The 54538-nt window shown below is 73.4% G+C and carries 60 protein-coding genes, 2 tRNA genes, 1 other RNA gene and 1 riboswitch (1 of these 64 cut by a window edge); of the genes, 25 read left to right on the top strand and 38 right to left on the bottom strand.

Annotation, left to right across the window (positions count from 1 at the left end):
- Together HF519_RS30755 and ffs are read right to left on the bottom strand one after the other, a co-directional pair.
- The coding region (locus HF519_RS30755; RefSeq protein WP_312859800.1) for a DNA polymerase III subunit gamma and tau at positions 1-2050 on the bottom strand (2050 nt) is incomplete at its 3' end.
- Positions 2051-2109: 59 nt separating this feature from the next.
- Positions 2110-2204: signal recognition particle sRNA small type (gene ffs / locus HF519_RS00010), an RNA gene on the bottom strand.
- Between the two features lie 71 nt (positions 2205-2275).
- On the opposite strand from ffs, the gene HF519_RS00015 reads away from it, so the two are divergent.
- The 3 genes from HF519_RS00015 (at position 2276) to HF519_RS00025 (ending at position 4196) form a co-directional block, all read left to right on the top strand.
- Positions 2276-2363, top strand: a tRNA-Ser gene (locus HF519_RS00015).
- Positions 2364-2776: 413 nt separating this feature from the next.
- Positions 2777-3256: an STAS domain-containing protein gene (locus HF519_RS00020; protein WP_169409509.1), complete on the top strand. Its 480-nt coding sequence runs from the start codon at positions 2777-2779 to the stop codon at positions 3254-3256.
- Positions 3257-3269: 13 nt separating this feature from the next.
- The gene (locus HF519_RS00025) at positions 3270-4196 is read left to right on the top strand and encodes an amidohydrolase family protein (RefSeq protein ID WP_169409510.1); all 927 of its coding nucleotides are present in this window, start codon (positions 3270-3272) and stop codon (positions 4194-4196) included.
- A 54-nt stretch (positions 4197-4250) separates the two neighbouring features.
- Here HF519_RS00025 and HF519_RS00030 read toward each other — a convergent pair whose 3' ends face one another.
- A complete protein-coding gene (locus tag HF519_RS00030) occupies positions 4251-4814 on the bottom strand; it encodes a DUF6328 family protein (protein ID WP_169409511.1) in 564 nt (187 codons plus the stop codon).
- A 114-nt stretch (positions 4815-4928) separates the two neighbouring features.
- The gene (locus HF519_RS00035; protein WP_169409512.1) at positions 4929-6020 is read right to left on the bottom strand and encodes a glycosyltransferase family 9 protein; all 1092 of its coding nucleotides are present in this window, start codon (positions 6018-6020) and stop codon (positions 4929-4931) included.
- Between the two features lie 104 nt (positions 6021-6124).
- Between HF519_RS00035 and HF519_RS00040 the strand changes: the two genes are divergently transcribed.
- The gene (locus HF519_RS00040; protein ID WP_169409513.1) at positions 6125-7093 is read left to right on the top strand and encodes a glycosyltransferase family 9 protein; all 969 of its coding nucleotides are present in this window, start codon (positions 6125-6127) and stop codon (positions 7091-7093) included.
- A gap of 16 nt (positions 7094-7109) precedes the next feature.
- On the opposite strand, the gene HF519_RS00045 is transcribed toward HF519_RS00040, so the two are convergent.
- From HF519_RS00045 to HF519_RS00100, 12 genes are all read right to left on the bottom strand, one after another.
- Positions 7110-8555: a PfkB family carbohydrate kinase gene (locus HF519_RS00045; protein WP_169409514.1), complete on the bottom strand. Its 1446-nt coding sequence runs from the start codon at positions 8553-8555 to the stop codon at positions 7110-7112.
- Positions 8552-9364, bottom strand: coding sequence for a glycosyltransferase family 2 protein (locus HF519_RS00050; protein ID WP_169409515.1), 813 nt, complete (start codon positions 9362-9364; stop codon positions 8552-8554). Before HF519_RS00050 ends, HF519_RS00045 begins: the two co-directional genes overlap by 4 nt.
- Positions 9361-10962 (bottom strand): D-glycero-beta-D-manno-heptose 1-phosphate adenylyltransferase, encoded by a 1602-nt coding sequence (gene rfaE2 / locus HF519_RS00055; RefSeq protein ID WP_246241944.1) that lies wholly within the window; start codon positions 10960-10962, stop codon positions 9361-9363. The genes HF519_RS00050 and rfaE2 overlap by 4 nt, the downstream gene beginning before the upstream one ends.
- Positions 10902-12062 carry a glycosyltransferase family 9 protein gene (locus HF519_RS00060; RefSeq protein WP_211169319.1) on the bottom strand — a complete coding sequence of 387 codons (1161 nt, stop codon included), beginning with the start codon at positions 12060-12062 and terminating at the stop codon, positions 10902-10904. Before HF519_RS00060 ends, rfaE2 begins: the two co-directional genes overlap by 61 nt.
- Positions 12063-12128: 66 nt before the next feature.
- Positions 12129-12899, bottom strand: coding sequence for an SDR family oxidoreductase (locus tag HF519_RS00065; RefSeq protein WP_169409517.1), 771 nt, complete (start codon positions 12897-12899; stop codon positions 12129-12131).
- Positions 12900-12930: 31 nt separating this feature from the next.
- Positions 12931-13524 carry a D-sedoheptulose-7-phosphate isomerase gene (locus HF519_RS00070; protein WP_312859817.1) on the bottom strand — a complete coding sequence of 198 codons (594 nt, stop codon included), beginning with the start codon at positions 13522-13524 and terminating at the stop codon, positions 12931-12933.
- A gap of 38 nt (positions 13525-13562) precedes the next feature.
- Positions 13563-14789, bottom strand: a complete 1227-nt coding sequence (locus HF519_RS00075) for a glycosyltransferase (protein WP_169409635.1) — start codon at positions 14787-14789, stop codon at positions 13563-13565.
- A gap of 5 nt (positions 14790-14794) precedes the next feature.
- The gene (locus HF519_RS00080) at positions 14795-15805 is read right to left on the bottom strand and encodes a glycosyltransferase (RefSeq protein WP_169409519.1); all 1011 of its coding nucleotides are present in this window, start codon (positions 15803-15805) and stop codon (positions 14795-14797) included.
- A complete protein-coding gene (locus tag HF519_RS00085; protein WP_169409520.1) occupies positions 15802-16863 on the bottom strand; it encodes a glycosyltransferase family 9 protein in 1062 nt (353 codons plus the stop codon). The genes HF519_RS00080 and HF519_RS00085 overlap by 4 nt, the downstream gene beginning before the upstream one ends.
- On the bottom strand, positions 16860-17429 hold the full coding sequence (locus HF519_RS00090) for a D-glycero-alpha-D-manno-heptose-1,7-bisphosphate 7-phosphatase (RefSeq protein ID WP_169409521.1): 570 nt from the start codon (positions 17427-17429) through the stop codon (positions 16860-16862). Before HF519_RS00090 ends, HF519_RS00085 begins: the two co-directional genes overlap by 4 nt.
- Before the next feature lie 243 nt (positions 17430-17672).
- A complete protein-coding gene (locus HF519_RS32630) occupies positions 17673-17930 on the bottom strand; it encodes a DUF7218 family protein (protein WP_169409522.1) in 258 nt (85 codons plus the stop codon).
- 146 nt (positions 17931-18076) lie between these two features.
- A complete protein-coding gene (locus HF519_RS00100) occupies positions 18077-19762 on the bottom strand; it encodes a sigma-54-dependent Fis family transcriptional regulator (protein WP_169409523.1) in 1686 nt (561 codons plus the stop codon).
- Between the two features lie 267 nt (positions 19763-20029).
- Positions 20030-20096, top strand: a riboswitch (guanidine-III (ykkC-III) riboswitch).
- Between the two features lie 11 nt (positions 20097-20107).
- Here HF519_RS00100 and HF519_RS00105 point away from each other — a divergent pair.
- The gene (locus HF519_RS00105; RefSeq protein WP_169409524.1) at positions 20108-20422 is read left to right on the top strand and encodes a DMT family transporter; all 315 of its coding nucleotides are present in this window, start codon (positions 20108-20110) and stop codon (positions 20420-20422) included.
- Between the two features lie 8 nt (positions 20423-20430).
- Here HF519_RS00105 and HF519_RS00110 read toward each other — a convergent pair whose 3' ends face one another.
- Positions 20431-20781: a hypothetical protein gene (locus HF519_RS00110; RefSeq protein WP_169409525.1), complete on the bottom strand. Its 351-nt coding sequence runs from the start codon at positions 20779-20781 to the stop codon at positions 20431-20433.
- Positions 20782-21117: 336 nt separating this feature from the next.
- Between HF519_RS00110 and HF519_RS00115 the strand changes: the two genes are divergently transcribed.
- A complete protein-coding gene (locus HF519_RS00115; protein ID WP_312859801.1) occupies positions 21118-21741 on the top strand; it encodes a superoxide dismutase in 624 nt (207 codons plus the stop codon).
- A gap of 115 nt (positions 21742-21856) precedes the next feature.
- Here HF519_RS00115 and HF519_RS00120 read toward each other — a convergent pair whose 3' ends face one another.
- Positions 21857-22369 (bottom strand): ArsI/CadI family heavy metal resistance metalloenzyme, encoded by a 513-nt coding sequence (locus HF519_RS00120; RefSeq protein WP_169409527.1) that lies wholly within the window; start codon positions 22367-22369, stop codon positions 21857-21859.
- A gap of 72 nt (positions 22370-22441) precedes the next feature.
- Between HF519_RS00120 and HF519_RS00125 the strand changes: the two genes are divergently transcribed.
- Genes HF519_RS00125 through HF519_RS00140 form a run of 4 tightly spaced genes read left to right on the top strand, consistent with a single transcriptional unit; the run spans position 22442 to position 25330 of the window.
- A complete protein-coding gene (locus HF519_RS00125) occupies positions 22442-22819 on the top strand; it encodes an ArsR/SmtB family transcription factor (protein WP_169409528.1) in 378 nt (125 codons plus the stop codon).
- Positions 22816-23916 carry an ACR3 family arsenite efflux transporter gene (arsB, locus tag HF519_RS00130; RefSeq protein WP_438826362.1) on the top strand — a complete coding sequence of 367 codons (1101 nt, stop codon included), beginning with the start codon at positions 22816-22818 and terminating at the stop codon, positions 23914-23916. The genes HF519_RS00125 and arsB overlap by 4 nt, the downstream gene beginning before the upstream one ends.
- Positions 23913-24326 carry an arsenate reductase ArsC gene (locus HF519_RS00135; RefSeq protein ID WP_169409529.1) on the top strand — a complete coding sequence of 138 codons (414 nt, stop codon included), beginning with the start codon at positions 23913-23915 and terminating at the stop codon, positions 24324-24326. The genes arsB and HF519_RS00135 overlap by 4 nt, the downstream gene beginning before the upstream one ends.
- 2 nt (positions 24327-24328) lie before the next feature.
- Positions 24329-25330, top strand: coding sequence for a metallophosphoesterase family protein (locus HF519_RS00140; RefSeq protein WP_169409530.1), 1002 nt, complete (start codon positions 24329-24331; stop codon positions 25328-25330).
- A gap of 15 nt (positions 25331-25345) precedes the next feature.
- Here the strand turns inward: HF519_RS00140 and HF519_RS00145 are convergent, their stop codons facing one another.
- On the bottom strand, positions 25346-26056 hold the full coding sequence (locus HF519_RS00145) for a dienelactone hydrolase family protein (protein WP_169409531.1): 711 nt from the start codon (positions 26054-26056) through the stop codon (positions 25346-25348).
- Positions 26057-26336: 280 nt separating this feature from the next.
- On the opposite strand from HF519_RS00145, the gene HF519_RS00150 reads away from it, so the two are divergent.
- Positions 26337-27176: a putative protein N(5)-glutamine methyltransferase gene (locus tag HF519_RS00150; protein ID WP_169409532.1), complete on the top strand. Its 840-nt coding sequence runs from the start codon at positions 26337-26339 to the stop codon at positions 27174-27176.
- A 236-nt stretch (positions 27177-27412) separates the two neighbouring features.
- On the opposite strand, the gene HF519_RS00155 is transcribed toward HF519_RS00150, so the two are convergent.
- Entirely contained in the window at positions 27413-27868 is a 456-nt protein-coding gene (locus HF519_RS00155; protein WP_246241992.1) for a DUF6010 family protein, read from the bottom strand.
- Positions 27869-27980: 112 nt separating this feature from the next.
- Between HF519_RS00155 and HF519_RS00160 the strand changes: the two genes are divergently transcribed.
- A complete protein-coding gene (locus HF519_RS00160) occupies positions 27981-28967 on the top strand; it encodes a GlxA family transcriptional regulator (protein ID WP_169409533.1) in 987 nt (328 codons plus the stop codon).
- Positions 28968-29644: 677 nt separating this feature from the next.
- Here HF519_RS00160 and HF519_RS00165 read toward each other — a convergent pair.
- Positions 29645-29734 (bottom strand) — tRNA-Ser (locus HF519_RS00165).
- A gap of 129 nt (positions 29735-29863) precedes the next feature.
- On the opposite strand from HF519_RS00165, the gene HF519_RS00170 reads away from it, so the two are divergent.
- The 3 genes from HF519_RS00170 to HF519_RS00180 are packed head-to-tail and all read left to right on the top strand — an operon-like array spanning position 29864 to position 32340.
- The gene (locus tag HF519_RS00170) at positions 29864-30724 is read left to right on the top strand and encodes an ABC transporter substrate-binding protein (protein WP_169409534.1); all 861 of its coding nucleotides are present in this window, start codon (positions 29864-29866) and stop codon (positions 30722-30724) included.
- 5 nt (positions 30725-30729) lie between these two features.
- The gene (locus HF519_RS00175) at positions 30730-31581 is read left to right on the top strand and encodes an amino acid ABC transporter permease (protein WP_169409535.1); all 852 of its coding nucleotides are present in this window, start codon (positions 30730-30732) and stop codon (positions 31579-31581) included.
- Positions 31582-32340: an amino acid ABC transporter ATP-binding protein gene (locus HF519_RS00180; RefSeq protein ID WP_312859802.1), complete on the top strand. Its 759-nt coding sequence runs from the start codon at positions 31582-31584 to the stop codon at positions 32338-32340.
- A gap of 129 nt (positions 32341-32469) precedes the next feature.
- Here the strand turns inward: HF519_RS00180 and HF519_RS00185 are convergent, their stop codons facing one another.
- Genes HF519_RS00185 through HF519_RS00195 form a run of 3 tightly spaced genes read right to left on the bottom strand, consistent with a single transcriptional unit; the run spans position 32470 to position 33932 of the window.
- Entirely contained in the window at positions 32470-32928 is a 459-nt protein-coding gene (locus HF519_RS00185; RefSeq protein WP_312859803.1) for an NUDIX hydrolase, read from the bottom strand.
- A gap of 9 nt (positions 32929-32937) precedes the next feature.
- Complete coding sequence (locus HF519_RS00190; protein ID WP_169409536.1) at positions 32938-33417, bottom strand: nucleoside deaminase; 480 nt, start codon at positions 33415-33417, stop codon at positions 32938-32940.
- Entirely contained in the window at positions 33414-33932 is a 519-nt protein-coding gene (locus tag HF519_RS00195; RefSeq protein ID WP_169409537.1) for a tRNA adenosine deaminase-associated protein, read from the bottom strand. Before HF519_RS00195 ends, HF519_RS00190 begins: the two co-directional genes overlap by 4 nt.
- A gap of 92 nt (positions 33933-34024) precedes the next feature.
- Here HF519_RS00195 and HF519_RS00200 point away from each other — a divergent pair, with 92 nt between their 5' ends.
- The 3 genes from HF519_RS00200 (at position 34025) to HF519_RS00210 (ending at position 37624) form a co-directional block, all read left to right on the top strand.
- Complete coding sequence (locus tag HF519_RS00200) at positions 34025-35239, top strand: M20 metallopeptidase family protein (protein ID WP_169409538.1); 1215 nt, start codon at positions 34025-34027, stop codon at positions 35237-35239.
- Positions 35240-35301: 62 nt separating this feature from the next.
- Positions 35302-36648 (top strand): amidase, encoded by a 1347-nt coding sequence (locus tag HF519_RS00205; protein WP_169409539.1) that lies wholly within the window; start codon positions 35302-35304, stop codon positions 36646-36648.
- Positions 36649-36673: 25 nt separating this feature from the next.
- Complete coding sequence (locus HF519_RS00210; RefSeq protein ID WP_169409540.1) at positions 36674-37624, top strand: prephenate dehydrogenase; 951 nt, start codon at positions 36674-36676, stop codon at positions 37622-37624.
- A 15-nt stretch (positions 37625-37639) separates the two neighbouring features.
- On the opposite strand, the gene HF519_RS00215 is transcribed toward HF519_RS00210, so the two are convergent.
- The 3 genes from HF519_RS00215 to ligD form a co-directional block, all read right to left on the bottom strand.
- Positions 37640-38239, bottom strand: a complete 600-nt coding sequence (locus HF519_RS00215) for a putative glycolipid-binding domain-containing protein (protein WP_211169336.1) — start codon at positions 38237-38239, stop codon at positions 37640-37642.
- Between the two features lie 80 nt (positions 38240-38319).
- Positions 38320-38628, bottom strand: a complete 309-nt coding sequence (locus HF519_RS00220) for an Rv0909 family putative TA system antitoxin (RefSeq protein WP_246241946.1) — start codon at positions 38626-38628, stop codon at positions 38320-38322.
- Positions 38628-39548 (bottom strand): non-homologous end-joining DNA ligase, encoded by a 921-nt coding sequence (ligD, locus tag HF519_RS00225; RefSeq protein ID WP_211169337.1) that lies wholly within the window; start codon positions 39546-39548, stop codon positions 38628-38630. Before ligD ends, HF519_RS00220 begins: the two co-directional genes overlap by 1 nt.
- A gap of 92 nt (positions 39549-39640) precedes the next feature.
- Here ligD and ku point away from each other — a divergent pair, with 92 nt between their 5' ends.
- Positions 39641-40603: a non-homologous end joining protein Ku gene (ku, locus tag HF519_RS00230; protein WP_246241955.1), complete on the top strand. Its 963-nt coding sequence runs from the start codon at positions 39641-39643 to the stop codon at positions 40601-40603.
- Between the two features lie 18 nt (positions 40604-40621).
- Here ku and HF519_RS00235 read toward each other — a convergent pair whose 3' ends face one another.
- Together HF519_RS00235 and HF519_RS00240 are read right to left on the bottom strand one after the other, a co-directional pair.
- Positions 40622-41581, bottom strand: coding sequence for an LCP family protein (locus tag HF519_RS00235; RefSeq protein WP_312859804.1), 960 nt, complete (start codon positions 41579-41581; stop codon positions 40622-40624).
- 418 nt (positions 41582-41999) lie between these two features.
- The gene (locus HF519_RS00240) at positions 42000-42521 is read right to left on the bottom strand and encodes a VOC family protein (RefSeq protein WP_169409545.1); all 522 of its coding nucleotides are present in this window, start codon (positions 42519-42521) and stop codon (positions 42000-42002) included.
- Between the two features lie 226 nt (positions 42522-42747).
- Between HF519_RS00240 and HF519_RS00245 the strand changes: the two genes are divergently transcribed.
- Both HF519_RS00245 and HF519_RS00250 read left to right on the top strand, forming a co-directional pair.
- Positions 42748-42903 carry a hypothetical protein gene (locus HF519_RS00245; RefSeq protein WP_169409546.1) on the top strand — a complete coding sequence of 52 codons (156 nt, stop codon included), beginning with the start codon at positions 42748-42750 and terminating at the stop codon, positions 42901-42903.
- A 63-nt stretch (positions 42904-42966) separates the two neighbouring features.
- On the top strand, positions 42967-43728 hold the full coding sequence (locus HF519_RS00250) for a nucleoside phosphorylase (RefSeq protein WP_211169323.1): 762 nt from the start codon (positions 42967-42969) through the stop codon (positions 43726-43728).
- 16 nt (positions 43729-43744) lie between these two features.
- Here HF519_RS00250 and HF519_RS00255 read toward each other — a convergent pair whose 3' ends face one another.
- On the bottom strand, positions 43745-44953 hold the full coding sequence (locus HF519_RS00255; RefSeq protein WP_312859806.1) for an MFS transporter: 1209 nt from the start codon (positions 44951-44953) through the stop codon (positions 43745-43747).
- 118 nt (positions 44954-45071) lie between these two features.
- On the opposite strand from HF519_RS00255, the gene HF519_RS00260 reads away from it, so the two are divergent.
- Together HF519_RS00260 and HF519_RS00265 are read left to right on the top strand one after the other, a co-directional pair.
- Positions 45072-45695, top strand: coding sequence for a hypothetical protein (locus HF519_RS00260; protein ID WP_211169324.1), 624 nt, complete (start codon positions 45072-45074; stop codon positions 45693-45695).
- Position 45696: 1 nt separating this feature from the next.
- Positions 45697-46146, top strand: a complete 450-nt coding sequence (locus HF519_RS00265) for an MSMEG_6728 family protein (RefSeq protein ID WP_169409547.1) — start codon at positions 45697-45699, stop codon at positions 46144-46146.
- Between the two features lie 9 nt (positions 46147-46155).
- On the opposite strand, the gene HF519_RS00270 is transcribed toward HF519_RS00265, so the two are convergent.
- Complete coding sequence (locus HF519_RS00270; protein WP_312859807.1) at positions 46156-47136, bottom strand: TIGR03617 family F420-dependent LLM class oxidoreductase; 981 nt, start codon at positions 47134-47136, stop codon at positions 46156-46158.
- A gap of 67 nt (positions 47137-47203) precedes the next feature.
- Between HF519_RS00270 and HF519_RS00275 the strand changes: the two genes are divergently transcribed.
- Entirely contained in the window at positions 47204-48142 is a 939-nt protein-coding gene (locus HF519_RS00275; protein ID WP_169409548.1) for an MBL fold metallo-hydrolase, read from the top strand.
- 5 nt (positions 48143-48147) lie between these two features.
- Here the strand turns inward: HF519_RS00275 and bla are convergent, their stop codons facing one another.
- Positions 48148-49062, bottom strand: coding sequence for a class A beta-lactamase (gene bla, locus HF519_RS00280; protein WP_169409549.1), 915 nt, complete (start codon positions 49060-49062; stop codon positions 48148-48150).
- 90 nt (positions 49063-49152) lie between these two features.
- Entirely contained in the window at positions 49153-50622 is a 1470-nt protein-coding gene (locus HF519_RS00285) for a peptidoglycan D,D-transpeptidase FtsI family protein (RefSeq protein ID WP_169409550.1), read from the bottom strand.
- A gap of 388 nt (positions 50623-51010) precedes the next feature.
- On the opposite strand from HF519_RS00285, the gene ppk2 reads away from it, so the two are divergent.
- Positions 51011-52012, top strand: coding sequence for a polyphosphate kinase 2 (gene ppk2 / locus HF519_RS00290; protein ID WP_169409551.1), 1002 nt, complete (start codon positions 51011-51013; stop codon positions 52010-52012).
- Positions 52013-52037: 25 nt separating this feature from the next.
- On the opposite strand, the gene HF519_RS00295 is transcribed toward ppk2, so the two are convergent.
- From HF519_RS00295 to HF519_RS00315, 5 genes are all read right to left on the bottom strand, one after another.
- Positions 52038-52367, bottom strand: coding sequence for a hypothetical protein (locus tag HF519_RS00295; protein ID WP_211169325.1), 330 nt, complete (start codon positions 52365-52367; stop codon positions 52038-52040).
- On the bottom strand, positions 52364-52696 hold the full coding sequence (locus tag HF519_RS00300; protein ID WP_169409553.1) for a hypothetical protein: 333 nt from the start codon (positions 52694-52696) through the stop codon (positions 52364-52366). Before HF519_RS00300 ends, HF519_RS00295 begins: the two co-directional genes overlap by 4 nt.
- Complete coding sequence (locus tag HF519_RS00305; RefSeq protein WP_312859808.1) at positions 52693-53001, bottom strand: hypothetical protein; 309 nt, start codon at positions 52999-53001, stop codon at positions 52693-52695. Before HF519_RS00305 ends, HF519_RS00300 begins: the two co-directional genes overlap by 4 nt.
- A complete protein-coding gene (locus HF519_RS00310) occupies positions 52998-53504 on the bottom strand; it encodes a hypothetical protein (RefSeq protein WP_169409554.1) in 507 nt (168 codons plus the stop codon). The genes HF519_RS00305 and HF519_RS00310 overlap by 4 nt, the downstream gene beginning before the upstream one ends.
- Positions 53505-53571: 67 nt before the next feature.
- Positions 53572-54538, bottom strand: the 3' portion of a protein-coding gene (locus tag HF519_RS00315; protein ID WP_169409555.1) for an FtsZ/tubulin family protein. 689 nt of this gene lie beyond the right edge of the window; the window shows 967 of its 1656 coding nt (coding positions 690-1656); the start codon falls outside the window, past its right edge; it ends in the stop codon at positions 53572-53574.

A 54538-nucleotide genomic window follows, 5' to 3' on the forward strand; every position in this document is an offset into this window, starting at 1 on the left:
GCCCGACGACGGTGTCCCGCTGCCGGCTGCGGTTGGGCGGCGGCGCGGCGGCCGCGTCGCCGTGCTCGCACCGAACCCGCCACTGCACGCCGAGCACCGCGCGCAGCGCCTCGGTGATCACCTCGGTGTTGCGCTGGTCGGACAGCCGTCGTGCAAGGGGGGCGGACCCGATGGTGAGCAGCAGCGTGTCGCCGTCCACCGAGCGGACCGTCGCGTTGACGAGCAACGCCTCCGTGCTCCGGCTGCGCTGTCTGGCCGCAGCGAGGATCTCCGACCAGACCCGGCGGACGGCGGCCGCATCGAGGCCGCTGGGCACGGCGGCTCGCGCGGGCTCCGCAGGAGCAGCGGGCTCGGCAGGCGGATGAGCAGCGGGCTCCGGAACGGCAGCGGGCCTGGACGCGGCGGGGGCCGGCACAGCCGGTGTACCGCGGCCCGCGTCGGCGCCCGGCGGTTCAGCCGGACCGCCCCGGTCGCCGTCGGAGGGCGAGCGGCGCCCGGGCGGATCCCGCCCTTCGTCGGCCTGGTCACCGGGCGGGCGGCCCGGTGGCGCCGGGGCCCGGCCGGCGCCCGGTGGATCGGGCATGCCGGACGTGGCCTCACTCGCCGGGACCCGGCTGTCGGCCTCGGCGGCGGACAGGTCGGCGGGACGGCCCCCGGCAGCCTGCGGCACCGGGGCGGCGGGCGCCTCGGTCGCCGGGGCGGCCGGTGCCGGGGCAGGCGCCGGTGCGGCCGAGGGCGACTGTGCTGAGCCGCCCGGTGCCACCGTGGGCTGCGCACCGGTCGTCTCCGCGGCCGGCCGCGCGGTCGGCCGGACGAAGGTGCGCCGGCCGGGGGGCGGAGCGTCCGCGGAGGGGGCTGCCGGCGCGCCCTCGGGCCCGGGTTCCGGCGCGATCGAGATCCGCCGCTCCATCCGCTCCAGCCGCTCCAGCAGCGCGCTGTCGCCGGTCGACGCCGCGGGCAGGAGCATCCGGGCACACAGCAGCTCCAGCAGCAGCCGGGGCGCCGTCGCGCCGCGCATCTCGGTCAGCCCGTTGTGCAGGATCTCGCCGTAGCGGGCCAGCGTGGCCGGGCCGAGGTGCGCGGCCTGTTCGGCCATCCGGGCCAGCTCGTCGTCGCTGGTGTCGACCAGACCGCGAGCGGCCGCCTCCGGTACGGCCTGGAGCAGGGTCAGGTCGCGCAGCCGCTGCAGCAGGTCGGCGGCGAACCGACGCGGATCGTGGCCCGCTTCGACCAGGCGGTCGACCGTCTCGTAGACCGCGCCCCCGTCTCCGGCCGCCAGCGCGTCGACCACGTCGTCGATCAGCGCGACGTCGGTCACCCCGAGCAGCGCGACCGCCCGCTCGTAGGTCGCACCCTCCGGCCCGGCACCGGCGAGCAACTGGTCGAGCACCGACAACGTGTCGCGCGCCGAGCCACCGCCGGCGCGGATGACCAGCGGGTACACCGCGGGCGCGACGACAGCGCCCTCCTCGGCACAGATCCGCTCCAGCAATGTGCGCAGCGTTCCCGGGGGGATCAGCCGGAAGGGGTAGTGGTGGGTGCGCGAGCGGATCGTCGGCAGCACCTTGTCGGGCTCGGTCGTCGCGAAGACGAAGACCAGGTGGTCCGGGGGCTCCTCGACGATCTTCAGCAGGGCGTTGAAGCCCTGCGTGGTCACCATGTGCGCCTCGTCGACGATGAACACCCGGTAGCGCGACTCGGCGGGCGCGTAGAACGCCCGGTCACGCAGTTCGCGCGCGTCGTCGACGCCGCCGTGCGAGGCGGCGTCGAGCTCGACGACGTCGATCGAGCCGGGGCCCTCCGGGGCCAGGGCCACGCACGAGGGGCAGACACCGCAGGGGTCGGGCGTCGGGCCGAGCTCGCAGTTCAGGGAGCGGGCCAGGATCCGGGCCGAGGACGTCTTGCCGCAGCCACGGGGCCCGGAGAACAGGTACGCGTGGTTGATCCGGCCCGCGGACAGCGCTGTGGCGAGGGGTTCGGTGACGTGCTCCTGGCCCACCACCTCGGCGAACGTCGCCGGACGGTATTTCCGGTAGAGAGCCAGCGCCACGGGCGCGAGGCTACCGACCCGGACCGACGGCCCGCCGCTCGGGACGCAGACCCGGAAACATGAGGGGACCCCGCGCACCCGCCAGAGCCCGTTGACCCTTGCTGCCTTCCGGCCCTGGGGGAGTTCACAGGATGGACGCCGCGCGGGGTCCGTCGTCGAGTGTACCCGCTCCCGTGGGACCGGCCCGTCGAGGGCGGCCGGAACGGGGAGGCTATGCTCGCTCGCGGAGGATTCGCCTAGTGGCCTAGGGCGCACGCTTGGAAAGCGTGTTGGGAGCAATCCCTCGGGGGTTCGAATCCCCCATCCTCCGCCAGAGACGGTTCGAGAACCCCCGGCGCACCCGTGCGTGGGGGTTCTCGCCGTTCCGGGGACCGTGGAACCGGACCTCGATCCTGGCCCGCAGCAGCGCGCGCGTCGTACAGTGGATGCCACGGTTGAGCACCCAGCCGGCGACGTGGCTGGCCCGGGATCCACGCGCCCGGAGTCAGGTATCGACCACCGAGGCGGCCGGTGCCGGCCTGCGACCTCCAGGTTCCGCGCGTGGCTGCAGCCGGTTGGGCGTGGCTGCTCGGGAGCTTGTGCCGAATCGGGAGAGCCCGCATGGTCGACGAGCAGTCGCTGGCCCCACATCGATCGTCAACCACCGCCGGGCAGCCGGCCGATGCCCGGTCCGCGATTCGGCCCGGCGCCCACGCGGGATGGGGTCACCGGGCTCGAAGCGGCCCGATGCAGGTGCGCCTGGTCCGCCAGCCGGGCGGCGCGATGGTCGTGCGCGTCGCCGGGGAGGTCGACCAGCAGGCCGCGCCGGCATTGCAGGAGTACGTGGTCGAGCTGTTGTGCCTGTGCTACGACCCGATCGTCCTCGATCTCACCACGGTGCGGTTCCTCGACCCGGCGGCGATCACCGCCCTGATCACGGCGACGCGCGACGCCCGCCGGGCCGGCGCCACCCTGTGTGTAGTGGCCGACCACCGGGCGGTGCTGGACCCGTTGCGGCGCCTGGGAGCAACCTCCGCTCTGCACGTGTGCCCCAGCGTCGCGGCCGCCCTCGCGGCAGCGGTGCCGTCGGGCGGATCGGAGCGGCCGCCACCCGGCGAGGCCGGCGCTCCTGGATCACCGCTGCCGTCCCCGTCTCGAACGGCACACGATCCGGTGCCCGTCCGCCCCGGCCACCTGCACGGACACTCGCAGGGGCGCCGGACCTGACTAACATCGCCGCATGCAGGAGTCGGGCGGTCCGGTCGTGGACGCGCACGTCCATCTCGTGGACTTCCTGCAGCGCCCGGTCGAGGCCGGCGAGCTGGTCACCGCGATGCGCGCGGCCGGGGTGGACCGGGCGGTGGTCTTCGGGCTGCCGGTGAAGAAGAAGTGGGCGATGAGCGAGCCCCGGCGTCCGCACTACTACCTCGACGGCAACGACTCCTGTCACTACTTCGGGCTCACCGATCAGCTCGTCGCCGACGTCTATCGCGCCCTGGACCCGGAACTGCAGGCGCGCGTCGCCCCGACCGTGTGCGGCTTCGACCCGACCGACCAGCTGGCCGTCGAGCATCTGGAGTGGGCGTGGTCGCGCTACCCGTTCTGGCGCGGGATCGGCGAGGTGCTGCTGCGTCACGACGACCTGACCAACCTCACGGCCGGCGAGCAGCCCTCGGCCTCGCACCCCGCGCTGGACCCGGTGTTCGACTTCGCCCGCGCCCGGGGCTGCCCCCTCGCACTGCATCACGACAGCAGCTCGGCGGGCCGCGCGGGCGACCACGAGTACGTCCCGCAACTGGACATGATGCTGCGCCGCCATCCCCGGACCACCGTCGTGTGGTGCCATGCCGGTGTCGCCCGCCGCATCGAGCCCCGCCGCCAAACCGATGTGGTCGCCGACCTGCTCGCCGCCCACGACAATCTGCACATCGACATCTCCTGGTCCCTGGTCGACCGCATCCTCGGCGAGGACGGCACGCCCAGCGAGGACTGGACGGCACTCATCGGACGCCACCCGGACCGCTTCGTCGTCGGCAGCGACAACGTCGGCCGTCCCGACGGCCTGCCCGGCCAGATCAAGAACCTGCGGCCGTTGCTGGACGCGCTGCCGGCCGGGGACCGCAGGCTGGTCGCCGTCGACAACGCCACCCGGCTCTGGTTCGGCTAGAACCCCGGCTCCCGTGTCACGCGGCCCGGGTCGATGTGCCGGGGTTCGTCCGGGTCACGTCCCCGGTCCGCTGCGAGCCGGCGCCGGGCGCGGTGCGGGTACATCCGGGTCGCTCCGCTCCGCCCGGCGGCGTTGCATCCAGGGCACCAGCCCCCACAGCGTGGCGAACAGGACGAAGGCGCACGCTGCGGCGACGGCACCGGCGGGGGGACCCAGGACCGCATCGAAGATCAGCAGGATGACTCCGGTCACCGCGAGCCCGAGCAGGCTCAACCCGGCCACCGCGAACCGATGGCCCGCCGCGACCATCGATCGGCGGGCGTGCTGGCGGAACAGCACTCGGTGCAGGCTGACCGGGGCGATGATCAGAGCCGTCGCGGCGACGGCCAACCCGACGGTCACCAGGTAGACGTCGCGCTGGAAGTCCGGCAGCTCGGTGAACCGCTGCTGGAAGGGCAGGATGAGCAGGAACCCGGTCAGCAGCTGGCCACCGGTCTGCACGACTCGCAGCTCCTGCAGTAGATCGGCCCAGTTGCGGTCGAGGCGTTCGGTCTCGGTCTCGTGGCGCGCGCTGCGGTTCCACTCCGCGTCCCGCTCCGGATGACCCGTGTCACCCATGACATCCTCCGCGACCTCGCGCGCTGACCGTCCTCGCGACCGTCAGCCGCTCGGGCCGCTGACCGAAGGGATGCCATTATCACCCGATCGGGGCGAGTTCGCACCGGCGCCCAACTACCGAAAGTGGGGGGCGAGGAGGTCGCGGGCCTCGTCCAGGACCTCCACCACAGGGATCTGGCCGAGGAACGACGGCCGGTGCCCGCATCCCTCGCCGGCCCGGTGCGGATGCCCGGCCGGGGTGCAGTCCACCCCGCACTCCGGACAGTGCACCGTCCAGCTCAGCAGTGGGCGATGCCGGGTCCGGGTCGCCGGAGCGGCGTTGATCGCGTTGCCGCACCAGTACAGGCCGACCGTGGCCGTCCCCACGGCACGCGCGAGGTGCAGCGGGCCGGTGTCGTTGGAGATCATGACCGCGCAGCGCTGCAGCACCGCCGCGAGTACGCCCAGACCGGTACGCCCGGTCAGGTCCAGCACCGGGACACCGGCGAGGTCCTGGATCTCCCTCGACGTCGCGGCGTCACCGGAGGCGCCGGTGAGCACCACGCTCGCCCCGTCCCGGCAGAGCTGCTCGACGACCCGGGCGAAGCGGGCGGCGGCCCAGCGGCGTCGGGGGTCGGTCGCACCGGCGTGTACGGCGACCCACGGGCCGCGGCCCGGCCGTAACAGGCCCACGGCCACGCGCCGCTCGTCCGCCGTCACGGCCAGCTCGGGGTACTCGGCGGGACCTGCGGCCCCCAGCAGGCCCACCACCTCGAGGTACCGGGCCGCCTCGGGCTGGTAGTACCGGTAGGGCACGGTCCGGTCCAGCGGTGGCGCGTCCGCCGCCCGCAGCCCCACCGCGCACCGGGCTCCGAGTTCGGCCACCAGCGGATTGGACCGGCCGCCGCCGCCGTGCAGCTGAACGGCCACGTCGAACCGCTCGGCACGCGCGACGGCCAGGAACCCGGGCAGCTCCGCGGCCGGCGGCACGTCGCCGGGCTGCCCGGCCAGCCCGGGCACGTCCGGCAGCACCCATACCCGGTCGACAGGGCCGGGCCGCCTCCCGAGGAACTCCGCGTGCCAGGGGGCGCCGAGCAGCGTCACCTCCGCCGCCGGGTAGGCCGCGCGCAGCGCCGCGAGCGCGGGCGTGGCCATCAGGTAGTCGCCGATCGCGTTGCACCGGAGCACGGCGATGCGCCGAACGCCGTCCACGGGGTCCGCGCTCATCGCCGGCCCGTGGCACGGTGTCGCATCGCCGCCGCCCGTGCTCGCACCACGCCACCCATCGACTGCCATCCACTTACCCGGCGCCCGGCGGGGTAACCGAGACCATGCGCTCGCTCCCCGGCACCGACGACCTGCTGGTGCTGCGTGCGCTCAACCTGGGTGATCTGCTGGTGGCCGTGCCGGCCCTGCGGGCGTTGCGGCGGGCCCGCCCCGACCACCACCTGGTCCTGGCCACCCGCCCCGAACTGGCGCCGGTCGCGGCGCTGACCGGCGCCGTCGACGAGCTGCTGCCCACCGACGGTCCGGCGGCGCTGCGCTGGACCCGTCCGGTGCCTCCGAAGCTCGCCGTCAATCTGCACGGCACCGGCCCGCAGAGCCACCGGGCGCTCGACGGGGTCCGCCCGGGGCAACGCATCGCGTTCCGCGGCGCCGGGTGGGACGGCCCGGAATGGAACGACGTGGCCGGCCGGCACCCGCACGAGCGGGAGCGCTGGTGCGCGTTGCTGGCCGAGTCCGGCATCCCGGCCGATCCGGCCGACCTCACGCTGCCGGCACCCCCGCCGTCCGGGTGGACGGCCACACCCCCGGTCCTGGTCCACCCCGGCGCCCGTTACGGCGCGAAGCGATGGCCCGCGGACCGGTTCGCCGCAGTCACGGCCGAGCTGGAGGGCGCCGGCCGGCCGGTGCTGCTCACCGGGTCGGCGGACGAGCGGCCGCTCGTCCGCGCGGTCGCGGCGGGCGCGGGGCTGCCGCAGCAGCGGGTGCTGGCCGGGCGGACCGACCTGGCCCGGCTCTGCGCGCTGGTCGCCGGGGCCGCACTGGTCGTCAGCGGCGACACCGGGATCGCGCACCTGGCGTCGGCGTTCGGGACGCCGTCCGTGGTGCTGTTCGGGCCCGTCGACCCGGCGCAGTGGGGCCCGCCCGGGAACGGGCCGCACCGGGTGCTGACCGACGCGGGCGCCCGGCGCGGCGACCCGTTCGCCGCCGACCCGGACCCGGCGCTCCTCTCGATCGACGTGGAGGACGTGCTGCGGGCCGCACGGGAGGTGTGCGCGATGCGCCGGTCCACATGACGGGCGCACCACCGGGTCAGCCACCCGCCGGCTCCGCCATGCCCGCCGCCGCCGCGACCAGCCGGGTCGTGGACCGTCCCGGCCGGTAGGGCACCGCGACCACCTCGCCGCCCCACGAGCGCACCAGCGGCGTCTCCAGCAGGTCGGCCGGGTCGTAGTCGCCGCCCTTGACCCACAGATCGGGCCGCAGCACGTCCAGGGCCGCCCGCGGATCGTCCTCGTCGAACACCACGACCCCGTCGACGCACTCCAGCGCGGCCAGCAGCTCCGCCCGATCGGGCGCCGGCACCACGGGACGGCCGGGGCCCTTGAGGCGGCGCACCGACGCGTCGGAGTTGAGCAGCACCAGCAGGCAGTCGCCGAGCGCGCGGGCCGCGGCCAGGGTGCGGCTGTGACCGGTGTGCAGCAGGTCGAAACACCCGCCCGAGGCCACGACGGTCCCGCCGGCCGCGCGCACCCGGTCGGCCAGCTCGCGCGCGGTGTCCAGGCCCAGCACCGCCGGCCGCGCGGCCGCGCCCGGCGCCGGCCGGTCGTCCGGCTGTCGCCATCGGTCGCCGTCCCAGCGCACGGCCCCCGCACCTCCCCGCGCCACGAACGCGGTCGCGCTCGTCACGGCGGCGTCCACCGCGTCGTCGACCGTCGAGCCGGTGGCCAGCAGCGTGGCCAGACGAGCGGCGAACGCGTCGCCCGCCCCGCACGGGTCGCCGCCGGTCACGACGGGCGCGGGCGACGCGGCACGCGCGCCGTGCCGATGGGCGACCGCGGCACCGCGCTCGCCCAGGGTGATCGCGAGCGCCCCGCAGCCCCAGCGGGCCAGCAGCGCGCCGGCCAGCGCGAACACCTCCGGGAGTGTCGCGGCCCCGCCGTCCGGGTTCGCCACGGCCGCGCGCGCCTCGCCCAGGTTCGGGGTGGCCACGGTGGCACCGGGCACCGGGGCCGGGCCGCGCGGGTGCGGGTCCCACACCACGGGCGTGCCCCGCGCCACCGCCCGGGCCACCGCCGCGCCCACCACCGGGTCGGCGCTCACCCCGTGGCCGTAGTCGGAGACCAGCAGCGCGCCGGCCCTGGCCAGCGCGGACTCCAGAGCCCCGGCCACGGTCGCGCCGAACCCCGCGCCCGGCCGTCCCTCGCCCCGGTCGGTGCGCAGCAGCGGCCGCCCACCCGCGCGCCAGCGGCACTTGACGACGGTGCCGCCCTCGGCCGGCCCGGCGACGACCTGGACTGCGCGGCCGAGCAGCTCGCGGAGCCGATCACCGGGCTCGTCCTCGGCCAGCGCGGTGACGAACGTGACCGCCGGGCCGCCGGCGGCCAGCAGCACCGCCGCGAGCCCCGCACCGCCGGGCCGCGTGGTCTCGCCGGTCACATTCAGTACGGGGGCCGGAGCGTCCGGACACAGCCGGTCACTGTGCCCGTCGACGTCGACGTCGAGCATCGCGTCGCCGACCACCACCACGGATCTCATGACGCCACCCCGGGCGACACGACGTTCCAGGCCTGCACGGAACGGTCGGGCACGGTGGTCGGCGACTCCAGGTGCACCGCACCCGAAGGCAGGATCCCGGCTCCGCCGAACCGCTCCATCACCCGCCACTGCACCAGCACGTCCTCCCCGCAGTGCGACACCGGCAGGTCCGGCCAGAAGCCGAACCCACCGACGGCGTCGAGGGCACGGCGGTCGTAGAGCACGCACCCGCCCACCCAGGCGATCTTGTAGGCCACCCACCGCTCCCCCGGCCGGACGTGCCGCTGTTCGAGGTGCACCGGGTTGGCGGCGTTGTGCAGGGTCCACCGGTTCCACGCCGCCCTGCCCGGCTCGATGCGCTCCGGCTCCGGCCGGCCCGGCCAGCGTTCGAACGGGGCCAGCTCGGCGGGCCGGTGATCGTCCAGGTAGGACAGGCCCGCCACCGCTGCACCGACGAGCCCACAGCCCAGCTCGGTGATCGCCTCGTGCAGACGGCGCACCGTCCCCGGCGCCAGCCACACGTCGTCGTCGCAGAACAGCGCGTAGCGCGCCGTCGACGCGGCCAGCAGGGCCGCCCGGTGCTCGGCCAGACCGCGCCGCGGCAGGCGCCGGGAGGTGCGGACCCGGCGCCCGGCCGCACGCAGCACCCGCAGCATCGCCTGCGCGGGCGGCGTGTCGAACGACGCCTGGCCGTCGGACTGGTCGCTGACCGCGACGTCGAACCGGTGGTCCTGCGCGGCCAGCCCGGCCAGCGTGGTGGCCAGCTCCACCGGCCGGTTCCGGGTCGGGACGAGGACCTCCAGGCTCATCGCGCGCTCCCCCCGGTCGGGGCGGTGCGGATCCGCGCCACGATCGCGCTGGTCGAGTGGTCGGACAGGTAGTCCAGCACCCGCACCTCGCCACCGAGCCGCTCCACCACCGGGGTCTCCGGGAGCATCTGCGGGGTGTAGTCGCCGCCCTTCGCATAGACCTCAGGGCGCAGCAACTCCAGCAGCTCCACCGGGCTGTCCGCTTCGAACGCGGTGACCAGGTCGACGCCGTCGAGTGCCCCGACCACCCCGGCCCGATCCTCCAGCGGGTTCACCGGGCGCTGCGGCCCCTTCAGCCGGGCCACGCTCGCGTCGCTGTTCAATGCCACGACCAGCACGTCGCCCAGCTCCCGCGCCTGCCGCAGGTAGGCCACGTGCCCCCGGTGCAGCACGTCGAAGCAGCCGTTGGTGAACACCACCCGGTGTCCCGCCCTGCGGTGCTCATCGATCACCGCGACCAGGTCACGGTGATCGAGCACCCGGCCCCGGTCGCACGCGGCGAGCCGGGCGGCCAGCGCGCCCGAGGTGCACACGGCGGTCCGCGGAAGGTCGACGACCACGTCGGCGGCGGCCTGCGCCGCGGCGAGCGCCTGCGCCGGTTCCGCGCCCGCACAGGACGCGGCGGTGTACGTGGCGACGAACGTGTCCCCCGCGCCGCAGGCCTGCACCTCGGGGGCGCGCCGGGCGGCGGCGTGCCGTCCCGGCGGCTCATCGCCGCCGGGCAACCGCACCACCCCGTCGACGTCCAGGGTCACCACCACGTCCGCGCCGCCGCCGGCCCGCACCAGATCCCGGTGCCGGGCCGTGGCCCACCGGACGCGGTCGGCGACCGGAACCGGTTCTCCGAGCAGCGCCGCGGCCTCGAGGGCGCTCGGGGTCACCACGTCCGGCCTGATCGCCGCCCACGGCCGCAGGACGTGCGCGTCCACCGCGAGCAGCGGGATCCGCGGACGCAACCGGGCCAACCGGCGGCGCACCCGGGAGGTGAGGACGCCGAGGCCGTAGTCCGCGACCACGACGGCGTCGATGCGGCCGCGGTCGCCCTCCATCCGGTGCGGTCGGCACACGGCCTCGGTCAGTGCCTCGACGAGCGCGAGCTGGGTCGGCCCCCGGGGCGGGCGGTCGGGGGTGACGTCGTAGCGGGCGATCGGCTGCCCCGCCGCGAGCAGCCGCCGTTTGGCCGGGGTGGGTCGGCCCAGCTCGATGACCGATCGCTCGGTGCGGACTCCGTGTTCGTGCAGGGTGCGGCGCAGCGCGAGGCCGTCCGGGTCGTCGCCGAAGACGGTGATCAGCTCGACGTCGACGCCGAGTGCACCGAGGGCGACGGCCACGTTGGCCGCGCCACCGGCCGCGGTGGCGCTCATGGCGAGTTCCACCACCGGCACCGGGGCGTCCCGGCCGACCCGCTGCGCGGGGCCGGCGAGCCAGCCGTCGAGCAGGGCGTCGCCGATCACGACGACACGGGGGCGCCGCGACGCGATCCGGCCGGCCAGGGCGGCCGGCGCGGCGGGTACGGACGCGATCGGCGCGGGTGGGTTCATCGGTGCGGCGGGATCGTCGTCGGCGTGCGGGTCGAACTCGCTGAGCTCGGGAGCCAACGGTCCTCCTCCGGGGCGGACCCCGTGGGGGTCGTGTCATGAGGGGCGGCCAGCCGGAGCGCGGCGGTGGCCAGGCGTTCCGGCGGCAGGTCCAGGCACTCGTGGCCGTACGGGCAGGTGAGCTGCCGGCACGGCGAGCAGCGCACGGGCTCGGCGAGCAACGCTGCGGGCACCGTGCGGGGGCACATGTCGCCGTGGCGCTCGGTCCCGGCGTAGGCCACCACGACCGGGGTGCCCACCGCATCGGCGATGTGCATCCCGGCGGAGTTGTTGGTGACCGCGACGGCGGCGCGCCGCAGCAGCGCGGCGAACCCCGGCACGGTGGTCGGTGCCAGGGCCCGGACATCGGGATGCCCGGCGGTGCGCACCACCTCGGCGACCAGCGCGGCCTCACGGGTGGTCCCGGCCACCCGCACCGGCAGTCCGGCACCGGTGATCCGCGCCGCCGCGGCACCGAACCGGTCGGCCGGGTAGCGCCGGGCCGAACAGGACGCACCCGGCACCAGCAGTGCGAACGGTGCACCCGGGATCGCACCGGGGACCTGGGCGAGCAGGTGCTCCGCCAGCCGCTCGGCGCCGCCGGGCACCCGCAGGCGCAGGGCGCGCCCCCGGTCCGGGACGCCGATCGCGGCGAGCAGGTGCAGGCAGCGGTCGACCTGGTGGGTGGTGTCGGGCGGCGGGGTGACCCAGTGCGTGGCCACCGCGCCGGCGAACTCGCGGGAGTGCACCACCCGCACCCCGATTCCCGCGAGCAGGCCGAGGTGCGCGACCGGCCACGGCGACTGCGAGAACGACGTGAACACGAGCATCGCGTCGTAGCGGCGGCTGCGGATCAGCTCGAGCAGGCCCCGCTCCCGCTCCGACGCGTCCGCGGCGGGCAGGTCGCCACCCAGCTGCTGCCAGGTCGGCGAGACGGGAAGCACGTCGTCCAGCTCGGGGATCAGCGGTCGCACACCGGCCCCCGCCGGTGAGGCGAGCAGGTCCAGCCCGGCCCGCGGTAGCGCGTCCCGCAGCGCGCGGAGCGCCGGGGTGAGCATGACGACGTCACCGATGTTGTCCGCGCGCACCACGAGCACCCGCCGCAGCGCGGAGAGATTCACCGGTCCGCCCCGATCAGCACCGGGATGGCGGCCGGAGGCCGCCCGGTCGGGTGCAGCCATGCCCGGTCAGGGCCAGGACGGCTCGGTCGCCGGGCAGATCACCATCTCGCGCACCTCGCAGCCCGGGGACCGGGTCAGCGCGTAGAGCACCGCGTCGGCGACCTCCCGAGGGTCGTTGAGCTGCGCGTCCGGGCCGGGGCGGTACTGCTCGGTGCGGTCGTCGAAGAACGCCGTGTCCATCCCGCCGGGGATCAGCGTGGTGAACCCGACCTCGCCCGCGAGTTCGGCCGCGAGCGCCCGGCTCAACCCGATCACCCCGAACTTGGACGCGCAGTAGGCGCTCGCGTCGGACAGCGCGCGCAGCCCCAGCGTCGACGCGACCGTGACGACCCGGCCGCGGCTCTCCCGCAACCGGGGCAACGCGGCCCGGATGACCGCGGCGGTACCGAGTAGATTGACCTCGACGACCCGGTCCCACTCCGGCCCCGGGACCTCCGAGATGCGGCCGCAGCGATCGGTCCCGGCCGCTGTGACGACCGCGTCGAGCGTGCCCGCCCGGGCGGCCAGCTCGGCGACGGCCTGTTCGGCCGCGCGGGTGTCGGCCAGGTCCACCACGGCGGTCGGGGCGGCGGCCAGCTCCGGCCCCACCGCGTCGCGGCTGTCCACCCGGTCGACCAGCAGCGGGCGGCCACCGACGGCGGCGACCGCCGAGGCCACGGCCCGGCCCAGCCCGGAGGCGGCGCCGGTGACGAGAACGGTCCCCACGGACCTGGGCGGGCGGGGGGCGGGTGACGCGGACGGGTCGGTGCTCGCCCGCGCGGGTGCGGTCCGGGTCATGCGGTCCTCCTGGGAACTTCGAGCGCGGGATTCAGGAAGCGGTGAGCGGCGCCGACCGTTCCGGCTGGTCGGTCTGCGCGAGCGCGATCTCCATGGCGCGGCACACCATGTGCAGCGCAGCCAGGTGTGACTCCTGGACGGTGGCGGTGTCCCCCGGCAGGCAGACGGCCTCCGTGGACAGCTGGGCCAGGGGGTTGGGCCCGGGGCCGGTCAAGGCCCAGGACTCCGCCCCGCACCGGCGGGCCGCGACCGCGGCCGAGAGCAGGTTCGGGCTGCGCCCGCTGGTGGACAACAGCACGACGATGTCCCCGTGCCGGGCGTGCGCCCGGACCTGGCGGGCGTAGACGTCGGCATAGCCGTAGTCGTTGCCGAGAGCGGTGAGACTCGAGGTGTCGGCGTGCAACGCGATGGCCGACAGCGGCGCCCGCTCCCGATCGAACCGGCCCACCAGTTCGGCGGTGAGGTGCTGGGCCTCGGCGGCGCTCCCCCCGTTACCCGCGGCGAGCAGCCGGCCGCCGGCGCTGAGCCGGACCGCGAGCACCGCCCCCCAGCGGGCCAGCGTCGTGCTGGCCGCCCGCAGCGCCGGCAGCGCCGCGGCGAGCCGGTCGACGTGATCGTCGAGCACCTGGGTCGCGGGGACGGCGGGAGCGCTCGGCGGCGGGCTCACCGGCCCACCCTCGCCAGTCGCTCCGAGCGCTCGGCCCGGGCAGCGATCACCTGCTCGTACACCTCGGCCGTCGCCGCGCCGACGCGGTCCCATCCGTACCGGGCCACCGCCCGATCCCGGCCGGCGGCCCCCAGCGTCAGCTGCAGTGTCGGCTGCGCGAGGAGCTCGCACAGCGATCGGGCGAGCGCGTCGGGCCGCCGCGGCGGCACGTGCAGCCCGGTCACCTGGTGAATCACGGTGTCGGTCATCCCGCCCACCGCGCTGGCCACCACGGGCCGCCCGCAGGCCATCGCCTCCAGCGGCACCATCCCGAAGGGCTCGTACCAGGGCACGCACACGACGGCATCGGCGGAACGCAGCAGCGCCGGGACATCCGGCCGCGCGACCGCGCCGAGGAAGCGGACCCGGCCGGCCACGCCGCGGGCCCGGGCGAGCGCCTGCAACCGGCGCACGTCCGGGTCGTCGGCCATGGCCTCCCCGGCCGGTGGGCCGCCGGCGACCAGGAGCTCGGCGGCCGGGACCCGGCTCAAGGCCTCGATCACCTCGTCGACACCCTTGCGGCGCACGAGCCGGCCGATCGACACCAGCCGCCGCCGGTACCCGCGCTCGAGGACCGGCCCCTGCGGGGTGAACGTCTCGGTGTCGACCCCGCAGGGCACCACGGTGATCCGAGGGCGAGCAGCGCCCAGGCGGAACAGCTCGAACACCTCGTCGGTGCAGGTGGCGATCACCCGGTCCACCTGACGCGCGATGGCCCGCTCCGCGGCGGTCCGGCCCTCCGGGCTGGTGTCCTCGGCACCCTGGTGTCGCCGCTTGACGTGGCCCAGCGCGTGGAAGGTCTGCACCAGCGGGATCCCGAGCCGGCCGGCCGCGGCCAGCGAGGCGAGGCCGGACATCCAGAAATGGGCGTGCACGACGTCCGGGCGGTCGGCGGCCCAGGCCCGCAGCAGCCCGCGGGCGAGCTCGGGTACGTGGGGAACCAGCTCGTCCTTGGGCAGGCGGGTGGCCGGTCCGGCGGTGATGTGCCGGACGCGGATACCCGGCGCCGTCACCACCTCGGCAGGGGTCGTCGAGTCGTCCCGCCGGGTCCACACGGTCACGTCGTGGCCGGCCGCGGCCAGTGCCCGGCTCAGCTCCCTGACGTGCACGTTCTGGCCGCCCGAGTCCGGCCCACCCGGTGCGGCAAGGGGGCTCGCATGTTCCGACACCATGGCGATCCGCACACCGGTCACCTCCTCCCGTTCGCGGCGGGGATGACCCGCCGCCGTCCGTTGTCGGTACTGATCACGTGGTCCAGTACGGCGTCCCAGTCCCGCAGGAATCGGTCGAGCCCGTAGCGCCGCAGCGCGTGCGCCCGCGCCGCCGCGCCCTGTTCACGGGCCCGCCCCGGGTCCATCACGAGCTCGCGCACCGCGGCTTCCAGCCGGGCCGGGTCGGTGGAGCAGGTCCCGGTTCCCGGCGGGACCGCCTCCGGTGCCTCGGTGCTCGCCAGCGCCACCACGGGCATGCCCAGGAGCATCGCCTCGATCAGCGACAGGCCCAGCGAGGTCCAGCGCATGGGGTGCAGGTAGACCCGGCGGCGGGCCATCTCCGCGTGCATCCGGTGCTGTGGCAGGTCGCCGATGCCCCGGATCCGGTCCGGCGCTCCCAGCTCGCGGCCCAGGCCGTCGGTGCCCATGCCGAACACGTCGAGCGGGGCCGCCGCGGCCAGCCGCGGCAGCAGGTCGGTTCCGGTGATCCGGTTGCGCCGCAGCGGTTCGTTGATCGCTACCGCGGCTGCGGCCAGCTCACCGGTGTACCGCTGCCCCGGGTCGACCGCGCCGTGTTCGATCACCGCGGTGCGGGTCCGGCCGGCATCCCACATCAGGGCGTTGAAGTGCGTGACGTGCACCAGGGTCAGGTCGTGACGGTCGGCGACCGGGTGCCGGGTGGTCGCGGCATGCCCCCGCGGGGCGTTGTGCTCGAGGAACACCGCGGGAACGTCGCGGCCGGGGACCCGGCCGAGCCAGCGCGTCGCCAGCCCGACCTCCTCCGAGCGCTGCAGCACGACCACGTCGACGCCCGCGTCGGCCAGCTGCGCCGGCGCTACCTCCACGGCATCCGCCGGCCAGTCCCAGGCGGCGGGCCGGCCCCCTCCCCAGGGACCCCGCTCGGGCAGGGTCGGCAGCAGGTAACGGTGCGGCCCCTGGACGAATGCCGTCGTCCACGATCCGTGCACGTGCCAGACCAGGATGTTCACACTCGCACCCCCGCGGTCCGCAGGCTGCGCAACCGGTCCACGGCACGCACGACCTCCTCGGGACCGATCCCGCTCAGGCAGGGGTGGCCGGGCACCGGGCAGGCCCGGGCCCGGGTGTCGCGGCAGGCGGCGAACTGGTCGCCCAGGAGCACGTGCGGCACGCGGTAGGGTCGCCAGCGCACCGCCGGGACGACCGGCGCGAACAGCGAGACCACCGGCGTGCGCACGGCCGCGGCGAGATGCGCGGCCGCGGTGTTGCCGACGACGACGGCGCCGGCGCCGGCGAGCACGCCCGCGAGCTCCGGGAGGGTGGTGCGCCCGCCCAGGTCGAGCCCGTGCCGGCCGGCGACGGCGGCGGTCAGTGCACGCTCGTCGGGCCCGCCGGTGACGACGACTCGGACACCGGCGTCGGTGAGCAGCGCGGCGGTCCGGGCGTGGTGGCCAGCAGGCCAGCAGCGTGCCCCGACCGCGGCACCCGGGTGCAGCACCACGTAGGGCTCGCCGGAGTCGGCGAGTACGTGGGAGACGTCGGGCGGCGGCCGCACGGCGAGCCCGCCATCGTCGCCGATCGGGAGCCGGAACCCGGCGGCGGCGACGATCGCCAGGCCGCGCTGCACCTCCGGGAGGCCCTCGGGCAGCGTGTCCCCGGGACCGTCCCCCGGACGCAGCCGCACGTCGAGCAGCGACCCCGGGTAGTCGACGGACGCGCCGGTGACGCGGGCGAGGCCGGCCAGGCGCAGCAGCAGCGCGGTGGGCAGTGGCGACTGGTGGAACGAGGTCAGCACCACTGCCTCGTCCAGATCGCGTTCGGACAACTCGTGGACGATCCGGTCGATGTCCGCACCGTCCACCGGGGGCGGATCGCCGAGCACCCAGGGACCCGCCCACACCAGGACGTCGCGCACCCCGGGCAGCATCCGGGCGGCATCCTCCCCTGCGGGTCCACACAGGAGCGTGACGTCGGTGCCGGGGGCCGCCGCGACGGCCCGCACGGCCGGCCCCGCGAGCAGCACGTCGCCGGCCCCGTCCAACCGGACCACCAGCACGTGGCGGCTCATTCCGTCTCCAACGGCGACAGGACCGTCCCGAGCAGGTGCTGCACGGCCGACAGCAGATCGGTCCGGACCACCGGTGCGGCGGCGACCTCCTCGGGCCGGGTCACCGGGGTCGGCACGAGCACCGCGACGGCTCCCGCTGCGGCCGCGGCCTCCATGTCGGACCCGATGTCGCCGATGACGGCCACATCGGTGGGTCGCAGGCCGAGCTCGGCGGCCGCGGAAAGGATCATGCCGGGCCTCGGCTTGCGGCAGACGCAGCCGTCGCCGGGACCGTGCGGACACATTCGCCAGACGTCGAAGGGGCCGAGCAGGTCGTCGACCCTCCGGTTCACCGCGCGAGCGGTGGACTCGCTGATGATGCCGCGGGCGATACCGGACTGGTTGGTGATCACACCGACGGGCACGCCCGCCTCGCGCAGCAGGGCGACGGCATGGCCGGCGGTTGCGGCCGGGCGCACGAGGCCGGGGTCGGCGCAGTAGGGCACATCGGTGACGAGAGTGCCGTCCCGGTCGAACAGGACGGCTCCCGTCGGCCTGCTGCGAGAAGGAGTCACATTACGTGGCATCTCCGACCACCCCGCGCCTAAACCGATCCCCTGAGAACTGCTACTCGCTGTGCCCACTACTACTCTTCGTAATCATTCTGAGAGCAGTGTTACCCGTTCGGGCTAGGGCGATTCGGTGGGCGGGGACCGGCCGGCTCGCGCGCCCGCCGGCTCAGTCGGTGTCGGCGGGTGGTGTGCGCCACCGGCCGATGACGGCGGGCTCTGCGCGGGAGCGGCCTGCCGGTGACGGAGTGAACGCGAGGCTCAGTGGTCGCGCAGGGCCTTGATGAGTTCGTCCTTGTTCATGTCCGACCGGCCCTTGATCCCGACCTTCTGCGCGCGCTCGTAGAGCTCGTCCTTGGTCATGTCCTCGTACCGATTCGACGACCCGCCGCGCTGGGCCACCTTGCTGCGGCCCTCCCCTGCCGCGGCGTTGGCGATACGAGCGGCCTTCTCCTTCGATGCACCCTCCTCGCGCACCTTCTGGTAGGTCTTCTCGTCCTTGATGCTCGGGTTCGGCACGACACACCTCCGGTGAGATCGACGAAGACCCCACTGTGGCGGGTCGTTCGCTCCCGCGCACGTCGGAGCCGCCGGTCCGGCCGGTCGCCCGGCCGGGCCGGACACTGCACCCGCTGCGGGCGGGCACGGCTCCCGGTCCGCCCACGTCAGAGCCGGTAGCTACGGATCTTCGCGTAGAGCGCGGTCCGGGAGATGCCCAGCTCCTTCGCCGCGGCGGACTTGTTCCCGCCGCACTCCTGCAGCACCGCGGCGATCACCGAGGACTCGGCTCGTTCCAGCGGACTCAGCACCCGCCGCCCCGACGCCGCCCGGATCTCCGCGGGCAGCGCTTCCAGTCCCACGACACCGCCGCGCGCGCTGCGCGCCGCGTCCCGCACGACCCGGCTCAGCTCGCGGGCGTTGCCCGGCCAGTCGTAGCGGCGCAGTGCCGCCTGTGCCTGCAGGGAGAACGACAGCCGCGGGCCGTGCCCGCGCAGCTCCCGCTGGGCCAGGGCCACGATGTCGGAGGAGCGCCGCCGAAGCGGCGGGATGGTCAGCGCGGCCCCACCCAGCCGGTCGAGCAACCGGGCCGGGTCGTCGGTCCCGCCCGCATCGGACACCGTGAGCGTCACCCCGAGCGGGCCGTGCCCACCCTCGGCGAGAAACGCCCCCACCGCACGGGAGGCCTCCTCGGACAGCAGCTCGACGTGTCGCAGCACGAGCGGAACCGGTGTGTCGCCGAGATGTTCACTGAGCCGCGCCGCCCAGGCCGGGAGGCCCTCGACCGGGCAGGTGGCCGCGTCCATCACCACCGGTTCGACCCCGAACCGTCCGGCCAGCGCGGTCGCCAGCAGCGTGGCCTTTCCCGTCCCCGGTTCGCCGCGCACCACCAGCGGACCGTCGGCGACCAGGGCCGTGGCCTCGGCCAAGAGCCGTTCCCACGTGCTCGCGGCGTCCACGGACGTGGCCGGCCGCCGCTTCGGGGCCTGCGCGACCGGGCCCGTGATCGTCACCACCGCGCCGGTGGTCGTCGGGCCGTCGCGCAGCAGACGCACCCGTCCGGACAGATCCGCAGGCAGCGCGATCACCGAGTTCTCGCCGGTGATCCGGGCCGTCCGCAGCTCATCCCACAGCGCCCGGTGGTCGAGGCCGAGATCGGCCGCCGCCCGGTTGGCGATGAAGACGTCCTCCCCCACCGTGAGCACCGGACCGGTGGAGCGGCGCTGCTCTGCCAGGAAGCCCGCGAGCAAACGGCGCTCCCGGGTGCTCGCGGCGGCCAGCAGACCTCCCCTGATCTCTTCCACCAGCTTGAGCACGACCACCGACAGCAGCGGGTTGGTGTGTTCGGCCCGGCAGGTGACGTTGACGGCACCGACGGTGCGCTGGGTGACCGGGTGCCGGACCGGTGCGGCCACGCACGTGACGTCGTGAAAACGATGCACGAAATGCTCGGAACCTCGGATCACGGCGATGTCGCCGGTCTCCAGGGCGGTGCCCAGGCCGTTGGTGCCGACGAGCTCCTCGTCGAAGCAGTAGCCGGTGTCGACCCGTAGCTCGTCGAGCGCGGCCCGCAGCGCGGGCTCGGACACCCAGCGCCAGACCACGCTGCCGCGGGCGTCGGAGAGGGCCAGACACGTGTCACCGCCGGCGAGCAGCCCGGCCATGCCGGTGAGGATGGGGACCGCGACGCGGACGAAGTGGGAGTCGAGGTCGGTCTCGATGTACGGGGGCTCGACGTACTCGGGGTCCACGCCACTGAATCGCGACCGACGCCAGGACGTGAGGACCTCGCCGCGGACGTCCCGCGGCTCCTCACCGGCGTGGAACTGCTCCCAGGCGGTTCCTGCCCTCATCTGATCTCCTCGACCCGCTGCGCTGCGTGTCCCCCGACGCTCGCACGAATCGCCCCGCTCGCGCACCCCGCGTCGCCGGAGGATCTGGCTCACCGGGCCGGCGGGCGGGTCGCGCCGCCGGCCCGGTGATGGCATCAGACGCCGCCGGCGGCTCGGCGGCGGTGTGCGGGCAGCGCTGGCGGCCAGTCTGAGCCGTTCCGAACGATGGTGGGTGTACGCGATCTGGACACTCGTGCCGAATATCCACCTCCCCCGGCTAGCCTTCGGTGGGCCCGCCGTCGGGCGGCACCCCCGGACGAGGCGCGTCGTACCCGGTCCGACAAGACGACGCGGCGCGGAGGTGTCATGGCCTGGGTCTATCTCGTCGTCTCGGGTGCGCTCGAGACCGTGTGGGCGGCCTCGCTGGCCCAGTCGCGGGGGCTCTCCCGGCTGGTCCCGTCGGTCATCTTCGGCGTCGCCCTGATCGCGAGCATGGTCGGGCTCTCGCTCGCGTTGCGTTCGCTACCCGTCGGCACCGCCTACGCCGTCTGGGTCGGGATCGGCGCGGTGGGCACGGCCGCCTACGGGATGGCGGCTCTGGACGAGCCCGCGACGGTCGCGCGGCTGTTGTGCCTGCTGGCGATCGTCGCGGGCGTGGTGGGTCTGAAGGTTCTGCACTAGCCGGAGGTTCAGGACACGGTGTGACCGGCGGGCGGCGTGCGGACGACCGCGGGCACCCCGCTCCAGAGGAAATCGCGCTCGGTCACATCGACCCTGGCCAGCGCGGGCAGTTCCCGGACGAGCAGCGCGAAGTGGTCGGTGAGCCAGCGGCGCTGCGCGGCGTGGTGGCCGGCGGGCGTGGGGTCCGCGGCGTCGCCGGTCCAGCCGCACTCGCAGGCCGGGACGTAGCCGCTGTAGGCGCCCGGCTCGTCGCGGACGTCGGTCCAGATCCCGGTGAGCGAGCCGTCCGGACAGCGCCCCGACACGTACCCCTCGTGTTCGTCGGTCAGCTCGTCGGCTCCGGGGCCGATGTAGAACATGCGCAGAGCATCCCGCGCGGCCCCGCGACGGGTGGGGCCGGGCTCGTCACCGCCGGGGCGAGGAACCGCGGGCGTAACCCGATCGCGTGGTCGCCGCTCACCAGGAGCCCGGTGCGTGGGCCGGCCCGCGGCCCGAGTCGGCGGACCGAGCCCACGCAGCGTCGGCGTCGAGCTGCCAGAACGATCACCAACGCGGGAACCCTCGCATCTGTTGCAAGGATCTTGCAACACGGTACTCGTCCATCGCACGGTGCGCTAGCGCAGATGTCCTGCCATTGCGGCATGATCGCTATTGCAAGAGAGTGGCATCTTCATCGTCCACGCTGGAGGAGATCCGTGTCCGAGTACACGCTGCCCGACCTGCCCTACGACTACGGCGCCCTCGACCCGCACATCGCGGGCGAGATCATGGAACTGCACCACTCCAAGCACCACCAGACCTACGTCAACGGGCTCAACAGCACCCTCGAGCAGCTCGCCGAGGCCCGCGCGAACGAGTCCTTCGGCGCGATCGGCGGACTGGAGAAGACCCTCGCGTTCAACCTCGGCGGGCACATCAACCACTCCGTCTTCTGGAACAACCTGTCCCCCGACGGCGGCGACAAGCCGGTCGGCGAGCTCGCCGCGGCCATCGACGACCAGTTCGGCTCGTTCGACGCCTTCCGCGCCTATTTCCAGGCCAACGCGCTGGCCATCCAGGGCTCCGGTTGGTCGATCCTCGGCTGGGACTCCCTCGGCCGGCGACTGCTGGTCTTCCAGCTCTACGACCAGCAGGGCAACGTCCCCGTCGGCATCGTCCCGCTCGTGCTGCTCGACATGTGGGAGCACGCCTTCTACCTGCAGTACCGCAACGTCAAGGCCGACTACGTCACCGCCTGGTGGAACGTCGTCAACTGGGCCGACGCCGGCGCCCGCTTCGACGCCGCGCGCACCACGACCACCGGACTGATCACGCCCTGACCGGCCGTGACCGGGGCGACGCGGTGTCCGGCCCCTCCGGGACAGAACGCCGGGCGCTCCCGCTCGGGGCGCCCGGCGTTCTGCCTGCCCTGGCGGCTCCGGCCGCCCGGCGCCCTCAGCCGGCGGCGGCCGGGCCGCAGCACGCCGCCTCGTCCCCGGCGTCCGGCGAGCCCGTGTCGGCAGCACGCATCGGGGTGCCGCAGACGCAGTCGCCGTCGGCGGCCGGCGAGGCGCCGGCCGGGTGAATGCCCGTCGCCTCGGGTGCATCCGCCTTGACCGTGTAGACCTCCCACGGTTCGGCGCCGGGTCCGTGCACCCAGACCTTGTCCTGCAGCGCGTAGCAACAGGTGGTGTCGTCCTCGACCTTCGTGAACAGGCCGAGCTCGGACAGCCGCTGCGTTGCCGCGTGGACCTCCTCGGTGGTCTCGACCTCGACACCGAGGTGGTCCATCACGGTCGGCCGGTCCGCCTCCCCCTCGATGAGCACCAGCTTGAGCGGGGGCTCGACGATGGCGAAGTTGGCGTAGCCGGGGCGGCGCTTGGCGGGCTCGACCCCGAACAGCTTCCGGTAGAAGGCGACCGAGCCGTCGAGATCGGAGACCCGCAGCGCGAGCTGAACGCGAGACATGACCACTCCCTTGTTTCGATGGTTGTCGATACAGACGTTGCGCCTTGGATCGATGCCTGTCAAGGTAGAAACATGTCGAATCAAGACCTGGCGCTCACCGAGGGGACCTGGCAGCCGGCGTGCTGCTCACCGCTCGTTCGCGAGCCGCTGTCGGCCGAACTGTCGGCCGAACTGTCGCGGCTGTTCAAGGCGATGGGCGATCCGGTACGACTGCGACTGCTGTCGCTGATCGCCTCGCACGCGGGCGGGGAGGCGTGCGTCTGCGACCTGACCGGCGTGTTCGACCTGACCGGCCCGACGATCTCGCACCATCTCAAGGTGCTGCGCGAGGCCGGGCTGATCTCCGGCGAGCGGCGCGGGACCTGGGTGTACTACCGGGTCGAGCCGGACGCGCTGCGCCGGCTGTCCGACGTGCTGGTGCCCGACCAGGCGCCGGCGGTGGGAGCGTGACGTCTCCTGACCTGACCTCCGCCGACGCCGGATCGGCCGGTGTCGTCGGCAGGCTCTCCACCCTCGACCGGTTCCTCCCGGTGTGGATCCTCGCGGCGATGGTCCTCGGGCTGGCCGCCGGCCGGCTCATCCCCGGCATGGGCCCGGCGCTGGACGCGATCGCGATCGACGGCGTCTCGCTGCCCATCGCGCTCGGATTGCTGATCATGATGTACCCGGTGCTGGCGAAGGTCCGCTACGACCGGCTCGACACCGTCACCGGCGACCGCAGGCTGCTGATCTCGTCGCTGGTCCTGAACTGGGTCCTCGGACCCGCGCTGATGTTCGCGCTGGCCTGGCTGATGCTGCCCGACCTGCCCGAGTACCGCACCGGCCTGATCATCGTCGGGCTGGCCCGGTGCATCGCGATGGTCATCATCTGGAACGACCTGGCCTGCGGCGACCGCGAGGCCGCCGCCGTGCTCGTCGCCCTCAACTCGGTGTTCCAGGTGATCGCGTTCGCCGGCCTGGGCTGGTTCTACCTCGACGTGCTGCCCGGCTGGCTCGGCCTGCCGCAGACCGACCTCGCCGTCTCGTCGTGGGACATCGCCGGGTCGGTGCTGATCTTCCTCGGGATTCCGTTGGTCGCCGGCTACCTGACCCGCCGGTTCGGTGAGCGCGCCAAGGGGCGGGACTGGTACGAGTCGACGTTCCTGCCGAGGGTGGGGCCGTTCGCGCTCTACGGGCTGTTGTTCACCATCGTCGTCCTGTTCGCCCTGCAGGGTGACGCCATCACCAGCCGTCCGCTCGACGTCGCCCGCATCGCGCTGCCGCTGCTGGCCTACTTCGCGATCATGTGGGCGGGGTCCTACGCGCTGGGCTCGGCGATCGGGTTGAGCTACGAGCGGGCCACCACCCTGGCGTTCACCGCGGCCGGCAACAACTTCGAACTCGCCATCGCCGTCGCGATCGCCACCTTCGGCGTCACGTCCGGACAGGCTCTCGCCGGGGTCGTCGGCCCGCTGATCGAGGTCCCGGTCCTGGTCGCCCTCGTCTACGTCTCCCTCGCCGCGCGTCGCCGGTGGGCGCGCCGGTCCGTTCCGGGAGGAACCCCGTGACCGATGTTCCCGAGGTGCTGTTCGTCTGCGTGCACAATGCCGGCCGCTCCCAGATGGCGGCTGCCCTGCTGGCCCACCATGCCCGGGGCGCGGTCCGGGTGACGTCCGCGGGGTCCGCGCCCGCGGAGGAGATCAACCCCGCGGTCCGTGCGGTGATGGACGAACTGGGCATCGACCTGTCCATGCAGTTCCCCAAGCGGCTCACCACGGACGCCGTGGAAGCCGCCGACGTCGTCGTCACGATGGGTTGCGGCGATGCGTGCCCGGTCTTCCCCGGCAAGCGCTACCTCGACTGGGAGCTCACGGACCCGGCCGGCAGATCGGTCGAGGACATCCGCCCGATCCGGGACGACATCGACGCCCGGGTCCGTGGGCTCCTCGCGGAACTCGTCCCGGCCGGGGACCGGTAGCCATGTCCGGCCCGGGGCGCAGTTGCCCGCTGGCCTACCGCTACCGGCCCGAGGACCTCGCCGGGCCGGTGGCGTTCGGCTGCGCCACGCTGTACGTGGTGGGCGGGCTCTACGGCAACGCCTGGGCCCTCGACGCCGTCCGGGAGCGCGCGGCCGCCGAACCGGCGCCGCCCGAGATCGTGTTCAACGGCGACTTCCACTACCTCGACGCCGACCCCGCCGCCTTCCGGACGGTCGCGGACGGCGTGGCCGCCCACCACGTCACCCTCGGCAACGTCGAGTACGCGCTCACCACCGACGGCGCCGAGGTCGGGTGCGGCTGCGACTATCCGGACTACGTCGGCGACAGCGTCGTCACCGCCTCCAACGCCGTCGTCGAACGCCTCCGCACCACCGCCGCCGACCATCCCGAGCACCTCGCCCGGCTCGCCGACCTGCCCCGCCACCTGGACGTCGCGGTCGGCGGCCGCCGGGTCGCGATCGTGCACGGCGATCCCGAGTCCCTCGCCGGCTGGAAGCTCGCCCTCGAAGCCGTCGAGCCGGGCGACGAGGACGTCCGCGCCCGCACCGGCTTCTCCGGCATGCCCACCGGGACCGACCAGGTGCTCGACTGGTTCGGCCGGGCCGACGCCGACGTCATCTGCTGCACCCACACCGGGCTGCCCTACGCCCAGGATCACCACGGCGGCGGCCGGCGCCATCTCGTGGCCAACAACGGCTCCGCCGGGTTGCCGAACTTCGCCGGACGCCGCCACGGCGTCATCACCCGCCTGTCCACCGGGACCGAGCCACCGGCGGACAGCCTCTACGGCCTCGACATGGACGGGTTGCGCTTCGACGCCCTACCCGTGCGATTCGACACCGAACGGTGGACGGCGGACTTCCTCGCCACCTGGCCACCCGGATCGCCGGGTCACCAGGGCTACCACGCCCGCATCGCCGACAGCACCTGGCTGCGGATCGAACAGGCCGCGCGCGGCGGCGTCCAGATCACCGGGGGCTGAAGGGCAGGCGCAGCCCTACAGGTGGTCGGCGAAGAAGCCCAGGGTGCGACTCCAGGCCAGGTCGGCTGCCTCCTTGTCGTACATCGAGGGCGCGTCCCAGTTGGAGAACGCGTGGCCGGCGTCGTAGCGGTGGATCGTGACCCCCGGGCGCTCCTTCACCGCCGCTTCCACGGCGGTGATCTGCTCCTCGGGGATGTACGGGTCACGGTTCCCGTAGTGGAACATCATCGGGCACTCGATCGAGCCGGCCTGGCCGAGCATCTGCTGGATTCCCGAGCCGTAGTAGGACACGGCGGCGTCCGGACCCCGGCCGTCGACCCGGGTCGATGTCGCGAAGACGTAGGTGAGCGTGCCGCCGAGGCAGAACCCGACGCCACCGACGGTGCCGCTGCACTCCGGCATGGAGAGCACATGCGCGAAGGCCGAGGTGATGTCGGCGCCGGCCGAGGCCCAGTCCAGCTGCTGAACCATGGCCATGCCGTCGGCGAGGCCGGACTCGTCGTTCCGCTCGAAGCGCGGTTCGATGCGCCAGAACATGTCGGGTGCGAGCGTCAGGTAGCCCGCCTCGGCGAGCCGTTCCGCGAGCCCCCGGATGTTGTCGTTGATGCCGAAGATCTCCTGGAAGAGGAGGATCGCCGGGCCGCTCTCGCGGTCGGGTCGGGCGCAGAACGCGTCGAAGACCCCACCGTCATGGGCCTCGACCTGCTCGTATCGACTGAAGACCACCGAATCCTCCCTCGATGCCGGCGAGCGCCGGCAGGTGGCGATCATCCCGGCGCCACCCGATCCCGGGAAGACCCCCGCACCCGGAGGCGCGCGCGGACGGGCTCCGGTCGACCTCACCGCGCCCGGCACGCCGGGTAGTGTTGCCGTCTCCAGCAGGAGACCTACCGAGGAGGTGAGACCCATAACCGCTCGATCAGGCTGGGTGCTCCCACCTCACGGCCCTGCGGTCGACCCGACCTAGGTGACCGGGGAGCACCCTTCGGCGTCCCGAAAGGCTCCCATGTCGGTCTCCCCCTCATCCCGCCCCCGCTCGGGCATCGTCTCCAGGCTTCGGGCCGCCGGCTGCGTGTTCGCCGAGGACGAGGCGCGCTTGCTCATCTCCGCGGCACGGACACCGGCCGACCTGGCCGCCATGGTGGACCGGCGGGCCGCCGGCCGTCCCCTCGAACACGTCCTCGGCTGGGCGGAGTTCTGTGGCCTGCGGATAGCCGTGGACTCCGGAGTGTTCGTGCCCCGTCGCCGCACCGAGTTCCTCGTCCGCCAGGCGGCCGCCACGGCCCGTGCGGGTGCTGGCCAGGCCGTCGCCCGGGCACGACTGGTGGTCGACCTGTGCTGCGGCTCCGGCGCGGTGGGCGCAGCCCTGGTCGCGGCTCTGGGCCGGGTCGAGCTGTACGCCGTCGACGTCGACCCCGCCGCGGTGCGGTGCGCCCGTCGCAACGTCGCCGCCGCCGGTGGTCAGGTGTTCGCCGGGGACCTCTACGAGCCGCTGCCCGCTACGCTGCGGGGCCGCGTCGACATCCTGGTCGCCAATGCGCCCTACGTACCCACAGAGGCGGTCAGGCTGCTGCCACCGGAGGCCCGGCTACACGAGCCGCGGGTGGCGCTCGACGGTGGCGCGGACGGTCTCGACGTCCAGCGGCGGGTGACAGCCACGGCGCCGTCATGGCTGGCACCGGGCGGCCACCTGCTGGTCGAGACGAGCGAGGGCCAGGCACTGCGGACCGTCGAAGCCTTCGTCCGCAGCGGGCTCGTGTCGCGGGTGGCCCGGTCCGAGGAACTGAACGCCACCGTCGTCATCGGAACCCGGCCCGCCACTCCGGCGCCTGCCGGCCCTCCGTGATGTAGATCTGCGTGAGGTGAACGGAACCGGGACCACAGCCGGAACGCCGGACGCTCCCTGTTCGGGAGGCCCGGCGTCCTGCCTGGTTCTGGCGGTAGCGGTGGGATTTGAACCCACGGAGGGCGTGAACCCTCACACGCTTTCGAGGACCGGGAGGTGATGTCCATGGTTGGGCCCTGCGGCGCGAGGTCGTTGTTGCTCGGTCGGGTACGCGGGAGACCTGGCAACCAGAAATTTCACGATCGTCTCAACGGAGGGTCCGGGGTCGAGGCGGTCGTGGTTTCCGTCGCCTGGCCGGTGTGGCGAGCCCACGGCGACCAGCGGCGCCAGGCGTCCATGACGGACGGGCCGCCGGCGAAGCACCAGACAGCAATGACCGGGTCGCAGATCGCGCACCCCAACGAAGAGTGCACCGCGAAGGGCAGAATCGGGTCGCCGTAGAGATGGTGCAGCACGTCCCAGACGGTGTGGAGCAGCCACGCGACGCCGATCCATTGCCAGGAGTGCAGCCCCCGAAAGGCCGCGTAGGTCATGGCCGCGGTGAACAGCAACTCCCACACGCCGAAGCCACCGCTGAGGTAGGCCGCGCCGGCACCGGAGACCATGACGGCGTTGAGTGGCCGACGGTGCTCAACGCGGACAAGGGAGTTCAGGGCGACGTATGCCAGCCCGATCAGGATGGGCGCGATCATGGTCACCGCCAGCACGCTAGGCCGGCGGTTGAGGCAACGACAGTGACCGGATCGCCAACCCTCAACGGATTAGCGCCAGGCCTTGGCTTCGCGTCGAGGTAGCGTCCCGGAGATGCACACCGTGGCGGTCGTTGCTTTCGATGGCGTCATCGGCTTCGACCTGGCAACCCCGCTGGAGGTGTTCGGCCGGGCCCGCCTGTTCGACGGGCGACCTGCCTATGACGTCCGAGTCTGCGCCGACCGCGACGAGATCAACGCCGGCGCCTTCGCGCTGCGCGCGCCATGGGGCCTGGACGCGCTGAGCGCGGCGGACACCGTGGTCGTGCCCGGGGTCGCCGACCTGAAGGCCGCCATCCCGCCGCAGGTGCTGGACGCCCTGCGGGCCGCGGCAGCCCGGGGAGCACGCATGGCATCCATCTGCGTCGGCGCGTTCACCCTCGCCGCGGCGGGCCTGCTCGACGGCCGCCGCGCGACAACCCACTGGGCCGCAGCCTCAGCATTGGCGCGGCGCTATCCCACAGTGAACGTCGAGCCGGACGTCCTCTACGTGGACGAGGGGAACGTACTGACCTCGGCTGGCGCCGCCGCTGGGCTCGATCTGTGCTTGCACATCGTTCGCTGCGACCACGGAGGCGCAGTCGCCGCCGAGACCGCACGACTGTCGGTGATGCCGCTGGAACGCGCCGGCGGGCAGGCCCAGTTCATCGCACATGAGCCCCCGACGGCGGACGGTTCGTCCTTGCAACCGCTGCTGGAGTGGATGGCTCGAAACGCCGCCCGCAACCTCAGCCTCGATGACGTCGCCGCCCGAGCCGCTGTCAGCAGCCGCACTTTGATCCGCCGGTTTCGCGAGCAGACCGGCACGACGCCGATGCAGTGGCTCACTCGGTACCGGGTCCGCCGGGCGCAGCAACTACTGGAGACGACCGACGTGCCGGTGGAGCAGGTCGGGACCCTGACAGGCTTCGCGGCAGCCACGACGTTCCGGGAGCGGTTCAAGGAGGTCGTGGGCGTCAGTCCCTGGGCGTACCGGCGCGCGTTTCGGTCCAGACCGCACAGCCCGGCGAACGCCGGAGCCGTCGGCACAAGCTCAGGGTGACCGGCTCTTTGTCGACCGCGCGCTCGACGAGCCCGGGACACAGTGCGCTGCTGCGCGCACCTCGGTATAGCGGATCAGGCGCGATCCACGGAATTCGAGGGCACAGCGCCGGCGACAAAGCTGCTGATTTGACGCGCGGCGACCTCGCAGCACCAGCGCTTGCCCCCGGGGACGGGGCGAGCCGAGTGCGGGCTGACGATTGCTCCCGGGCATTGCCACAGCTCGTACCCGCATCGGATGCAGGGTGTACGCCGGCACGCGCCCTGCTCGCGACCAGGGTAGGGATGGCATCGAATGCTCGAAGCTTTCGAGCGACCGCCGTCCCGATACGCGCTGCGCCGACAATTCGCCGACTCCTGCGGAGAGGAGTTGGGCCATGCGCAACGAAGGTAGGTGTCACGGAACGCACCGTCATGTCGGTCATGGGCTGGTCCAGCACAGCCATGGCGGCTCGCTACCAACACGTGGTCGCGCCCGTCCGGCGCGACGTGGCGATCCACGTCGGCGGGCTCCTGTGGAAGCCACCGGCTGCACCGGGCGAGCCCCCACCGGCGGACGAGGCCGGCGGAGAGGGGCCGCCGACGGCCGCGTAGCGAGCCGAATGCCACCAGAACTGCAACCAGACGACGAACGCCGGGTCGGTCCTCTCGGACCTTCCCGGCGTTTCGCCTGTTCCGTGGCGGTAGCGGTGGGATTTGAACCCACGGAGGGCGTGAACCCTCACACGCTTTCGAGGCGTGCTCCTTCGGCCACTCGGACACGCTACCGCCGAAGACGATACCGAACCCTTCACACGGCGGGCGCAGGGGGACGACCCCGAGCCCGCATCGGGCGCTCGCCCGAGACGTGACCGGGTGGTGATCGATTCTCCGATGACCGTCGGTCACACTGTTCCGATGACGAGCCACCAGCCGGTGCGGCGCCTGCTGGCCGCCGCGTCCGTGTTGCTGGCCGCCGCGTGCGCGCCGGCCGCACAGACCGCTTCGGCCCCGGTGGCGGGCTCCTCGTGCGTCCCCGAACAACTGGCCACGCTCACCCCCGGGACGCTGACCGTCGGCACCGACCAGCCCGTCTACCCGCCGTGGTACATCGACGACGACCCGTCGTCGGGCCGGGGCTTCGAGAGCGCCGTCGCCTACGCGATCGCCGGTGAGCTCGGCTACGCCCGGGAGGACGTGGCGTGGACCCGGGTGCCGTTCAACGCCGCGATCCAGCCCGGGCCCAAGGCCTACGACTTCAACCTGACCGAGTTCTCGATCACCGAGGAGCGGCGGCAGGCCGTCGACTTCTCCAGCCCCTACTACGACGTCAAGCAGGCCGTGGTCGCGATGAAGGGCACCCCGGCGGCCGCCGCGACCTCGGTGGCCGGGCTGAAGGACGCGCGGATCGGCGCCCAGGTCGGGACGACCAGCTACGACGCGGTGGTCAACCAGGTCGGGTCGACCGTGCAGCCCCGCGTGTTCAACACCAACGACGACGCCAAGCTGGCGCTGGCCAACGGCCAGGTCGACGCCATCGTGGTCGACCTGCCCACCGCCTTCCACATCACCTCGGCCGAGCTGCCGAATGCCACGATCGTCGGGCAGCTGCCGCTGAGCAACGCCACCCCCGAGCAGTTCGCCGCGGTGTTGGACAAGGGCAGCCCGCTGTCGGTGTGCGTGTCGCAGGCCGTCGACCGGCTCCGCAGCACCGGGACCCTGGCCGGCCTGGAGCGGGAGTGGCTGGCCGCCGGCGGCGACGCGCCGGAGCTGCGGTAGCGCCGGTGCTCCCGGCGCCGGCCCCCGAGCTCAGCCCACTGGCCCGCGACCGGCTCGCCTACCGCCGGTCCCGGGCCCGCCGCTCCACCTTCGTCGCGCTGGTCTCGACGCTCGTCTTCGCCGCCGCGGCGGGGTTGGCGCTGACCAGCGCCCCGGGCTGGACCCAGGTCCGCGACACGTTCCTCGACCCGGCGGTCGCGTGGTCGTCGCTGCCCGCGATCCTCGACGGTCTCTGGCTCAACCTCCGGGTACTCGTCGTCGCCGAGATCGGGATCCTGATCCTCGGCCTGACGATCGCCGCGCTGCGCACGCTGCGCGGTCCGGTGTTCTTCCCCGTCCGCGCCCTGGCCACCGGCTACGTCGATCTCTTCCGCGGCATCCCCCTGCTCATCGCGCTGTACCTGATCGGCTTCGGGTTGCCCGCGCTGCGGCTGGAGGGCGTGCCCACCGACGCGGCGGTGCTCGGGACCATCGCGCTGATCCTCGTGTACGCCGCGTACGTCGCCGAGGTGTTCCGGGCGGGGATCGAGTCGGTGCATCCCTCGCAACGGGCGGCGGCACGGTCGCTGGGACTCACCCACCGGCAGTCGATGCGGCTGGTGGTCCTGCCGCAGGCCGTCCGCCGGGTACTGCCGCCGCTGCTCAACGACTTCGTCGCGCTGCAGAAGGACTGCGGGCTCATCTCGGTGCTCGGTGCGGTCGACGCGATCCGGGCCGCGCAGATCGAGTCGGCCCGCACCTACGACTTCACCCCGTACGTCGTGGCCGGGCTGCTGTTCGTGCTGCTCGCGATCCCGACCGGCCGGGTGGCCGACGCCGTGGCGGCGCGCACGGCACGCCGCCGGGAGGCGATCTAGGTGACACCGGTGCTCGAGGTGCGCGGCGTGGTGAAACGCTACGGCGCGGCGACCGTGCTCGACCGCGTCGATCTGGCGGTGGCCGAGCACCAGGTCGTCGCGGTGATCGGGGCGTCGGGGTCGGGCAAGTCGACCCTGCTGCGGTGCGTGGACCTACTCGAGGACATCGACGACGGGCAGCTGTTGCTGGACGGCGTCGACGTCTCCGACCCGCGCCTCGGCGCCGCGGCCACCGCGGCCGCGCAGCGCCGGATGGCGATCGTGTTCCAGACGTTCAACCTCTTCCCGCACATGACGGCGTGGGAGAACGTCGCGCTCGCACCCCGGGTCGTACACGGACTGCCGGCCGGGCAGGCACGGCAGCGGGCCGGCGACCTGCTGCGGCGGGTGGGACTGGACCGGTTCGCCGACGCCTACCCGGACCGGCTCTCGGGTGGTCAGCAGCAGCGGGTCGCGATCGCGCGGGCGCTGGCCGTACGGCCGCGGCTGCTGCTGCTCGACGAGATCACCTCGGCGCTCGACCCGGAGCTCGTCGGCGAGGTGCTCACGATCGTGCGCGAGGTCGCCAGGGACGGCATGACGATCCTGATGGCCACCCACGAGATGGGTTTCGCGAAGCAGGTGGCCGACGTGGTGTGCTTCCTCGACGGCGGCCGCGTGCTGGAGGCGGGCCCGCCGGAGCAGGTCCTCGGTGACCCGGAGCACGAGCGGACCCGGGCCTTCCTCGCCCGGGTGATCGCGGCGGGCCGGCTGGGCTGAGGACGGTCACTCCCCGCGCGCGCGTTGTCGGCTCGCCGCGCGGGCCCGATCGCGCGCGAGGGAGGCGAATACGCGCGTGGCCTCGCCGGACTGGCGCCTATCGCGGTCCGGACGACGGTGCGCGCACGTTCATCGCCGGCCGGCACGCCACGCGTCGAGCCCGATGTCGACCAGGCTCACCCGGTCCAGCGTCCCGACGCGGTCCAGCGCGATCCACTCCGCGCGGTCGGTGGACCCGTCCGTCTCGTCGCGCAGCTCGCCCCCGACGACGTGGCCGGTGTAGATGATCCGGATCCCGTGGTGGTCGACGGGGTCGCCGGCGAGGTCGGTCGTCAGGCGGATCGAGTCGACCGTGAGCAGCCCGTCCAGCACGACCTGGTGGCCGGTCTCCTCGGCGACCTCGCGCACCGCGGCATCACGGGGGTCCTCGCCGTGGTCGAGACCCCCACCGGGCAGCGTCCATCGCGGGCCGCTGGGGCTGATCCACCGGGCGAGCAGGACCTCTCCGTCGCGCACGCACACGGCGTAGGCGGCGACGCGCTGCAACCGGGCGATCTCCGGGGACTGGACTGACTGCGCCGACTCCACCGGCCGAGCCTACGGGGCGCCGTTGCGGTGCCCGGCGAAGAACGACTCCAGCACCGCGGCGCACTCGGCCTCCAGTACGCCGCCGATCACCTCGGGTCGGTGGTTCAGCCGGCGGTCGCGCAGCACGTCCCACAGCGAACCCACCGCGCCGGTCCGCGGCTCCCAGGCGCCGAACACCACGCGGGCCACCCGGGCCAGCCCGAGGGCGCCGGCGCACATCGTGCAGGGCTCCACCGTCACGGCGACCGTGCAGCCCTCCAGCCGCCACTCCCCGACGACCTCCGCGGCCGCACGCAGGGCGAGCACCTCCGCGTGTGCGGTCGGGTCGCCGAGGGCCTCCCGGGCATTGCACGCGGTGGCCAGCTCTCGGCCGTACGCATCGACCACGACGGCACCGATCGGGACGTCACCGCTGTCCGGGGCGCGGTTCGCGACAACCAGGGCACGCCGGACCAGCTCCTCGTCGGAGCGCAAGGAGCCTGCCGTCACCGCTCGTCGACGACCTCGGCCAGCGCCTCGGCGAAACCGCATCGGCGGCCGATCGCGGCGAGCTGCTCGTCGGGGTAGAGCTCGATCTCGGCGGCGAGCACCTCGAGCTCGTCGGCGGGCAGGCCCAGGTCGGCGAGGATGCCGAGGTCGCCCTCCGGCCACGGCTCGTCGAGCACGTCCTCGTCGGGCGGGAGCTCGACCCGCAGCAGGTCGAGGACGTCGGCGGCCACGTCGTAGTCGAGCGCCGCGACGGCGTCGGACACCATCAGCGCCACGCCGCCCGGTGTGGGCCTCAGCAGCACGAAGAACTCGTCGTCGACGTCGAGCAGGCCGAGGACGGCTCCGGTGGACCGCAGCGCCCGCAGCTCGGTGATGGCGGCATCGAGATCAACCAGGGCGTCCGGATCCAGACGCGTGCAACGCCAGCGACCATCCTCCCGGATCGCGGCGACCGCATACCCGGGCAGGGCCTGTTCCCGCACGTCCGCGGGCGCTTGGACGCTCTGCACCGCCATGAGACTACGGTAATCCTCCCGGTGAGTGTGCTCCAAGCCACAAGCGTAAGTTGGTCCACCTGTCACCCTCCGGAGATGTCAGGATCGGATTCATGCCTCCGGTCGATCCCCAGCTCGCCGGACTCGGCGATCAGGCCCGCGCGTTGCAGCCCCGGACCGTCGCGCTCCGCCGGGCTCTGCACCGCCATCCCGAACTCGGCCTCGATCTCCCCCGCACCCGCGACGCCGTGCTCGCCGAGCTCGCCGATCTGCCGCTGCAGATCCACCTGGGGCGGACGGTGAGCTCCGTGGTGGCGGTCCTGGAGGGCGCCCGGCGCGGGCCCACGGTGCTGCTGCGGGGTGACATGGACGCGCTGCCGCTGCGGGAGGACACCCCCGTCGCGTTCCGGTCCGAGATCGATGACGCGATGCACGCCTGCGGGCACGACACGCATGTCGCGATGCTCGCCTCGGCGGCCCGGCTGCTGGCCCGCCGGCGTGAACAGCTCGCCGGCCGGGTGCTGCTCATGTTCCAGCCGGGCGAGGAGGGTTTCCACGGTGCCCGGTACATGATCGACGAAGGGCTGCTGGCGAGGAGCGGGCCCGCGGGCACACCGGATTCGGCCTACGCACTGCACATCAGCGCGACGCTGCCGTCCGGTGAGCTGCACACCCGGCCGGGGCCGATCATGGCCGCGGCCGACGTCGTCCGGGTGACGGTGACCGGGCGCGGCGGGCACGCCTCCGCGCCGCACGACGCGTTGGATCCGGTCCCGGCGGCCGCGGCGATGGTCGGCGCACTGCAGACGATGCTGACCCGGCGGGTGGACACCCATCAACCGGCCGTGCTCACGGTCTCACACATCACCGCCGGGACGACGAACAACATCATCCCGGAGACGGCGTTCCTGGAGGGCACGCTGCGGACCATGTCGGAGCCGGTCCGGGCGCTGCTCCACGAGGAGATCCACCGGGTGTGCCGCCACACCGCGCTGGCCTACGATTGCACCGCCGAGGTGCGGATCAGCTCCGGGTACCCGGTGACGGTCAACGACGCGGACGAGGCCGAGCGGGTCGGCGACCTGGGCTCGCGAGTGCTCGGCCGCCGCCGGGTGGCCAGCATGCCGAACCCGATCATGGGCGCGGAGGACTTCGCCTACGTGCTGCGGGAGGTTCCGGGTGCGCTGGCCTTCCTCGGCGCGTGCCCGCGGGGGATCGACCCGAACTCGGCGGCGCCCAACCACTCGAACCGGGTCGTCTTCGACGAGGCGGCGATGGCCAGTGGGGTCGCGATGTACGCGGGGCTTGCCCTGAACGCCCTGCGCTGACGCCCGTGCGACCCCGTCCGCGCTGCGGGAGAACGGTCGGGCAGGGTGGACGTGTGACGACCGTGCCTGCTTCGACCCCGTCCCTGCGCGATCTCGGGCTCGCCATCCGATCAGGCGAGCTCTCCCCCACCGAGCACATCCGCGACGTGCTCGACCGGCTGGGCGCCGACGAGCACAACGCGGTGGTCACCCTGGACGCCGACGGCGCGCTGCGGCAGGCCGCCGCGCTCACCGAGGAGCTCGCCCGTGGCGAGTGGCGCGGGCCGCTGCACGGTGTCGCCGTCGGGATCAAGGACCTGTTCGACGTGGTGGGGCTGCCCACCCGGGCCGGCTCGAACGTGCTCGCCGACGCCCCGCCCGCCACGTCGGAGGGACCGGTGGTGGCGCGGTTGCGCGAGGCCGGCGCGGTGATCGTGGGCAAGCTGCACACCCACGAGTTCGCCTACGGCCCGACCGGTGACGTCTCCGCCACCGGCCCGGCCCGCAACCCGCACGACCGCGACCGGATCACCGGGGGCTCGTCGTCGGGGTCCGGTGCCACGGTGGCCGCCGGGCACGTGCCGCTGGCCCTGGGCACCGACACCGGGGCGAGCGTGCGCGTCCCGGCCGCGCTGTGCGGTGTGGTCGGGCTGAAGCCGACCCTGGGCCGGCTGTCCACCGACGGGGTGTTCCCGCTGTCGGAGACCTGCGACCACGTCGGGCTGCTCACCGGCGACGTGCACTCCGCGAGCGTCGCGTGGGACGTGCTCAGCCGGGCCGACGGCACCGGCGGCGGGATCCAGTTGCCGGGCGTGAGCGGGGTCCGCGTCGGGGTGCTGCCCGATCCGTACTGGCAGGCCGCCGACCCCGTCCTGAACGAGGGGGTCGCGGCCGCGGTCGAGCGGCTGGCCGACGGTGGCGCGCACGTCGTCGAGGTGCGCACACCGATGATCGACGAGCTGGCGGCGAGCTACTCCGAGATCGTCGGCGCCGAGGCCTACGCCACGCACGCGGACTGGCTCGCCCAGCGCCACGAGGACTACCAGCCCTTCACCGCCCAGCGTCTGGAGGCCCTCGCCGGCCAGCCGGCCCGTGCCTACATCGACGCGCTGCGCGCCCGCCGACGGCTGACAGCGGCGTTCCGCGCGGCCTGCGACGAGGCGGGCGGGGTGGATGTGCTCGTGCTGCCCACGACCCGGTTGCGGGCCACCCCGATCGGGGAGCGGAAGGTCGAGATCGACGGTGAGACCGTGCCGGTGTGGTCCTCGCTGCTGGCGCTCACCCTGCCGTTCAACCTGACGGGCTGGCCGGCCGTCTCGGTCCCGGGGCACGTTTCCGACGGCGGGCTGCCGGTCGGCGTGCAGATCGTCGGGGTGCGGCTGGAGGAGCGCGGGGTGCTGCGGGTGGCGGGCGCGCTGAGCTCGTCGTGAGGCGCACGCCGTAGCCTCTGCACCCATGTCGGAGCGGGCGGTGTGCGTGATCGGGACCGGACTGATCGGCGGCTCGCTGTTGCGTGCCGCGGAGAAGGCCGGCCGCGAGGTGTGGGGCACGGCCGCGTCGGAGGCCACCGCCGCCGAGGCGCGCGCCGACGGGTTCACGGTGGGCACGGACCTCGACGCCGCGCTGCGCCGGGTGGTCGAGACCGACGCCCTCGTGGTGCTGGCCGTCCCGCTACCCGCGGTGCCGGACGTGCTGCGCCGGATCGATGCGATCGCCCCCACCTGCCGGCTGACCGACGCGGTCAGCGTCAAGGTCGCGGTGGCGGACGAGGTGGCCCGCTACGCCCCGCGTGCCCGGTACGTGGGCGGGCATCCCATGGCCGGCACCACCGAGTCCGGCTGGGCGGCCGGGCAGGCGTCTCTGTTCGCCGACGCCGCCTGGGTGATCGCCACGGACGACGGCCTGGACCTGGAGGTCTGGGCCGACGTGGCGGAGCTGGCCTGGGCGTGCGGCGCGCGCGTGGTGCCCGCCGCGATCGACGAGCACGACCTGGCGGTCGCCCGCATCTCGCACCTGCCGCACCTGCTCGCGGCCGTGCTGGCCGCGGTCGGGGCGGGCGAGCCGGACGACGACCTGCCGCTCGCGCTCGCCGCGGGCTCGTTCGCCGACGGCACCCGGGTGGCCGGCACCCGCCCGGAGCTCGTGCTGGCGATGTGCGAGGGCAACCGCGACGCTCTGCTCGCCGCCGTGGACGACGCACTCGGCCGGCTCGGGGCGATGCGCGGCGCGCTGGCCTCGACCGGTGGGCTCGCCGCCACCGTCAAGGCGGGGTACGCGGGCCGGCAGCGCTGGGCCGCGACCCGGGACCCGATGCCCGAGCGGATCCGGCTCGACGGGCCCGGCGTGCTGGCCGAGCTGCGCGAGATCGGCCGCCGCGGGGACGTCGTCGTCGGCTGGCGGGAGTGACCTCGGGTGGCCGGCTCAGCCGGCCACCGGCTCCGCCCCCGCTGCGGTCACCCGCTGCGCCACGCCCGGGTAGCGCGACACCACGGCGTCGCTGTCGACGACGAGTTCGGCCGCGAAGTCACCCGAGCTGAACCCGACGACGGCCTCGCCGAGGCCCTCCTCGTCGAGGGTGGACACCGTCCGGTAGCGCTGGTCGACGAGCTCGACCTCGAGGTCCGGCAGTGACACGAACACCACCGGCAGGACGTGGTCACCGGGCTCCCGGTGCAGTCCGAGGCGCCGGATCGGCAGCGTGTTGAACAGCGGGCTGTACTCGAGGTCGACGTCGACCGCCCCGCCGAACTCCGAGCGGTCGCTCCCCGCGCCGGTGTCGAGCAACCAGAAGCCGTCCTCGGTCCGGTTGAGGGTCAGGTGCCGCTCGCGCTCAGCCGTCGCAGCGGTGACCGAGAGCCGCTGCACCGTGCCGTCCTCGCCCACCACCGCGCGGTAGGAGGCGGTGAACTCCTGGTCTGCACCCAGACGGACCAGGCGGCCCAGCGCGCGCAAACCCCCGGCCCCCAACAGGAGCCGGGTTCCTTCCAGGCCCACTGCACCGTCGGCCTGCCAGGTCAGCATGGTCGTCACCGGCACCACCGTAGCCACGGAGAGACCCTGTCGGGGAGAGGGGGCCGCCCGTCGATCGCCGGACGCAGCGTCTACTGCCCGGTCGTGGGGGCCTGCACGCCGCCCGGGCCGTCCGGGATCAGGTCCTTGAGCTTGTCGACGACCTGGTCGACCTGCTCGTCATGGCCGAACTTGCCCTTGACGAGATCGCCGACCTTCTCCGTGGCGTCCTCGACCTTGTCGCCGTGGGCGTTCAGCAGCTCCTCTGCCTTGCCGCGAAGCGCGTTGAAATCCACCATCGGTGCCCCCTTCTCGAGCCCGTACCCAACGCGCACATCCTGCCCTCCCACGCCTCGCCACAGCCAGTGACCTGCCCGATCGAGCACCACGGAGATCGACATCAACGCTGTGGAGTGATCCCTGTCGGGTCTACGTCGTCGCGGATCCCGCGGAATACCGGATGCCGGAGCCTCCCGGCCGCGGTCCAGCCGACGTGCGAGACCTCCACGACGAGCCCCGGCCGGCACCACCGGGCCCCCGTCGCGTCCGCCCGCGACAACGGCCTGGCGAACGGCTGGAGGATCGCGCTGCGCTCGTCGAGACGCTCCCGCAGGACGCGCTGCACCCCGTCGGCCGCGAGCCCCGACCCCACCCGGCCGGCGTACTGCAGGACGGCGTGCGGTCCGGGCACCCCGAGCAGCAGCGCCCCGATCCGGGAGGGGTTCGTGCGTTCCGGCTTCCATCCCACGACCAGGCACGACTGGGAGCGCCGGTGGGTCACCTTCACCCAGCTCGGGCTGCGTTGCCCCGGCCGGTACGGCGCGTCCCGCCGCTTCGCGACGATGCCCTCCATCCCGCGCTGCGCGGTCGCCGCCAGCAGGGCCGCGCCGTCGGTGTAGAGCGGGGAGAGCTCCGCGGTGGGCACGGCGTGCAGGGCGAGGCGCTCCAGGGTCGCCCGGCGCTCACCGAACGGGCGCTCGAGCAGTGACACCCCGTAGAGCCGCAGGATGTCGAAGACCATGAAGGCGACCGGACGGGCCTCAGCCCGGACCGCGGCCACCGGCCCGTGCATCCGGTCGGCCAGCGCGGCGAAGCTGGGGATGCCGTCGTCGAGCAGCACCACCTCGCCGTCGAGTACGGCGTCCGCCACCAGGATGGACAGCCCGGAGAGTTCGGGAAAATTGTCCGTCACGTCGCGACCGGTGCGACTGGTCAGCCGAACGCCACCGTCGGCGATGTCGGCCAGCAGGCGCATCCCGTCCCATTTCACCTCGAAGACCCATTCCGGTCCGCTCGGGAGCGCTCCAGGGGTGGCGAGCATGGGCTGCACGCCGTCATGCTGTCACTGAATGTGGTCATGCAGTGCAATCAGTACCGGGACACTCCGGGCGGGAAGGCAGAACCATGCGGGCGATGTGGAGTGGCGCCGTGTCGTTCGGTCTGGTCAGCGTGCCGATCAAGCTCTATTCGGCGACGACCAACCACGACATCCGGTTCCACCAGGTACACGGTGCCGACGGCGGCCGCATTCGCTACAAGCGGACCTGCACCGTCTGTGGTGAGGAAGTCGACTACGCCGACATCGTCAAGGGCTACGAGACCGAGGACGGCGAGCTGATCACGCTGACCGAGTCCGATCTCGAATCGTTGCCGACCGCGACCGGCCACGAGATCGACGTGATCGAATTCGTGCCGGCCGAGCAGATCGATCCACTGCTGTTCGACAAGAGCTATTACCTCGAGCCGGAGGCGAAGGCGGCCAAGCCGTACGCGCTGCTGCGCGAAGCGCTCAAGGAGACCGACCGGATGGCGGTCGTGAAGGTCGCGCTCCGCCAGCGCGAGACGCTCGCCTTGCTCCGGGTCAAGGAAAAGGCGATCGTGCTGCAGACGATGTTGTGGCCCGACGAGGTGCGCGAGCCGGACTTCGACATCCTCGACACCGACGTCGAACTGCGGCCGCAGGAGTTGCAGATGGCGGCGTCGCTGATCGAGAGCCTGGGTGCCGACTTCGATCCGACCGAGTTCCACGACGAGTACCGCGATGCCGTCGAAGAGCTCATCGAGAAGAAGCGCAGCACCGGCGAGGCCCGGCCGGCACCGGTTGCGCAGAAGGCCGAGGAGGACGAGGGCGACAGCATGACCGACCTCCTCACCGCACTGCAGCGCAGTGTGGAGGCGGCGAAGGACGGTGCGGCGGCGGAGTCGGGCGGATCACGGCGGCGGCGCGCGGCGGGGTCGTCGTCGGGTAGCGAGGAGAGCGCGTCGGGCGGCGCCGCGAAGAAGTCGAGCACCCGGAAGCCGGCCGCGAAGAAGTCGGGCGACGACGACGCCGAGGAGAAGCCCGCACCGCGCCGGCGGACGCGCAAGCCCGCCTGAGCGGCCCGGCTCGGCCCGTCACGGGCCGAGCGCGGACTGCGGGGGCTTCTCGTCGTTGGCCAGCGCCTCGAACAGCGCCGACGCACGCGTCTTGTCCCAGCGGACGACCGACTGGCCGCGGACGGTGGGCGTGGAGCCGACCGGGACCGTGGTGGTGATCCCCTCCCCGCCGGAGATCCCGCGCATGCCCAGCCCGAGGCCGGCGAGGTTCCAGATGTGGTCGGAGTCGTCGACCGTGATGGTGCCGGTCATGGCCGAGGCCAGCGGGATCATCCGGAACGGGTTGATCAGTGTCGCCGGGCTCGTCGCCTTCCCGACCAGCGCGGAGAGGAAGGCCCGCTGCCGCTCGACCCGGTCGAAGTCCGAACCGGCCGTGGCCCGCGTCCGGACGTAGCCGAGCGCGGTCTGACCGTCGAGCTCCTGGCAGCCCGCCTGGATGTCGAGCCCCGCCTTCGGGTCCTTGATCGACTGCGGCACGCACAGGTCGACCCCGCCCACCGCGTCCACGGCGCCGACGAACCCGCCGAACCCGACCTCGGCGTAGTGGTCGATGCGCAGCCCGGTGGCCGCCTCCACGGTGCCGATCAGCAGCTGCGGGCCGCCGAGGGTGTAGGCCGCGTTGATCTTGTTCGTGCCGTGGCCCTTGATGGGGACGAAGGAGTCACGCGGCAGGCTGACGAGAACCGAACCGGAGCTGCCGGTGTGCAGCAGCATGATCGTGTCGGTGCGCTGACCGGCGACGTCACCGGTCGCGAGTCGCTCCTGGTCCTCCTCGCCCAGACCGGCCCGGCTGTCCGAGCCGACGATCAGCCAGTTCGTGCCGGAGGACGTGGCGCTGCTGTCGGCCGGTAGGGCCGCGGTGCGCTGCAGGTTCTGATCGAGATAGACGCCGAAGGCGACCAGCGACACCAGCAGCACGACGAGCAGCACCTTCAGCCGCCGGCCCCACCGAGGTCGGCGCGCAGGTCGGGCCGCCACCGGCGGGCGCGTGGGTGGCGGCATCGGCCGGGCCCGATCCCGAGGCCGGGCGCGTTCGTGCTGGCGGGGCAGCATGGCGGTCTGCCGCGGCGGTGGCGCCATGGGCGGCGGCGGCTGACGGCGCGGGCGCTGCGGCTGCCCCCAGCCCGGGCCGTGCCCGCGCCGGGGCGGCGGCCCGCCCCGGCCCACGGGCCGCGTCGGCCCCCCGTAGTCACCGTTCATGATCCACACCACCCCGTCGGCGTGTCGTCCGCTGATGCGGTGGGCCGCCGCCCTCCCGCCGACCGGCGGTCACCATACGCAGCGGCGCACCTGCCCCACGCCAGGAGGGACGTCCGGGGCCCCGATCCGGTTGCGTGCGGGTCCGACGTGCTCGCCCACCGGCCGCACCGATCGCGGCCGGTGGCGGGGTCGTCACTCAACGGGAGAGCAGCGGCTCGCCCTCGAAGAGCCCGAGCTCCTCGCGGTAGAACTCGATGCCGATCCCGTTCGGGTCGCGGATGTAGAGGCTGTTGTCGATCCCGCGGTCCGGGCCGATGTACTCGACGCCCGCCTCGTCGAGCCGCCTGCGGGCCGCGGCGAACTCCTCGGGGGACGTCGACAACGCGATGTGCTGGACCCCGCCGATGGTCTCGTGGAAGTCCGGGTGGTCGTGGCCCGGGAAGTCGAAGAAGCCCAGTAGGTTGCGGTTGCCGATGTCGAAGAAGAAGTGGCTCGAGCCCTTGTAGTCGCGGTTCTCGACGAGTTCGACGAGTGGGAACCCGAGCAACTCCTGGTAGAAGCGGATGGTCTCCTCGACGTCGCGGCAGATGAGGGCTATGTGGTGCACCCCGCGCACCGTCGAGGGGCGGCGCTCCCCCGGAGAGCGCAGGTACTTCTCCTTGAGATCCGCGCGGCGCGCGCGGACGGCCTCGAGTTCGGCTCCCTCGGGTTGCGGCATCTCGCGTCCTCTCCCTCGATCCGTCTGTCTCTCTGTCCACACCGTACTTGCGGATACAACGGTTCGCCGTGGTCCAGATGGAACGACGTTAGCGCCGGTGAGCTGCGGATGCGCCTCCCGCGAAAGGGTCGGACAGGTCAGGCGCGCCTTCGCGGCGGCGTGACAGCAGCGTGTCGACTCGGGCCGGCGCGGAGCGGTCCAGCGCGGCCGAGATCAGGACAGGGTCATGGTTGCGGCAGGGATCGACACCGCGGCGTCGCAGGAGCCGGATGGGGCGGGCGGGCCAGGCGCCTCCACCGTGCAGAAGCGCAGCGAGCCGCGCGCGATGCTGTCGCCCGCCGTCATCCGGTTCGACGCCGGCCGGGTCCGGGCGGCTCGGTGACCCGGGACCGGCCCGGGCCGTGCGTTCCACGTGAAACACATCCGGGTGAGCGTGTGGGAGAGGATGCCCGGTGTGGATCTCCCCCTGCTCGAGGACGACCTGGCCGAGACCGGCGTGATCGAGCCGCACCTCGTGGTCCGGCCCGTCGACATGCCCGAGGCCGCGGTGCTGTGCTTCTTCCCCGAGGTCGTGGACGCGGTGGGAGCGACCGCGCGGCGGATCGCCCGGCTGTCCTCGGAGCGAGGCTCGACCCCGGTATGGGAGACCGAGGTCGACGGCCGCCGGCTCGCGGTCGTGCAGCCCGGGGTGGGCGCTCCCCTGTCGGTGATGTTCCTGGAGGAGCTCATCGCGATGGGTGCGCGCAAGCTGGTCGCGGTGGGCGGCGCCGGGACGCTGGTGCCGGAACTGGTGCTCGGGCATGCGGTCGTCGTCGAGAGCGCGGTGCGCGACGAGGGCACCTCGTTCCACTACCTGCCGCCCACGCGGACGATCGAGGCCGACCCGCACGGCGTCGACGTGCTCACCCGCACCCTCGACGACGCCGCGGTGCCCTACGTCGTCGGCCGGTCCTGGACCACCGACGCGGTCTACCGCGAGACCCGCGCCCGGGTGGACCGCCGCCGCGCGGAAGGCTGCCTGGTGGTGGAGATGGAGGCATCGGCGTTCATCGCCGTGGCCCGATACCGCGGCGTGCGGTTCGCGCAACTGCTCCTGGCCGCCGACTCGCTGGCCGGCGAGGCGTGGGAGCACCGCGGCTGGACCACCGCCCGACAGGCCCGCGAGGGGCTGTTCCGGCTGGCTGCCCGCGCCGCGCTGGCGCTGTAGCGGGCGCGGCCCTCGGTCAGCGGGCGGCGCGCGCAGGCGTCCCGCCCGTCGCCGAGATGAGCGCAGCCCCCGCGGCGATGCCCGCGAGCAGCAGGAACACCGCCGGATAGCCCCCGAGCAGTGCGGCGAGGGCGGTGCCGGCCCAGGGCGCGACGGCGGTGGCGATCAGCATCGGCGCGGAGATGACGCCGTTCAGGCGCCCGTAGTGAGCCGCGCCCCAGCGATCGCTCACCGCCGTCGCCTGCAGCAGCGTGAAGATCCCGCGGGCGGCCCCGACCACCACCGAGATCACGACCAGCAGCACGGCCGGGCCGGGGACGACGGCGAGCAGGCCGGTCGTCCCCGCGCACGCACCGATGATCAGCGCCGTCCGGGACCGGACGCCCGTGGCGGCCACCAGGCGCCCGTAGAACAACCGCCCGGCGACCTGCCCCACCCCACCCAGACCCAGCGCGAGCGCGGCCGTCGCCGTGTCCAGCCCACGGCCGAGCAGCAGCGGCACGAGGTTGATCAGTACGGCGTAGACGGCGAACGCGGCCAGCGTCATCGCCACCGTGAGCAACACGAACGGGCGGCTGCGGGCGACCGGGCCAGGGTCGCGGGAGGCCCACCCGGGGGCGGGCTCGACCTCCGGCCACTGGCCGCGGAGCCCGAACAGGTGCAGCGGGATCGTCGTCACCGCGAGCACGGCGGCCAGTACCAGGTAGGTGTCGCGCCAGTCCATCCGCGCGATCAACGCCGCCGTCAGCGGGGCGAACACCGTGCTCGACAGCCCGGCGATCAGGGTCAAGGCGGTCAGGGCGGCCACCTGCCGCGGGCCCCACCAGCGGGTCAGCGCCGCGAACGCCGGCTGGTAGAGCACGCCGGCCATCGCCACCCCGGCGACCAGCCAGGCCGCCAGGAACCACCACACCGACTCCGCGACGGCGATCCCGACGACCGACGGCACCGCGAGCACCGACCCCGCGGTCATCACCGCGCGCGGTCCCCACCGGTCCAGGGCGCGCCCCACCGGGATCCCCACCAGCGCCGCGACGACCAGGGCCGAGGAGAACGCCGCGGTCATCGCACCGGGTGACCAGCCGGTGTCCGCCGCGATGGACGGTGCGAGGACCGGGAAGGCGTAGTAGAGAACGCCCCAGCTCACCACCTCGGTCACGCACAGCACGACCAGCACGCGGCGCAGCGCGGCCCGGGGCAGCGCTGCGGTCGACGGTGACACCACCCCGGCAGTCTCGGTGAGCGGGCCCGCGCCACGCCAGCGCGAGTGGACCCCGGCGCGTCGTGGTAATCCGTTTGCTGCCGGGCGGACCGCCGGCGATGAGCGAAGCGGAGGTGCCCGGATGAGCACGGACGTCGTGCCGAGACGGCAGGACCGGTTCGACGGCTGGATCGCCGGCCTGGGGACCGCTGCCGGGCTGCGGGTGGTGATGGGGCACTGGGAACGGTCCCCACTGGGCACCTTCACCGATGTGATGGTCGAGCAGCCGGACGGGCACCGGGTACTACTCGCGCCGACCCGCGAGACAGCGGACTTCGTCGCCGGCACGTACCGCTTCGACGAGGTGCGGCTGACCCCGGTCACGACGGTGGTCGACGGGGCGGACTGGCAGGTCGGCGCCGGCCCGCTCGAGGTCGCGTTCCGCGCAGGTGGACGACCGCTGCTGGGCCGGCTGCTGCGGCTGGTCCCCCGGGCGCTGGCCACCGCCCCGTGGTGGATCAGCGTGGTGGACGTGGTGGCCCGGACCGTGCTGCCCGGGGTTCGCACCCGGGGCAGCGCCGGCGGAGGCCGGCGGGAGTACTACGCCGCGCTGGACCTGCACCGGGTGCACTCGGCGACGGTGCGCTGGGCGGGCGCCGACCAGGGCGCGCCGGCCCCCGTGTCGCCGCCCGTCCGGTTCGGGTTCGGCTCCACGCCGCGCACGCCGTCGCTGGTACGGGTGGTCACCCTGGTCCGGACGGGCTGACGTGCAGACCTTCCTGCCCTACCCCGATTTCGCGGCCAGTGCGGCGACGCTCGACGACCTCCGGCTGGGCAAGCAGCGGGTCGAGGCCCTGCAGGTGGTCCGGGCGCTGACCAGGGAGACCTACGGCTGGAAGCGCCATCCCGCCGTGCGGATGTGGGACGGCCACACCGAAGCCGCCGCGGCCTACGGGCTGGCGGTCTGCGCGGAGTGGACGGCGCGCGGGCGGCCCGACACCTGCGCGGTGTCGATCGGCGAGGACCTGGTCGCCGCGGGCATGGCGCCGCCCCGGTCGCAGGCCGAACTGGAAGCGGCGGGGTTGCTGCCCGGCTGGCTCGGCGACGAGCGCGTGCACCGCAGCCACCGCGCCGCGCTGCTGCGCAAGGACCCGGCGCACTACGGTCCGCTGTTCCCGGCCGAGGACCCCGATCTGCCGTACTTCTGGCCGGTGTGACCCGTCGGATCAGTCCCGCAGCGCGGCGACGAGGTCGGCGAACCGCTCCGGCGAAGGCGTCTCACCGGGCCGGTTGAACCGGATCCGCTGGGCCACCCCGGCGTAGCGGCGGCGCAGTTCCCCCGCGACCTGCTCGGTCGTGCCGACCACGCACATCGCGTGCAGCACGTCGTCGTCGACCAGCGGCACCATGTCGTCCCAGCGCCCCTGCTTGGACAACCGGTTGAGCTCGGTCTGCAGCTCGCCCCAGCCGTGCAGCTCCAGCACCGGCCGGTACGCGGGGGTGGAACCGTAGAACGAGATCTGCCGGCGCACGGCCTCGACGTCGGCGTCGTCGAAGGCGACGAACGGCGACAGCCCGATCTCGAACCCGTCGAGCGTGCCGCGGGCCCGCGCCAGCGTCGGGACGACGATCTCCCGCAGGTAGCGCTCGGTGAGGAACGGATGGGCGAGCAGCCCGTCGGCCACCTCGCCGGCGGTGCGCAGCATGTGCGGGCCGACCGCGGCGAGGAACACCCGCGGCGGTCCGTGGGGGTTGGCCGGCGGCGTGAAGTTCGGCGTCATCAGCGTGTGCGTGTAGAACTCGCCGCGGTGCTCCAGTCGCTCGCCCGTCTCCCACGCGGTCCAGATCGCCCGCAACGCCTGGACGAACTCGCGCATGCGGGCCGCCGGGCGCGACCACGGCATGGAGAACCGCCGCTCGACGTGCGGGCGGATCTGGCTGCCGAGCCCGAGGACGAATCGTCCGCCGGAGTAGCGCTGCAGGTCGAGCGCCGTGTAGGCGACGGTCATCGGGGTGCGGGCGAACGCGATCGCCACCGATGGACCCAGCTCGATGCGCCCGGTGTGCTCGGCCGCCAGCGCGAGCGGCAGGAACGGCTCGGCGCGGTTCTCGGTGTTCCACGCCCCGGCGTAGCCGATCTCCTCGGCGATCCGGGCGTCGGCGACCACGTGCTGCATACCGTCCCGGAGCCGGGCGTCGATCTTCACACCGCCCGGTCGTACACGTTCGCGGTCTGGCCGGTCAACGACCGCGATGTCGTGCGAACCTCGGCCGATGAGCAGCACCGCACAGGAGATCGCCACACCCGGTCCGCCGCGGGTCGAGGAGGTCGACGACGGGATCCACGCCTACATCCAGCCCGACGGCACCTGGTGGATCAACAACACCGGCTTCCTGGTCGGCCGCCGCGGCGTGGTCAGCGTCGACGCGTGCTCCACCGAGCGACGGACCCGGGCCTACCTCGAAGCGATCCGGGGCGTCACCTCGGCACCGGTACGCACGCTGGTCAACACCCACCACCACGGCGACCACACCTTCGGCAACTACCTCTTCGACGGCGCCACGATCGTCGCCCACGAGGCGACCCGGGCCGGTGTGCTGGCCTGGGGTGGGCCCGGGGCGCCCTTCTGGACGGAGGTCGACTGGGGCGGGATCGAGGTCGAGCCGCCGTTCCTCACCTACACCGATGCCGTCACCGTCTGGGTCGACGAGCTGCGCTGCGAGGTCCGGCACGTCGGGACCGCGGCGCACACCACGAACGACTCGATCGTCTGGATCCCCGAACGCGGCGTGCTGTTCAGCGGCGACCTGCTGTTCAACGGCGGCACCCCGTTCCTGCTCCAGGGCTCCGTCGCGGGTTCGATCGAGGTGCTGGAGAAGGTCGTCGCCCCGCTCGGCGCGCGGGTGATCGTCCCCGGGCACGGTCCGGTCGCCGGACCCGAGGTGATCGACGAGGTGCTCGGCTACCTGCGGTTCGTGCAGGCCACCGCGCAGGCCGGGCGGGCGGCCGGGCTGACCCCGCTGGAGACGGCGCGGGAGACCGACCTCGGCGCGTACGCGCAGCTGGGCGACTCCGAGCGGATCGTCGGCAACCTGCACCGGGCCTACGCCGAACTCGACGGCGCGGCACCCGGCGCCGCGATCGACGCGGTAGCGGCGCTGCAGGACATGGTCACCTTCGACGGGGGGCGGCCGCTGACCTGCCTGGCCTGAGCCGCTCAGCCGAGCCCGTCGGCGGCGACCGCAGCGGCCTGCGCGATCAGCGCGTTATCGGGCGTCGCGTCCGCGGCACCGCGCACCGAGAAGATCGAGACGACGATCGGGGCGGAGCCGGGCGGCCAGGCGACCGCGACGTCGTTGGCACTGCCGTAGCCCCCGGAACCGGTCTTGTCACCGACCCGCCAATCGCCCGGCAACCCGGCGCGGATCCGCGTGCCTCCGGTCGTGTTGCCCACCAGCCAGCCGGTGAGCACCTCGCGGGCCGGATCGTCGAGGCGCCGACCGAGTACGAGTTCGCGGACGGCGCCGCCCATCGCGCGCGGGCTCGTGGTGTCCCGCTCGTCGCCGGGGATCGCGGTGTTGAGGTCCGTTTCCCGGCGGTCGAGCCGGGTCACCGGGTCGCCGAGCGAGCGGGCGAACGCCGTGATCTCGGCCGGGCCGCCGAGGACGTCGAGCAGCAGGTTGCCCGCCGTGTTGTCGCTGTAGCGGATGGCGGCATCGCACAGCTCGCGGACCGTCATCCCGCCGGCGACGCGCTGCTCGGTGATCGGGGAGTACTCGACCAGGTCGGCGTCGGTGTAGCGGATCGGGGTGTCGAGGAACGCGAGCGGATACCGGTCCAGGACAGCCGCCGCGGCGAGCACCTTGAACGTCGAGCACATCGCGAACCGCTCGTCCGCGCGGTGCGCGAGCTCCCGCCCGGTGCCGGTGTGCAGCGCGTACACCCCGAGCCGGGCGTCGAAGCGCCGTTCCAGCTCGGCGAGCCGATCCGTCGTCGCCGCAGCTGCGGGGTCCGCGGTCGCCACCGGTTCCCGCGCCGGTGACGACCCCGTGCACGCCGCCGCCCCCAGCAGCGGCACGGCGAGCACCGCCCCCAGGATCCCGCGCCGCCCGAACGTCCGGTCACCGATCATCTCTTTCGCCCCCCGAGCAGCCGACCACTCCGATGATCAGGGTGCCGCACCGGTCCACCGGCCGGGCGGGCGGTACGGCGAGCCTCCGGGTCAGTCGTGCGGCTGCAGGGCGGCGGCGATGACGTCCCGGCCGATGGGCGAGGCGACGGAACCGCCGGTGGCGGCGTCGCCGAGGTCGCCGCCGTTCTCCACGATGACGGCGACGGCCACCACCGGGTTCTCGGCGGGGGCGAAAGCGACGTACCAGGTGTGGGGCGGAGTGGCCTTGGGGTCGGCGCCGTGCTCGGCCGTCCCGGTCTTGGAGGCGATGGTGACGCCGGGGATGCTGCCGTGGCCGGTGGTGCGCTGCTCGGACCCGACCATCAGGTCGCGGAGCGTTCCGGCGACGTTCGGGGGGATCGCCTGGTCGAGCTCCTGCGGTTCGGTCCGGTCGATCACGGACAGGTCCGGGCCGTCGACCTCCTTGATCAGATGGGGGGCCATCCGCTTCCCGCCGTTGGCGATCGTGGCGACGATCTCGGCGTTCTGCAGCGGCGTGAGCCGCACGTCGCGCTGACCGATCCCGGACTGCGCCAACGCCGCGGCGTCCGGCAGGGAGCCGACCTCGGAGGCCACCACGGGGTCCGGGATCTGCAGATCCGTCTGTCCGAAGCCGAACTTCTCGGCCTGACCGCGCAACCGGTCGGCACCGAGCCGGCCGGCCAGGGACGCGAACGCGGTGTTGCAGGAGCGGGCCAGCGCCTCGGCGACCGAGACGGTCGAGCTCGCCCCGCACTGCTTGCCGTCGTAGTTCTCCAGCGTGGTGCTGGTACCCGGCAGCGTGATCCGGGATTCGGCTGTCAGCCGGGTGGCCGGGGTGACCCCGTCCTGCAGGGCGGCGGCCAGATCGACCAGTTTGAAGGTCGAGCCGGGCGGATAGGTCTCGTCGATCGCCCGGTTCGTCAGCGCACGCGGATCGGCTGCATCGGCCTCGGACCAGCCCTTCTTCTGGACGCCCGCATCGTGGGAGGCCAGTGGGTTGGGATCGAAGGAGGGCGTGGAGACCATGCCGAGGATCGCCCCGGTCGAGGGCTGGATCGCCACCACCGCTCCCGTGTGGCCCTTGCGCGTCATGGCGTCGTAGGCGACCTGCTGCACATGGGGGTCGATGGTGGTCACCACGTTGCCCGGCGTCGGGGTGCCGCCGGTGAGCAGGTCCGACAGCCGGTGGAAGAGCAGGCGCGGATCGGAGCCGTTGAGCACGGGGCCCGCGGCCCGCTCCAGGCCCGACGAGCCGTGGGACCTGGAGAAGTACCCGGTGACCGGGGCGAACGCGGGACCGTTCGGGTACTCACGCAGGTAGCGGAACGAGTCGTCGGTCGGAGAGCTCGAGGCCAGCAGTTGGCCGTCGGCGCTGATCTGCCCCCGGGGCTGGGAGTACTCGGCGAGCTGCACCCGCCGGTTGCGCGGGTCGTCGCGGTAGTCGGCTCCCTTGACCACCTGCACGTAGGTCTGGCTCGCCAGCAGGATCACCATCAGCGCCATCATCGCGACGCCCACCCGGCGGAGTGCACCGTTCACGAGCGGGCCCGTCCGGTGTCGCGAGCCGGCCCCCCTGGGAGTGTGGTCCAACGTCCGGGACCGATGTCGATCGCCTCCTCGAGCGACGCCTGCGGCTTCCCCCCGACGCTAACCCGGGCCCCGACGGCCCCGGCTGAGTGCATCCTGAGTGAATCCCGGATCGGCTGCGGCGGCGCTCACATCGCGAACGACGAGGTGGGCCCGGACTCCTGCTCGACCTGCCGGGTCGGCCGCACCTCGAGCGCTTGGCACCGGCAGGTCGAGCCCGCCCCCCGCAGCGGCGGGCAGGATCGATCCCGTGGCCGCACGGAGGACCGACCGGATGGACTGCGCCGTCCTCGGCAGCGCGCCGACGGGGCCGGTCCCCGTGCCGGTGTGAGCGGCCGCCATGGCCAAGGGCGGCAAGAAGCATGCGGCGAACCCCGGTTCCGCGAATCGCGACACCGACGCCCCGGAGCACAGCGCCGCCTCCGACCTGCGTGAGCAGCTGGCGGACCTGCGCGTCGTCGACAGCGTCGACGACGACCCGGTCCTGATCGGGCCCGACGGGAGACCGGTCGACACCTGGCGCGAGGGCTACCCGTACCCCGAGCGGATGGCCCGGGCGGAGTACGACCGCCTCAAGCGGCCGTTGCAGATCGAGCTGCTCAAGCTGCAGTACTGGGTCAAGGAGACGGCACAGAAGATCGTCGTGCTGTTCGAGGGCCGGGACGCGGCCGGGAAGGGCAGCACGATCAAGCGGTTCATGGAGCACCTGAACCCCCGCGGCGCGCGGGTCGTGGCGCTCGGCAAGCCCTCCGAACGCGAGCTGACGCAGTGGTACTTCCAGCGCTACATCGCCCACCTGCCGGCCGGCGGCGAGATCGTGCTGTTCGACCGGAGCTGGTACAACCGGGCCGGCGTCGAGCGGGTCATGGGCTTCACCGACCCGCGCGACTACATGGAGTTCCTGCGCGAGGTACCCGAGCTGGAACGCATGCTCGTCCGCAGCGGGCTGCACCTGATCAAGCTGTGGTTCTCGGTGTCCCGGGGCGAGCAGCGCACCCGGTTCCTCATCCGCATGATCGACCCGGTCCGGCAGTGGAAGCTCAGCCCCACCGACCTCGCCTCGCTCGACAAGTGGGACGAGTACACCGAGGCCAAGGAGGCGATGTTGTTCTACACCGACACCGCCGACGCGCCCTGGACGGTGATCAAGAGCAACGACAAGAAGCGGGCCCGGATCGAGGCCATGCGCTTCGTGCTCAGCCGGTTCGACTACCCGGACAAGGACCCCGAGATCGTCGGAACCCCCGACCCGCAGATCGTGGGCTCGGCCATGGCGCTGTTCGAGCACGAGGAGCGGCCCGAGCCCTTCCCCCCGCTGTCCTACCTCAATCCCCTGCGCTGAACCCGCCCCGCACTGAACCCGCGGTTCACCGGGCCGGGAGATAGCCGAGGTCCTGCAGGACGATCGCGGACAGGTTGGGGATGCGCGAACAGTCCGTCTGCACGTCGGGGCCCCCGGCGTAGTACCGGCGCAGGCGCTCGGCGAACTCGACGGCGCTGCACCCGCCCCCCTCGCGCAGCAGCGTGAGCGCGGTCTCGAGTTGATCCCGCGTCACGCAGTCCTGCCACAACCGCTGGCGCAGGCAGACCTTCTCGTCGTCGACGAGCACCACCCGCAGCGTCGAGCCCCCGGCCAGCGGCCGGACCGTCGGCTGGTCCTCGTACCGCGATCGCACCGCGCTCCAGTCGAGCATCATGTGTCACCGTCCCGCTTCCGCCGGCGGTCCAGGTCCATCGCGAGCAGACCCAGCCAGCCGGATTCGGGGCCCGTCGGCACGGCCGCCGCGGGGGTGCCCGTCGCCGGCGTCCCGTCGGCCACGGAACCGGGCAGCACCGTGCAGATCATCGCCGGGGTCACCGCGGCGGCGAACTCCCCGGGGGCCGGGAGCAGCCCGAGCCCGGGAACGTCCAGGGGAACGGCCCGCACGCCCGGGTGCACCGCCGCCAGCGGGGTGAGCACCGCGAGATCGGCGATCGCGGCCGCCGGCTCGTACCGGGTGCCCTGGTCGGAGAACACGGGGGTCACTCGAGAACGCCCAGGTCCTTCAGGACGTGCGCGGCCGATGTCGCGCGGACGTCGGCCACCAGCGCGCGGTACTCCTCGACGAACAGACCCGCGTGCCGGCTCATCCGCTCCGATTCGACCAGCTCCACCGCCCGGGTGAGGTGCTCGCGCGCCAGCGTGTCGCGCCACAACGGGTTGCGGATGTGCACCCCCGAGTCGTCCGCGCCGGTGATCTCCAGCGTCTTGCCACCAGCAACGGTGGGGATTCGGACGCCGCCGGAGTACTTCCTCACGACCGCGTCCCAGTCCAGCGGCACCGGTCTCACCCTCTCTCGTCCGGGTCGGGAGCCGGGGGCAGCCCCGGTTTCGCCAGTTCCTGCATGAAGGCCAGCGTCGAGTCCCGCCGGGCGGTCGCCTCCCGCTCGTCGCAGGACAGCCCGGCGGCCAGCGTGGCCAGGTCCTCGCCGCGGATGCACGCCCCGACCAGCACCTCCCGGTGCTCGTCCGGCACGCTGTCCAGCCGCTCCCGCAGCTCGGCCCAGCCGCACACCGTGGCCAGCCGGCCGGCGTCGGCCTCGGCGATGCGGGTCTCGGCGAGCCGCGCGATCCGCCCGGAGTACGGCAGGCCGAAGTACCGGAACACGGTCGGTCGCGACACCATCCCGGCGATCACCTGCACGCTCACCTGCTCGGCCAGGCCGGGATCGGACAGCCGGTGGCTGCAGGTGTACTGGACGGCCTCGAACGTCGCTCGGACCCGCTCCACCCATTCCGCGTACTCGGCCGCGACCCCCGCAGCCACCCCCGACCGCTCCATCTCCCACCTCATGCCACCTCCGGCGCGGAAGTGGCTCTCGCTGCGTCCCGGCACAGCGAGAGCCACGCCCGCCGTCGGGCTACGGCGTCTTGACGACGGTCCTGACCATCGGGGCGATGTGCGCCTGCTGCACGGCCGAGACGTCGGTCGAGGCCGGGGCGTCGCCGCGGATGGCGTCGTGCGGGACCACGACCCAGCAGGCGCAGCCCCAGATGCACTCACCGGCCATCCCGTCGAACCGGATGGACTGTTCGGAGAGCATCACGCCCAGGTCGAGCAGCCAGGCGTGCATCATCAGTTTCTCGTCCCACGACTCGACGGCGTCGTAGGCGTCGCGGGCCTCGTAGAACGCGGTGAAGTCGGTCTTCGCCACACCCGGGATGATGATGTTCGAGTAGGCGGTGAGCTCGTCGAAGAACTCACCGAGCGAGGTGTTGAGCGTGCCGTCCTCGCCCTCGAGCAGGTACTCCCCGAGGACCGCCTCGAGCCGCTTCTGCAGGGTCTCGTTCCACAGCTCCCGCGGGGCGACCGTGTGCGCCTCGATGTAGTCGGTCTTGAAGCCCTCCTTGAGGCCCGAGAACCTCGGGATGTAGTCGATCCACTTGCCGACGACCTCGCGCCACTTGCTGCGGGGCTCGCCGGGCAGCACCTCGACACCGGGGTGGGTGAACTTGGCGGCGTCGAAGACCGTCCAGGTGCGGTCGCCGGAGATGTTGCGCTCGTGCGGTGCACCGGTGAACCCGGCGGGACGCAGCATCTTGAACAGCAGCCGCCCGTAGTCCTGGACGATGAACCGGCTGAACGAGTCGTCGATGAACTTGCGGGTCACACCCTTGCGCAGGGCGTCGCGGATCGCCGGCCGGCCCGTCCGGGTGTAGGTGCCCAGCCGCTGCCAGGAGTGCTCCTGCGGCAGTGCGAAGAACCCTCCGGTGAACGGGTTCTTGTACAGGTCGCCCCAGACCGCCATGACGCCCTGGTTCTTGGCGTCGTCGAGCATGCAGTCGATCTCGTTCATGGTCGGGAACAGCGCGGCCTTGCCCCCGGCG

Origin of the sequence: Pseudonocardia bannensis, from assembly GCF_012911875.1 — a bacterium.
Classification (GTDB): Bacteria; Actinomycetota; Actinomycetes; order Mycobacteriales; family Pseudonocardiaceae; genus Pseudonocardia; species Pseudonocardia bannensis.

What these genes read in the sequence shown, in the direction of transcription:
- HF519_RS00160 (WP_169409533.1), top strand. Translation starts at nt 27,981, where the DNA reads ATGCACACCGTGGCGGTCGTTGCTTTCGATGGCGTCATCGGCTTCGAC.
- HF519_RS00200 (WP_169409538.1), top strand. Translation starts at nt 34,025, where the DNA reads ATGCCTCCGGTCGATCCCCAGCTCGCCGGACTCGGCGATCAGGCCCGC.
- HF519_RS00045 (WP_169409514.1), bottom strand. Translation starts at nt 8,555, where the DNA reads ATGAGATCCGTGGTGGTGGTCGGCGACGCGATGCTCGACGTCGACGTC.
- HF519_RS00105 (WP_169409524.1), top strand. Translation starts at nt 20,108, where the DNA reads ATGGCCTGGGTCTATCTCGTCGTCTCGGGTGCGCTCGAGACCGTGTGG.
- ligD (WP_211169337.1), bottom strand. Translation starts at nt 39,548, where the DNA reads ATGCTCGCCACCCCTGGAGCGCTCCCGAGCGGACCGGAATGGGTCTTC.
- ku (WP_246241955.1), top strand. Translation starts at nt 39,641, where the DNA reads ATGTGGAGTGGCGCCGTGTCGTTCGGTCTGGTCAGCGTGCCGATCAAG.
- HF519_RS00065 (WP_169409517.1), bottom strand. Translation starts at nt 12,899, where the DNA reads ATGACCCGGACCGCACCCGCGCGGGCGAGCACCGACCCGTCCGCGTCA.
- HF519_RS00050 (WP_169409515.1), bottom strand. Translation starts at nt 9,364, where the DNA reads ATGAGCCTGGAGGTCCTCGTCCCGACCCGGAACCGGCCGGTGGAGCTG.
- HF519_RS00030 (WP_169409511.1), bottom strand. Translation starts at nt 4,814, where the DNA reads ATGGGTGACACGGGTCATCCGGAGCGGGACGCGGAGTGGAACCGCAGC.
- HF519_RS00275 (WP_169409548.1), top strand. Translation starts at nt 47,204, where the DNA reads ATGAGCAGCACCGCACAGGAGATCGCCACACCCGGTCCGCCGCGGGTC.
- HF519_RS00250 (WP_211169323.1), top strand. Translation starts at nt 42,967, where the DNA reads ATGCCCGGTGTGGATCTCCCCCTGCTCGAGGACGACCTGGCCGAGACC.
- HF519_RS00310 (WP_169409554.1), bottom strand. Translation starts at nt 53,504, where the DNA reads ATGAGGTGGGAGATGGAGCGGTCGGGGGTGGCTGCGGGGGTCGCGGCC.
- HF519_RS00210 (WP_169409540.1), top strand. Translation starts at nt 36,674, where the DNA reads ATGTCGGAGCGGGCGGTGTGCGTGATCGGGACCGGACTGATCGGCGGC.
- HF519_RS00220 (WP_246241946.1), bottom strand. Translation starts at nt 38,628, where the DNA reads ATGTCGATCTCCGTGGTGCTCGATCGGGCAGGTCACTGGCTGTGGCGA.
- HF519_RS00090 (WP_169409521.1), bottom strand. Translation starts at nt 17,429, where the DNA reads ATGCCACGTAATGTGACTCCTTCTCGCAGCAGGCCGACGGGAGCCGTC.
- HF519_RS00260 (WP_211169324.1), top strand. Translation starts at nt 45,072, where the DNA reads ATGAGCACGGACGTCGTGCCGAGACGGCAGGACCGGTTCGACGGCTGG.
- HF519_RS00155 (WP_246241992.1), bottom strand. Translation starts at nt 27,868, where the DNA reads ATGATCGCGCCCATCCTGATCGGGCTGGCATACGTCGCCCTGAACTCC.
- HF519_RS00140 (WP_169409530.1), top strand. Translation starts at nt 24,329, where the DNA reads ATGTCCGGCCCGGGGCGCAGTTGCCCGCTGGCCTACCGCTACCGGCCC.
- HF519_RS00170 (WP_169409534.1), top strand. Translation starts at nt 29,864, where the DNA reads ATGACGAGCCACCAGCCGGTGCGGCGCCTGCTGGCCGCCGCGTCCGTG.
- HF519_RS00025 (WP_169409510.1), top strand. Translation starts at nt 3,270, where the DNA reads ATGCAGGAGTCGGGCGGTCCGGTCGTGGACGCGCACGTCCATCTCGTG.
- HF519_RS00295 (WP_211169325.1), bottom strand. Translation starts at nt 52,367, where the DNA reads ATGATGCTCGACTGGAGCGCGGTGCGATCGCGGTACGAGGACCAGCCG.
- HF519_RS00110 (WP_169409525.1), bottom strand. Translation starts at nt 20,781, where the DNA reads ATGTTCTACATCGGCCCCGGAGCCGACGAGCTGACCGACGAACACGAG.
- HF519_RS00100 (WP_169409523.1), bottom strand. Translation starts at nt 19,762, where the DNA reads ATGAGGGCAGGAACCGCCTGGGAGCAGTTCCACGCCGGTGAGGAGCCG.
- HF519_RS00240 (WP_169409545.1), bottom strand. Translation starts at nt 42,521, where the DNA reads ATGCCGCAACCCGAGGGAGCCGAACTCGAGGCCGTCCGCGCGCGCCGC.
- bla (WP_169409549.1), bottom strand. Translation starts at nt 49,062, where the DNA reads ATGATCGGTGACCGGACGTTCGGGCGGCGCGGGATCCTGGGGGCGGTG.
- ppk2 (WP_169409551.1), top strand. Translation starts at nt 51,011, where the DNA reads ATGGCCAAGGGCGGCAAGAAGCATGCGGCGAACCCCGGTTCCGCGAAT.
- HF519_RS00120 (WP_169409527.1), bottom strand. Translation starts at nt 22,369, where the DNA reads ATGTCTCGCGTTCAGCTCGCGCTGCGGGTCTCCGATCTCGACGGCTCG.
- HF519_RS00085 (WP_169409520.1), bottom strand. Translation starts at nt 16,863, where the DNA reads ATGAGCCGCCACGTGCTGGTGGTCCGGTTGGACGGGGCCGGCGACGTG.
- HF519_RS00125 (WP_169409528.1), top strand. Translation starts at nt 22,442, where the DNA reads ATGTCGAATCAAGACCTGGCGCTCACCGAGGGGACCTGGCAGCCGGCG.
- HF519_RS00215 (WP_211169336.1), bottom strand. Translation starts at nt 38,239, where the DNA reads ATGCTGACCTGGCAGGCCGACGGTGCAGTGGGCCTGGAAGGAACCCGG.
- HF519_RS00195 (WP_169409537.1), bottom strand. Translation starts at nt 33,932, where the DNA reads ATGGCGGTGCAGAGCGTCCAAGCGCCCGCGGACGTGCGGGAACAGGCC.
- HF519_RS00020 (WP_169409509.1), top strand. Translation starts at nt 2,777, where the DNA reads ATGCAGGTGCGCCTGGTCCGCCAGCCGGGCGGCGCGATGGTCGTGCGC.
- HF519_RS00150 (WP_169409532.1), top strand. Translation starts at nt 26,337, where the DNA reads ATGTCGGTCTCCCCCTCATCCCGCCCCCGCTCGGGCATCGTCTCCAGG.
- HF519_RS00245 (WP_169409546.1), top strand. Translation starts at nt 42,748, where the DNA reads ATGGTTGCGGCAGGGATCGACACCGCGGCGTCGCAGGAGCCGGATGGG.
- HF519_RS00035 (WP_169409512.1), bottom strand. Translation starts at nt 6,020, where the DNA reads ATGAGCGCGGACCCCGTGGACGGCGTTCGGCGCATCGCCGTGCTCCGG.
- HF519_RS00040 (WP_169409513.1), top strand. Translation starts at nt 6,125, where the DNA reads ATGCGCTCGCTCCCCGGCACCGACGACCTGCTGGTGCTGCGTGCGCTC.